Annotated in this window: 56 protein-coding genes, 1 tRNA gene and 2 pseudogenes (2 of these 59 running past the window's edge); 31 read left to right on the forward strand and 28 right to left on the reverse strand. The window is 62.1% G+C overall.

What is annotated here, in order from left to right:
- The 4 genes and pseudogenes from NL532_RS18140 to NL532_RS18155 form a co-directional block, all read right to left on the reverse strand.
- Positions 1–258 carry the start of a quinone oxidoreductase family protein gene (locus NL532_RS18140; protein WP_023682523.1) on the reverse strand. Its footprint begins 720 nt before the window's first position, so only the first 258 of its 978 coding nucleotides appear in the window; the start codon lies at positions 256–258; its stop codon lies beyond the left edge, outside the window.
- A gap of 18 nt (positions 259–276) precedes the next feature.
- A complete protein-coding gene (gene pcsA / locus NL532_RS18145) occupies positions 277–1107 on the reverse strand; it encodes a phosphatidylcholine synthase (RefSeq protein ID WP_023682522.1) in 831 nt (276 codons plus the stop codon).
- Positions 1104–1718, reverse strand: coding sequence for a DUF1326 domain-containing protein (locus tag NL532_RS18150; RefSeq protein ID WP_023829829.1), 615 nt, complete (start codon positions 1716–1718; stop codon positions 1104–1106). Before NL532_RS18150 ends, pcsA begins: the two co-directional genes overlap by 4 nt.
- Before the next feature lie 14 nt (positions 1719–1732).
- Positions 1733–2617 (reverse strand): annotated as a pseudogene (locus NL532_RS18155) (DUF2182 domain-containing protein).
- A gap of 95 nt (positions 2618–2712) precedes the next feature.
- On the opposite strand from NL532_RS18155, the gene NL532_RS18160 reads away from it, so the two are divergent.
- A complete protein-coding gene (locus tag NL532_RS18160) occupies positions 2713–3924 on the forward strand; it encodes a UbiH/UbiF family hydroxylase (protein ID WP_023829830.1) in 1212 nt (403 codons plus the stop codon).
- Here the strand turns inward: NL532_RS18160 and NL532_RS18165 are convergent.
- Positions 3901–4863, reverse strand: a complete 963-nt coding sequence (locus tag NL532_RS18165; RefSeq protein WP_023741221.1) for an AEC family transporter — start codon at positions 4861–4863, stop codon at positions 3901–3903. The two genes, NL532_RS18160 and NL532_RS18165, sit on opposite strands and share 24 nt — an antisense overlap.
- A 224-nt stretch (positions 4864–5087) precedes the next feature.
- Between NL532_RS18165 and hspQ the strand changes: the two genes are divergently transcribed.
- Complete coding sequence (gene hspQ / locus NL532_RS18170; protein WP_023668971.1) at positions 5088–5411, forward strand: heat shock protein HspQ; 324 nt, start codon at positions 5088–5090, stop codon at positions 5409–5411.
- Positions 5412–5493: 82 nt separating this feature from the next.
- Here hspQ and NL532_RS18175 read toward each other — a convergent pair whose 3' ends face one another.
- Positions 5494–6117, reverse strand: coding sequence for an invasion associated locus B family protein (locus NL532_RS18175; protein WP_023668972.1), 624 nt, complete (start codon positions 6115–6117; stop codon positions 5494–5496).
- Positions 6118–6377: 260 nt separating this feature from the next.
- Here NL532_RS18175 and NL532_RS18180 point away from each other — a divergent pair, with 260 nt between their 5' ends.
- Both NL532_RS18180 and NL532_RS18185 read left to right on the forward strand, forming a co-directional pair.
- Complete coding sequence (locus tag NL532_RS18180; RefSeq protein WP_023829831.1) at positions 6378–8198, forward strand: extracellular solute-binding protein; 1821 nt, start codon at positions 6378–6380, stop codon at positions 8196–8198.
- A 49-nt stretch (positions 8199–8247) separates the two neighbouring features.
- Entirely contained in the window at positions 8248–8928 is a 681-nt protein-coding gene (locus NL532_RS18185) for a DsbA family oxidoreductase (RefSeq protein WP_023726576.1), read from the forward strand.
- A 125-nt stretch (positions 8929–9053) separates the two neighbouring features.
- On the opposite strand, the gene NL532_RS18190 is transcribed toward NL532_RS18185, so the two are convergent.
- Positions 9054–9488: a hypothetical protein gene (locus NL532_RS18190; protein WP_023829832.1), complete on the reverse strand. Its 435-nt coding sequence runs from the start codon at positions 9486–9488 to the stop codon at positions 9054–9056.
- A 604-nt stretch (positions 9489–10092) separates the two neighbouring features.
- Here NL532_RS18190 and NL532_RS18195 point away from each other — a divergent pair.
- Together NL532_RS18195 and mgtE are read left to right on the forward strand one after the other, a co-directional pair.
- Positions 10093–11979, forward strand: coding sequence for an ABC transporter ATP-binding protein/permease (locus NL532_RS18195; RefSeq protein ID WP_023691324.1), 1887 nt, complete (start codon positions 10093–10095; stop codon positions 11977–11979).
- A gap of 289 nt (positions 11980–12268) precedes the next feature.
- Positions 12269–13636: a magnesium transporter gene (gene mgtE / locus NL532_RS18200; protein ID WP_023829833.1), complete on the forward strand. Its 1368-nt coding sequence runs from the start codon at positions 12269–12271 to the stop codon at positions 13634–13636.
- A 74-nt stretch (positions 13637–13710) separates the two neighbouring features.
- Here the strand turns inward: mgtE and gor are convergent, their stop codons facing one another.
- The 3 genes from gor to rpiA form a co-directional block, all read right to left on the reverse strand.
- The gene (gene gor / locus NL532_RS18205) at positions 13711–15102 is read right to left on the reverse strand and encodes a glutathione-disulfide reductase (RefSeq protein ID WP_023829834.1); all 1392 of its coding nucleotides are present in this window, start codon (positions 15100–15102) and stop codon (positions 13711–13713) included.
- 124 nt (positions 15103–15226) lie between these two features.
- The gene (locus NL532_RS18210) at positions 15227–15844 is read right to left on the reverse strand and encodes a DUF2059 domain-containing protein (RefSeq protein WP_023668979.1); all 618 of its coding nucleotides are present in this window, start codon (positions 15842–15844) and stop codon (positions 15227–15229) included.
- Positions 15831–16562, reverse strand: a complete 732-nt coding sequence (gene rpiA / locus NL532_RS18215) for a ribose-5-phosphate isomerase RpiA (RefSeq protein WP_023726579.1) — start codon at positions 16560–16562, stop codon at positions 15831–15833. Before rpiA ends, NL532_RS18210 begins: the two co-directional genes overlap by 14 nt.
- A 155-nt stretch (positions 16563–16717) precedes the next feature.
- Here rpiA and NL532_RS18220 point away from each other — a divergent pair, with 155 nt between their 5' ends.
- The 4 genes from NL532_RS18220 to NL532_RS18235 all read left to right on the forward strand — a co-directional run bounded on the left by NL532_RS18220 (position 16718) and on the right by NL532_RS18235 (position 19033).
- Positions 16718–17401 (forward strand): phosphoglycolate phosphatase, encoded by a 684-nt coding sequence (locus NL532_RS18220; RefSeq protein ID WP_023691328.1) that lies wholly within the window; start codon positions 16718–16720, stop codon positions 17399–17401.
- A gap of 128 nt (positions 17402–17529) precedes the next feature.
- Positions 17530–17604: transfer RNA gene (locus NL532_RS18225), tRNA-Val, on the forward strand.
- A 470-nt stretch (positions 17605–18074) separates the two neighbouring features.
- Positions 18075–18827: a hypothetical protein gene (locus tag NL532_RS18230; protein ID WP_023755265.1), complete on the forward strand. Its 753-nt coding sequence runs from the start codon at positions 18075–18077 to the stop codon at positions 18825–18827.
- Entirely contained in the window at positions 18824–19033 is a 210-nt protein-coding gene (locus NL532_RS18235; RefSeq protein ID WP_023829835.1) for a hypothetical protein, read from the forward strand. The genes NL532_RS18230 and NL532_RS18235 overlap by 4 nt, the downstream gene beginning before the upstream one ends.
- Positions 19034–19274: 241 nt before the next feature.
- On the opposite strand, the gene NL532_RS18240 is transcribed toward NL532_RS18235, so the two are convergent.
- The 4 genes from NL532_RS18240 to NL532_RS18255 form a co-directional block, all read right to left on the reverse strand.
- On the reverse strand, positions 19275–19547 hold the full coding sequence (locus NL532_RS18240; RefSeq protein WP_023730577.1) for a hypothetical protein: 273 nt from the start codon (positions 19545–19547) through the stop codon (positions 19275–19277).
- 113 nt (positions 19548–19660) lie between these two features.
- On the reverse strand, positions 19661–22228 hold the full coding sequence (locus NL532_RS18245; protein ID WP_286487397.1) for a DNA/RNA non-specific endonuclease: 2568 nt from the start codon (positions 22226–22228) through the stop codon (positions 19661–19663).
- A gap of 131 nt (positions 22229–22359) precedes the next feature.
- On the reverse strand, positions 22360–22614 hold the full coding sequence (locus NL532_RS18250) for a hypothetical protein (protein ID WP_286487398.1): 255 nt from the start codon (positions 22612–22614) through the stop codon (positions 22360–22362).
- The gene (locus NL532_RS18255) at positions 22611–23156 is read right to left on the reverse strand and encodes a hypothetical protein (RefSeq protein WP_286487399.1); all 546 of its coding nucleotides are present in this window, start codon (positions 23154–23156) and stop codon (positions 22611–22613) included. Before NL532_RS18255 ends, NL532_RS18250 begins: the two co-directional genes overlap by 4 nt.
- Between NL532_RS18255 and NL532_RS18260 the strand changes: the two genes are divergently transcribed.
- A complete protein-coding gene (locus tag NL532_RS18260; RefSeq protein ID WP_155923874.1) occupies positions 23148–23678 on the forward strand; it encodes a hypothetical protein in 531 nt (176 codons plus the stop codon). The two genes, NL532_RS18255 and NL532_RS18260, sit on opposite strands and share 9 nt — an antisense overlap.
- A gap of 115 nt (positions 23679–23793) precedes the next feature.
- Here the strand turns inward: NL532_RS18260 and NL532_RS18265 are convergent, their stop codons facing one another.
- Together NL532_RS18265 and NL532_RS18270 are read right to left on the reverse strand one after the other, a co-directional pair.
- Complete coding sequence (locus tag NL532_RS18265) at positions 23794–24777, reverse strand: trypsin-like peptidase domain-containing protein (RefSeq protein ID WP_023829837.1); 984 nt, start codon at positions 24775–24777, stop codon at positions 23794–23796.
- Between the two features lie 16 nt (positions 24778–24793).
- Positions 24794–27058, reverse strand: coding sequence for a DNA/RNA non-specific endonuclease (locus tag NL532_RS18270; RefSeq protein WP_023829838.1), 2265 nt, complete (start codon positions 27056–27058; stop codon positions 24794–24796).
- A 508-nt stretch (positions 27059–27566) separates the two neighbouring features.
- On the opposite strand from NL532_RS18270, the gene NL532_RS18275 reads away from it, so the two are divergent.
- Positions 27567–28253, forward strand: a complete 687-nt coding sequence (locus NL532_RS18275; RefSeq protein ID WP_023682508.1) for a Crp/Fnr family transcriptional regulator — start codon at positions 27567–27569, stop codon at positions 28251–28253.
- 7 nt (positions 28254–28260) lie between these two features.
- Here NL532_RS18275 and NL532_RS18280 read toward each other — a convergent pair whose 3' ends face one another.
- Complete coding sequence (locus NL532_RS18280) at positions 28261–32583, reverse strand: cytochrome P450 (protein ID WP_023829839.1); 4323 nt, start codon at positions 32581–32583, stop codon at positions 28261–28263.
- 129 nt (positions 32584–32712) lie between these two features.
- Entirely contained in the window at positions 32713–34485 is a 1773-nt protein-coding gene (locus NL532_RS18285; RefSeq protein WP_023734710.1) for an adenylate/guanylate cyclase domain-containing protein, read from the reverse strand.
- A 357-nt stretch (positions 34486–34842) separates the two neighbouring features.
- On the opposite strand from NL532_RS18285, the gene NL532_RS18290 reads away from it, so the two are divergent.
- The 3 genes from NL532_RS18290 to NL532_RS18300 all read left to right on the forward strand — a co-directional run bounded on the left by NL532_RS18290 (position 34843) and on the right by NL532_RS18300 (position 36488).
- Entirely contained in the window at positions 34843–35100 is a 258-nt protein-coding gene (locus NL532_RS18290; RefSeq protein ID WP_023690752.1) for a PepSY domain-containing protein, read from the forward strand.
- Positions 35101–35184: 84 nt separating this feature from the next.
- Complete coding sequence (locus tag NL532_RS18295) at positions 35185–35925, forward strand: lysozyme inhibitor LprI family protein (RefSeq protein WP_050590424.1); 741 nt, start codon at positions 35185–35187, stop codon at positions 35923–35925.
- A gap of 92 nt (positions 35926–36017) precedes the next feature.
- Positions 36018–36488, forward strand: a complete 471-nt coding sequence (locus tag NL532_RS18300) for a hypothetical protein (RefSeq protein ID WP_023668992.1) — start codon at positions 36018–36020, stop codon at positions 36486–36488.
- 97 nt (positions 36489–36585) lie between these two features.
- Here the strand turns inward: NL532_RS18300 and NL532_RS18305 are convergent, their stop codons facing one another.
- Both NL532_RS18305 and NL532_RS18310 read right to left on the reverse strand, forming a co-directional pair.
- Positions 36586–38466, reverse strand: a complete 1881-nt coding sequence (locus NL532_RS18305) for a L,D-transpeptidase family protein (protein WP_023745073.1) — start codon at positions 38464–38466, stop codon at positions 36586–36588.
- A 212-nt stretch (positions 38467–38678) separates the two neighbouring features.
- A complete protein-coding gene (locus tag NL532_RS18310; protein ID WP_023829840.1) occupies positions 38679–39425 on the reverse strand; it encodes a 3-oxoacyl-ACP reductase family protein in 747 nt (248 codons plus the stop codon).
- A gap of 101 nt (positions 39426–39526) precedes the next feature.
- Between NL532_RS18310 and NL532_RS18315 the strand changes: the two genes are divergently transcribed.
- Both NL532_RS18315 and NL532_RS18320 read left to right on the forward strand, forming a co-directional pair.
- Complete coding sequence (locus tag NL532_RS18315) at positions 39527–40135, forward strand: TetR/AcrR family transcriptional regulator (protein ID WP_023710494.1); 609 nt, start codon at positions 39527–39529, stop codon at positions 40133–40135.
- A 62-nt stretch (positions 40136–40197) separates the two neighbouring features.
- Positions 40198–40596, forward strand: a complete 399-nt coding sequence (locus NL532_RS18320; RefSeq protein WP_023829841.1) for a rhodanese-like domain-containing protein — start codon at positions 40198–40200, stop codon at positions 40594–40596.
- Between the two features lie 45 nt (positions 40597–40641).
- Here the strand turns inward: NL532_RS18320 and NL532_RS18325 are convergent, their stop codons facing one another.
- The gene (locus NL532_RS18325; protein WP_023829842.1) at positions 40642–41550 is read right to left on the reverse strand and encodes an alpha/beta hydrolase; all 909 of its coding nucleotides are present in this window, start codon (positions 41548–41550) and stop codon (positions 40642–40644) included.
- Positions 41551–41598: 48 nt separating this feature from the next.
- Between NL532_RS18325 and NL532_RS18330 the strand changes: the two genes are divergently transcribed.
- Positions 41599–42051: a MarR family winged helix-turn-helix transcriptional regulator gene (locus tag NL532_RS18330; protein WP_023682500.1), complete on the forward strand. Its 453-nt coding sequence runs from the start codon at positions 41599–41601 to the stop codon at positions 42049–42051.
- A gap of 26 nt (positions 42052–42077) precedes the next feature.
- Here the strand turns inward: NL532_RS18330 and NL532_RS18335 are convergent, their stop codons facing one another.
- Together NL532_RS18335 and NL532_RS18340 are read right to left on the reverse strand one after the other, a co-directional pair.
- Complete coding sequence (locus tag NL532_RS18335) at positions 42078–42689, reverse strand: pyridoxamine 5'-phosphate oxidase family protein (RefSeq protein WP_023682499.1); 612 nt, start codon at positions 42687–42689, stop codon at positions 42078–42080.
- A 65-nt stretch (positions 42690–42754) separates the two neighbouring features.
- Positions 42755–43108, reverse strand: a complete 354-nt coding sequence (locus tag NL532_RS18340; RefSeq protein ID WP_023668999.1) for a gamma-butyrobetaine hydroxylase family protein — start codon at positions 43106–43108, stop codon at positions 42755–42757.
- Positions 43109–43308: 200 nt separating this feature from the next.
- Between NL532_RS18340 and moaA the strand changes: the two genes are divergently transcribed.
- The 3 genes from moaA (at position 43309) to NL532_RS18355 (ending at position 45307) form a co-directional block, all read left to right on the forward strand.
- Entirely contained in the window at positions 43309–44304 is a 996-nt protein-coding gene (gene moaA / locus NL532_RS18345; RefSeq protein ID WP_031203505.1) for a GTP 3',8-cyclase MoaA, read from the forward strand.
- A 54-nt stretch (positions 44305–44358) separates the two neighbouring features.
- Entirely contained in the window at positions 44359–44829 is a 471-nt protein-coding gene (locus tag NL532_RS18350; protein ID WP_023734704.1) for a hypothetical protein, read from the forward strand.
- Positions 44830–44950: 121 nt separating this feature from the next.
- The gene (locus tag NL532_RS18355) at positions 44951–45307 is read left to right on the forward strand and encodes a hypothetical protein (protein ID WP_023669002.1); all 357 of its coding nucleotides are present in this window, start codon (positions 44951–44953) and stop codon (positions 45305–45307) included.
- A 64-nt stretch (positions 45308–45371) separates the two neighbouring features.
- Here NL532_RS18355 and NL532_RS18360 read toward each other — a convergent pair whose 3' ends face one another.
- Positions 45372–45584: a hypothetical protein gene (locus NL532_RS18360; RefSeq protein WP_196813887.1), complete on the reverse strand. Its 213-nt coding sequence runs from the start codon at positions 45582–45584 to the stop codon at positions 45372–45374.
- On the opposite strand from NL532_RS18360, the gene NL532_RS18365 reads away from it, so the two are divergent.
- The 9 genes and pseudogenes from NL532_RS18365 to NL532_RS18405 all read left to right on the forward strand — a co-directional run bounded on the left by NL532_RS18365 (position 45535) and on the right by NL532_RS18405 (position 52678).
- Positions 45535–46455: a DMT family transporter gene (locus NL532_RS18365; protein WP_023708356.1), complete on the forward strand. Its 921-nt coding sequence runs from the start codon at positions 45535–45537 to the stop codon at positions 46453–46455. The genes NL532_RS18360 and NL532_RS18365 overlap by 50 nt on opposite strands.
- A 7-nt stretch (positions 46456–46462) precedes the next feature.
- Positions 46463–47095, forward strand: a complete 633-nt coding sequence (gene mobA, locus NL532_RS18370; RefSeq protein ID WP_023829844.1) for a molybdenum cofactor guanylyltransferase MobA — start codon at positions 46463–46465, stop codon at positions 47093–47095.
- A complete protein-coding gene (gene mobB, locus NL532_RS18375) occupies positions 47092–47595 on the forward strand; it encodes a molybdopterin-guanine dinucleotide biosynthesis protein B (RefSeq protein ID WP_023708354.1) in 504 nt (167 codons plus the stop codon). The genes mobA and mobB overlap by 4 nt, the downstream gene beginning before the upstream one ends.
- A gap of 319 nt (positions 47596–47914) precedes the next feature.
- Positions 47915–48699: pseudogene (locus NL532_RS18380) on the forward strand (ABC transporter substrate-binding protein).
- Positions 48700–48774: 75 nt separating this feature from the next.
- A complete protein-coding gene (locus NL532_RS18385) occupies positions 48775–49491 on the forward strand; it encodes an ABC transporter permease (RefSeq protein ID WP_023669007.1) in 717 nt (238 codons plus the stop codon).
- Entirely contained in the window at positions 49488–50318 is an 831-nt protein-coding gene (locus NL532_RS18390) for an ABC transporter permease (RefSeq protein ID WP_023755278.1), read from the forward strand. The genes NL532_RS18385 and NL532_RS18390 overlap by 4 nt, the downstream gene beginning before the upstream one ends.
- A gap of 104 nt (positions 50319–50422) precedes the next feature.
- Entirely contained in the window at positions 50423–51292 is an 870-nt protein-coding gene (locus NL532_RS18395; protein ID WP_023755279.1) for an NAD(P)-dependent oxidoreductase, read from the forward strand.
- Positions 51293–51301: 9 nt separating this feature from the next.
- On the forward strand, positions 51302–52006 hold the full coding sequence (locus tag NL532_RS18400) for a DNA alkylation repair protein (RefSeq protein WP_023755280.1): 705 nt from the start codon (positions 51302–51304) through the stop codon (positions 52004–52006).
- A gap of 102 nt (positions 52007–52108) precedes the next feature.
- Positions 52109–52678, forward strand: a complete 570-nt coding sequence (locus NL532_RS18405; RefSeq protein WP_023706850.1) for a DUF3299 domain-containing protein — start codon at positions 52109–52111, stop codon at positions 52676–52678.
- Positions 52679–52726: 48 nt separating this feature from the next.
- On the opposite strand, the gene NL532_RS18410 is transcribed toward NL532_RS18405, so the two are convergent.
- The 4 genes from NL532_RS18410 to NL532_RS18425 all read right to left on the reverse strand — a co-directional run bounded on the left by NL532_RS18410 (position 52727) and on the right by NL532_RS18425 (position 55253).
- Positions 52727–53218, reverse strand: coding sequence for an Lrp/AsnC family transcriptional regulator (locus tag NL532_RS18410; RefSeq protein ID WP_023669013.1), 492 nt, complete (start codon positions 53216–53218; stop codon positions 52727–52729).
- 143 nt (positions 53219–53361) lie between these two features.
- Positions 53362–53979, reverse strand: a complete 618-nt coding sequence (locus NL532_RS18415) for a uracil-DNA glycosylase family protein (RefSeq protein WP_023755281.1) — start codon at positions 53977–53979, stop codon at positions 53362–53364.
- Complete coding sequence (locus tag NL532_RS18420) at positions 53979–54590, reverse strand: glutathione S-transferase (protein WP_023708349.1); 612 nt, start codon at positions 54588–54590, stop codon at positions 53979–53981. The genes NL532_RS18415 and NL532_RS18420 overlap by 1 nt, the downstream gene beginning before the upstream one ends.
- A gap of 39 nt (positions 54591–54629) precedes the next feature.
- Positions 54630–55253: a thermonuclease family protein gene (locus tag NL532_RS18425; protein ID WP_023829845.1), complete on the reverse strand. Its 624-nt coding sequence runs from the start codon at positions 55251–55253 to the stop codon at positions 54630–54632.
- A 75-nt stretch (positions 55254–55328) separates the two neighbouring features.
- Here NL532_RS18425 and NL532_RS18430 point away from each other — a divergent pair, with 75 nt between their 5' ends.
- Positions 55329–56112: the 5' portion of a sensor histidine kinase gene (locus tag NL532_RS18430; RefSeq protein WP_023755282.1), read on the forward strand. Its footprint extends 740 nt past the window's final position; the window shows 784 of its 1524 coding nt (coding positions 1–784); its start codon is at positions 55329–55331; its stop codon lies beyond the right edge, outside the window.

Genomic DNA, 56112 nt, shown 5'->3' on the forward strand with positions numbered 1-56112 from the left:
GATGCGGTCGCCCGGCTTCAGCCAGTCGATGCCTGCGCCGACCTCGAGAACCACACCTGCCGCCTCGCCGCCCGGGATCAGCGGGAAGCCGCCGGGCGGCGGATAGAGGCCGATGCGGTGATAGACATCGATGAAATTGAGGCCGATCGCGGTGTGCCTGACCAGGATCTGCCCGGCGCCGGGTTGCCCCGGATCGGCGTCTTCATAGGTCAGGACTTCCGGACCGCCATGGGCGTGGATACGGATTGCTTTGGACATTTGTGGGCTTTCCTGCGGTCAGGCTTTCTTAGTGTCCGGCTTGGCGCCGAGTTTGGGGAAGAACTGCATGATACCGCCGATGCAGGCGAGGTAAAGTCCGGTGATGGTGATGCCGACCTTGGTAAAGACGCCGACCTGTTCGCCCAAAACGCCGATCTGGTCGTAGAAGGCGGCAAGGGCCGCCTGCGCCAGCGCCAGCGCACCGAAAGCGCACCAGAGCAGCGTCATGCCAAGATTGATTGGCCGCAGCCGCACCACCCGCACGGGATGGATGAAGTTGATCGGCACGAAGGTCAGGATGCCGGCCGCCACGACGACGCCGAAGGACACCCACTGTCCGGGCTCGATGACGAACAGCGTGAACACGACCATGTTCCAGACCACCGGAAAGCCTTTGAAGAAGTTCTCCTTCGTCTTCATTCCGGTGTCGGCATAATAGATGGCGCTGGACACCACGATGATGGCCGCCGACAGGAACGACAGCCCTTCGCCCATGAAGCCGCGCTGGTAGAGTGCGAAGGCCGGGATCAGCACGTAAGTGACATAGTCGATGATGTTGTCGAGGAGCTCGCCCGACCAGGTCGGCAGGATCTCCTTGACCTCGAGCTTGCGCGCGATCGGCCCGTCTATGCCGTCGACGAACAGCGCCAACCCCAGCCACCAGAACATCGCCGTCCAGCGTTGCTCGCTTGCCGCCACCAGCGACAGGAAAGCCAGGAACGAGCCAGACGCGGTCAACAGATGCACCGAGAATGCCCGCGCCTGCGGCCAGGTGACCTTTTTCTTCGGCCTGGGTATCCGGTCGGTGATCTTTTTGGCGGCGTTTCTGGCCGTTGTGTTCTTGCTCACGGGCCCCGCCAATCCAGTTTGCAGATTTCGGCCGAGCGGCCGGCAAAGTTCCAGTTGCGGCCGAAAGCCCGCATCTTGCTCTTATCGGACCTGGCCACGATGATCTCCGGCGCGATCCAGTATTCCGAGTTGCCGATCATGGTATCCTTCTCGCGATCCTTGCCGGGAATCGGTGTGACCGCCCCGTCGATGATCTTCGGTATCTGGAAAATACGGGTCTTGTCACGCGTCTCGTAGGTGATCGGCACCTGCTCGACGCCGAGGAACTTGCCGACAAGGATCGACAACAGCGCGGTGGTTCCGCCGGCCTTCCCGGTGAAGATCCTGGTCAGCGCTTTCACCGCATAGACGGAGGCTTGCTTGTCGATGAACAGGCCTGCGGTCCAGTTGCCGCGGCTCATATAGCCTGGGATTTCCATGACCAGACCGAGATTGAGGCCGGACAGGTCGACCTCGCCGAAATGGCCTGCGTCGATGCGGAAGCCCGCCCAGGTCTGGCAATAACCCTCCGTCGGCGGATGGCTGCCAAGCGACAGTACGCAAGGACAAAAAACCGTGCAATTGCAGGAGAGTACGAGCTCTCCTTTCATTGCCCAGCCTTGCTCTGCCATGGAATTATCCCCCGTCATGCCGAGACTACTAGCAGGGCGACTGCCCAGACAAGCAGTATCGCACCGGCCACTCGGGTTGGAAGGCTGCCGGTGGTCTGTTTTTCGATCAAGGTGAACAGGCCGATCAGCGCCATCCAGAACACGTTCATCGCGCCGACGGCAAACATCACCAGCATCAGCGCCCAGCAGCAGCCGAGGCACCACAGGCCCTGCTTCAGCCCTAGCCGGAAGATGCCACCCGGCTCCGCGCTCCAGTTGGAAAACAGTGTCGAGAACGGGTTCCGGCATTTTGTCAGGCAGGCCTGCTTGAGGCTGCTGAACTAGAGGCCGGCAACCAGCAGCGCGGCCGCCGCGGCAAGGCCGCTCACCGGATCGAGCAATCGAGCGGAGGACGCAAATGCGTGGACGAGCAACGTCAGCACCGCGAAGCCGATAGAGGCGACAAGCCATGTCGAGAGGTAGCCGGCAACCAGGACCAGCGGGTGGGCCACCGGCTCGCCCTTGATGCGGGCGGTGTCGGCGATTTCACAATAGGTACGGATCATCGGCGCCGCCGACGGCAGCATCGTCGCCACGGCCATCAAAAACCACATCACGATCAGCGCCAGAACCGGTGCGCCGCCGGCATCAAGTGGTGCGGGCGTCAGGCACATGCCGAAGAAGCGGTCGAGGACATCCGGCAGCGGCAGTTGCGGCAGATATCGCAGGACCACATCGCCTGGTACGCCGGGGAGCCGGCCTTCGGCGCCGCGGATCGCCATGGCGCCGAGAATGAACCAGGCGAGCAGAATGCCGCCGGCGATGGCGATGTTGACCGTCAGGCGGGGGCTGCGGGCCAGGCTTGCCGTGGCGCGGCCGGCGCGGTCGAGATGGCTGAAATCGTCCTGCTGGCCGGTCATGACAACCGAATGAGCCTAATCGCCGCGTTGATCAAGCCGCATGGTCTGACCTATATCCATAGGTAGATACCTGCATCGCAAACTGGAAGTCCAATTTGGATCATCTCGAGACAGCACGGATACTGGTAGCCGGCAGCGGCCCTGCCGGACTGATCGCGGCGCTCGGTTTCGCCGAGGCGGGCTTTCCGGTAACCCTGGTCGGACCCGAAGCAGGCGGGCCCGATGGCCGGACCACGGCGCTGATGAACCCTGCTCTCAAGGTTCTCGATCGGCTGGGCGTGCTGGCCGAACTTGCGCCGAAGGCCGCGCCGCTGAAGGTCATGCGCATCGTTGATGCGACCAGCCGGCTGATCCGCAGCCCGGTGGTGACTTTTCGCGCCATAGAGATCGGCGAGGAGCAGTTCGGGCTCAACCTGCCCAACAGTGCGCTGAACCCGACGCTGGCCAAGTCCGTCGCGGCGCATCCCGGCATCGAATGGCTGACGTCGATGGTCGAGAGTTGGCGTCTGGACGCCGATCAGGCGCATGCCGTCTTGACTGATGGTCGCGAAGTCTCGGCCGCGCTTGCGGTCGCTGCCGATGGGCGCCTGTCGCCGGCGCGCGAGGCGGCAGGCATCGTGGCCTCGGTGCGATCCTACCGCCAAGCGGCGCTGGTGTTGAATTTCGGCCATCGCAGCGAACACGGCTTCACCTCGACCGAGTTCCACACAGAGACCGGGCCGTTCACCCAGGTGCCCCTGCCCGGCAACCGCTCCAGCCTCGTCTGGGTGGTGAAACCGGAGGCGGCGAAGGACCTCGCCGCACTCGATGACGCGACGCTTTCCGAGCGTGTCGAGCAGCAGATGCAGTCGATGCTGGGCCGGGTGTCGGTCGAGCCCGGCCGACAAATTTACCCGCTTTCAGCGGCATCACCGGGGCGCTTCGCGCAAAACCGTGTGGCGCTGGTCGGCGAGGCTGCACATGTGTTCCCGCCGATCGGGGCCCAAGGTCTAAACCTCGGCATCAGGGACGTCGAGGATCTGATTGGAATCGCACGCGAAAATCGCGGCGACCCTGGCGCCGCAAGGGCTTTGGCCGCCTATGATTCCAGGCGCCGTCCCGACGTTCTGGCGCGTTCGGGCGCGGTCAACCTGCTTAACATGTCGTTGCTGTCGGACATGTTGCCGGCGCAGATGGCACGCAGCGCCGGCCTCAATGTGCTCGGCAGTTTCGCGCCGCTGCGCGCCTTTTTCATGCGCGAAGGCTTGAGGCCGGGCAGCGGCTTTGCGGCGCTTACCGGCGGTTCAGGGAAACAGGTCCGGCGGTAAGATGCCGTGGCGGATCATGTAGAGCAGCCCGGTCACCGTCAGCACCGAGAGGCAGGTGGTGATCAGCACGCTGGCCGACGCGCGTTGCACCCAGACGCCATATTGCTGGGCGATGACGAAGACGTTGGTTGCGGTCGGTAATGCCGCCAAAAGCACGGCTGAAAAAACCCAGATTTCGGAAAAGTTCCCGATCCAGCTCAGCACGACGTAGCAGAGCGATGGATGCAGGATCAGCTTCAGCGCCGCGATCGACGCCAACTCATGCGGCACGCGGTTGAGGGGCCGGAGCGCAAGCGTCACGCCCATGGCAAACAGGGCGCAAGGGGCGGCCGCCCGAGACAGATATTCGAGCAGGCGATCGACCGGCTGCGGTGGGTGAAAGCCGAGATAGGCGGCGCCCACGCCAAGCGCGGTCGCGATGATGAACGGGTGCAGGACGATTTTCCTGACTACGCCGAGGATGAGCCGCCACGGCGATGTCTTGTCGTCGCCCGACAGCGCCATCATCATCGGCGCGATGGCGAAATGCATGATATTTTCGAAGCAGAAGATCAGCGCGACGGGAACCGCCGCCTGTTCGCCGAAGGCGAGCAGCGCCAGCCCCGGCCCCATATAGCCGATATTGCCGTAGGCGGCGGCCAACGCCTTGATCGTCGACTGGGCGATCTCGCCGCGCGACGCCGTCACCGACCATACGAACATGATCGAGAAGATCGTGTAGGTGGAAAAGACCGAGCCGAAGATGAAGCGCCATTCGGTCAACTGCTCGAACGGCGTCCGGGCCAGCAATTGGAAGAACAGGGCAGGAAGCGCGACATAGACGATGAAGGTGTTCATCCAGCCAAGCGCTTCCAGCGGCTGCCTGGTCATGCGCGCGACCAGAAAGCCGATGAAAATCAGCCCGAAGAACGGAAGAACAAGACCGACAATGTCAGACATTTTTGCCCTGGCCCGAAACCCCGGGACCGGGCTAGCCCGTAGCTTCATCGGGCGTCAAGCGCTTCGGCATTGAACTGACACGCTATCTGCGCCAAATAAAGCCTGATCCCAGACCTAAGTCGGGCTCGATTTTTGGCCACAGTGTGTGTAAATTCAAAGTCTTAGAGCGCTCTTCGCACATTCGAGGGGACGCCGGGCGCTCTAGAGGCTTAGTGGTGAGTACGATGAAAACAGCCAAATTCTCGATCGGACAAGTGGTTCGCCACCGGCTGTTTCCATTCCGCGGCATCATTTTCGATGTCGATCCGCAATTCGCCAACACCGATGAATGGTACGAGGCGATCCCGGCCGACGTGCGGCCGCGCAAGGACCAGCCGTTCTACCATCTGCTCGCTGAAAACTCGGAAACCGAATACATTGCCTATGTCTCCGAGCAGAACCTGCTCGAGGACCAGTCAGGTGAGCCGGTCCGGCATCCACAGATCGGCGAGATGTTCGACAAGCGGCCGGACGGACGCTATGAGCCAAAACGCCAGTCGAGACACTGACATCACCTTGCATCGACGTGACGACAACAAAAAAAGCGGGGCATGACCCCGCTTTTTGTCGCTCCGGTATCTGTCCCGGCGATTAGTTGGCGGCTTTGGCCTTGGCCTGCTCGTCCTTGAGCTTCTTGGCGAAGTCCTGGTTGTTCTTGACGACGAAATCCTGAAGTTTTTTCTGCCGATCCTCGATGTCCGACTGCTGCAGCGGCGCGCCGTCAAAGGCGCCGCTGAAGCCGGTCAAGGCAACCTTGATGGGATTTGGCTGACTTTGGAAGTTGATCGAGGTCAGCGTGATCGCCTGTCCCTTCTTGAAGGACGCGACGAGCGCGTCGGTCAGCGGCACTTCGGCAACGCAACGGTCGGCGAAGCAAATGACATAATCCAGCTTCGTCGCCTTGCCGGCGTCTATCTGCAGGGCGATGCCGGGGGGCACCAGGCGACCTGGGGGAACCGTGACCTGGAAGACCTTGCGGTTTACCTTGCCCTTCAACTCGATCAGGCTGACGCCGGTGACGAACTGGCCGTTGCCGGCAGTGATGATGTTCTGGACATTGCAGATGTCGACATCTTCCTGCTTGGTGCAGGCCTTGAACCAACCCTGCGGAATCTGTTGCTGTGCCGAAGCGGTGGGAAGTCCGGCGCCCAGAAAGCCGACCACGCCCGCGGCCAGGACCGAAAGGCGGTATGCGTTGCTGTTCAGGCTCGTCATGTCGTGCATTTCCTCTCAAATGATCCCGGGACCGGCTTCTTCGCGCCGTGTGGTCCTGCTACCTGTTGCCGAATTGAGGCAACAGAATGACTTCGGAGCGCGTGTTACACTGCATGAGCAGCCGAATCCAGCCCGCCGCCTGCAATTCTTGGCCTCGCAATTTGGGTCGTGCGATTTGGGTTGATGTATCTGGCCGGAGCGCCGCGGCGCCATGTTAGGGTGCACTCCGAATCATCAAGCCGCCCAGTAAGGAGACGGTCATGGGCCGCATTCTTGTTTGGCTGATCGCCGCAATTTCGTTCTTCGCCTTTGCACCCGGCGTGGCGATGTCGGAACCGAAACATGCCATCGCCATGCAGGGCGAGCCGGCGCTGCCAGCCGACTACCAGCATTTCGACTACGTCAATCCCGATGCGCCGAAGGGCGGCAACATCACTTACTGCGTCGTCGGCAGCTTCGACAATCTGAACCCGTTCATCCTGAAGAGCCTGCGCACCACGGCGCGCGGCATGCAGGACCTCATTTTCGGCAATCTCGTCTTCGAGCCGTTGATGATGCGCAACTACGACGAGGCCTTCAGCCTCTATGGCCTGCTCGCAGACACAGCCGATATGGATCCCGAGCGCAAGTGGATCGAGTTCCATCTCAACCCAAATGCAAAGTGGTCCGATGGCGACCCGGTGACGCCGGATGACGTGCTGTTCACCTACGATGTCTTCACCGACAAGGGCCGCCCGCCCTACAGGGATCGCATGAGCCTGATCGCCAAGCTCGAAAAGACCGGCGATCACAGCGTGCGCTTCACCTTCAACGACAAGGCCAATCGCGAGACCCCCTTGATCATCGCGCTGACGCCGATCATCCCAAAGCACGCCTTCAACAAGGATACCTTCGACAAGACGACGTTGAAGCCGGTGATCGGCAGCGGTCCCTACATCATCGACAAGGTGCAGCCGGGACAGCGCATCGTGTTCAAGCGCAACCCGAATTACTGGGGCAAGGACATCCCTTCCAAGCGCGGCTTCGACAATTACGACCAGATCACCATCGAGTACTTCCTCAACGCCAATGCCAAGACGGAAGCGTTCAAGAAAGGCATCTGCGCCATTTACGATGAGGGCGATCCGGTCAAGCGCGAGCGCGATATCGATTTTCCCGCCTATCATCGCGGCGAGGTGATCGCCGAGACCTTCGACACCGGCATACCGCCCGTGGTGACCGGCTTCCTGTTCAACACGCGACTGGAGAAGTTTTCCAATCCGGAGGTGCGGCGCGCGCTCGGCATGCTCTACGACTTCGAATGGGCCAACAAGAACCTGTTCGGCGGCAAGTACACGCGCACGATGAGCTACTGGCAGAATTCCGAACTTTCCGCGCTCGGCCATTCCGCCAGCGACAGGGAAAAGGCGCTGCTGGCGCCCTACCCCGGCCGCGTGCCGGCCGATGTCATGGACGGCAGCTGGCGCCCGCCGGTGAATGACGGCACCGGCCAGGACCGCAAGGTGCTGAAGCTGGCGTTCGACCTGCTGAAGAGCCAGGGCTACGCCGTTAGGGACGGCGTCCTGCTGGATCCCAAGGGAAACCCGTTCGGTTTCGAGATCCTGACGGCGTCGCAGGACGAGGAACGCTTTGCCGCCATCTATCAGCGCTCGCTGGAAAAGATCGGCATCGCGGTGACCATCCGCAGCCTCGAGGCCGACCAGATCCAGTCGCGCAAGCAGCGTTTCGACTTTGAGGTTCTTGTCGGGTCGAGCGGGTTCAGCAACTCGCTGTCTCCCGGTATGGAGCAGAACCTTCGCTGGGGTTCTTCAGAGGCCAAAAGAGAAGGTTCATTCAATCTGGCCGGCGTCGCCGATCCGGCGGTCGACGCGGCGATCGACGCGATGCTGAGAGCACGGACCAAGGAAGACTATGTCGCCGCCGTGCGCGTGCTCGACCGATTGCTGATCTCCGGCAATTACATGGTGCCGATGCAGTACAACGCGCAGCAATGGCTCGCTTACTGGAATTACCTGGACCATCCCAAAAAGACGCCCATATTCGGTTATCAATGGCCGACCTGGTGGCGCAAGCCGAACTGAGCGTGGCCGAGATCGGTCTCGCTGAAACGTTCGGCTGCAGGAGATCAAGATGAGCGATGACAATTCCATTACCGTCGACGTGGTTTCCGACGTCGTCTGCCCCTGGTGCTTCGTCGGCCAGAAGCGGCTGGATAAAGCGATTGCCGCTGCCGGCGACGTTGAGGTTCATGTGCGCTGGCGGCCGTTCCAGCTCGACCCGACCATCCCGCCCGAGGGCAAGGACCGGCGCGAATACATGCTGGCCAAATTCGGCAGCGACGAGCGCATCCGTCAGATGCATGCCCGCGTAGAGCCGCTCGGCGAAGCCGAAGGCATCAATTTCGCTTTCGACGCCATCAAGGTCGCCGCCAACACGCTGGACGCGCATCGTGTCATCCGCTGGGCCGGTGCCGCCGGTGAAGCCGTGCAGAACCGGCTCGTGCGCCGGCTGTTCCAACTGTATTTCGAGAAAGGCGGCAATATTGGCGACCACGCCGTGCTGATCGATGCCGCCCGCGAGGCCGGCATGGACGCTGCCGTGGTCGAAACGCTCCTGCCGACCGATGCCGACGTCGAGGAGGTGCGCACAGAAATCGCCACGGCATCGCGGATGGGGATCACTGGCGTGCCGTGCTTCCTGCTCGAAGGCAAATACGCCGTCATGGGCGCGCAGGACGCCGACACGCTGACTGATGCCATCCGCCAAGTCGCGGCCGCAAAGGCCAAGGGCGAACTGGAAAAGGCCGGCTAGAGCCTGTTCCATCCCGATGGAAATCGGGATGGGCTCTATCTCCTTGTTTGAGCATGATCTCTGGACAAAACGGTTTCCCGTTTGTCCGAGAAAACCGGCAACCACTTTTCGGGATCATGCTCGGGTTATTTCACCGTCACCTTGGCTTTGCTGAGGAAGAAGCCATGCCCGTTGCTGCCCGTGCAGGTCAGTCCCTTGGTTGACGACTGGCAGGTAAGCGGCCCTTTGCTCCAGCTGTTGCCATAGGCCAGCTTCGCGACATCGCTGCAGCAGCCCTGCTCTCCCGGATTCTTGATCAATGTCGCCGGGCCGTTCGGCCCAAGGATCACGGTGACGTAGCTGGGCTCGACGCGCGAACAGCTCAGTTCCGGACCGCCATCCTGTGGTTCGTAGGTGCTGGTGCCGCCCTTCGGCGTGTAGATGCAGCCGATGTTGCCGGACGGAGCATTGAACTCGATTTGCCCTTCGGCGCTTGCCGGAATGGTCTGGCTGACGGCATGCGCAAGAGGCAGCCAGGCAAAGAGCGTCACCATTGCGGGAACGGCTGCGCGTGCAAGCATTGGGGAGCTTCCTTGTTGGGGACCGGACATGCATCGGTGCCGACAGTGCCCGGCAAGGTTCATTCCAGTGCGCTTGATTGTCAAACGGTGTTGAGCTGCAGCTAAAAAGCGTGGGCCAACTCATGAGCAGTCGCCGTGCAGGAGCGACGATCTTGCGTGCCCAACCATGATGGCCGGTGAAATGATTCGGGCGGCCTGGGGCGATCACGGACGGCAATTTTTCGGGCGATCCGGTTAGCGCGCGGTGGGAAAACCGGCCGACGGGCAGGCCTTTTGGTCACAAAGCCGTGTATGAGCCTTCCCTCAGGGAATATATTCGCACAGCTGAGCGTTCTCGCAACACATTGAAACAAAGGACAAATTTGACCCAAAGACGGCGATCTCGCAGTACCAACTGTTGCCTCATGGCAACGGCGGGTGGGCTGCTTCACATTCGCCGGGATAAAATTCATAGAAAATGATCAATTGGTGTTACTATCCGTAACAAAACTAAAAAGGTTTGGGCGGGATTGTGATTCGGGTCGACAGACCGCGACGTTCAATATCGGCACTTTGGAAACGCGACGCCCCCGCCGGGCCGTCGCCCCTGACGCCAGTATCGTCGATGCGGACCTTCTGGGGACTGATGCGGGCCTACTGGTTCTCGGACCGGTGGAGAGAGGCCTGGGCTCTCACCGTCGTCCTCGCACTCATCATAGCCCTGTCGAGCAAGGCCGACGTCTGGTTTACCGTGTTGGCGGGCGAACTGGCAGCCTCAATCGCTTTTTTCCACGACGCCGCGAATACCACGCCCCTTGAATCAGTGCTTACCAATGCCGGCCTGCTTGTGCTGCTGGTCGTGTTCAAGGACATGGGAATCATAGGCGCCTGCAAATTTGTATCGGCGACATTGCATCGCAAATGGCGCGCCTGGTTGAACGCGCGTTTCAATGCGGCGCTGCTTGATACCAACCATACTCACTACCACGCTCAGAATGGCTCGCCAGATGCGCCAGCGCCCGACAACATCGATCAGCGCGTGCAGGAATCCATCAAAGACATGGCGGGCGGCGCCATCGGGCTTGCCCAAGGTGTCTTCGGCGTCTTCACCTCACTTTATTTTGTCGGCGGCGCTTTGCTGGCGAATTCCGTGGAGGTAAAAGGCCTGGATGCCCTCGGCAGCTATGGCAGCGCCGTCCTCGCTCTCCTGGCGGTTGCCATCTACGTGCCGGTCAATACCTGGATCGCGATCAAACTCGGCGGAATGCTGGAGTGGCTCAATGTCAGGATGCAGAAGGCCGAAGGCACCTATCGCAGCGAGCTGATCACCTTGTTGCGCCGCAGTTTCCATGTGTCGGCGTCGCAAGGCGAAGACGTGCAAAAGACGATACATGGACGGCTCTATCTCGATATCGATACCACCTGGTCGAAGCTCAACATCGTCAACACCCTCTATGCGGGATTCGAATCGGTCTATAATTTCGTCGGGGCCAAAGTTGTCGCCTACGGACCTGGTCTGGTGCCGTTCATCCACAACGGCGTCGACCTCAAGGGCTACATAACCGGTTCCGAGCAGGTCAACGCGCTGATCAGCAAATGTTCCTGGTTCATCCATGTCATGCCGAGTCTCGCCACCTTGCGGGCCAACAGCCAGCGCGTCATCGAGTTGGCGCACGCCATTGAAAACGTCCAACAGCCGCAGGAATTCTACAGCCAGACCGGCCGTTCCGATTTCCACTATGCCAGCCAGAACCCGGTCTTCGGCCTGACCATCCAGAAGCTTGAACTGGCGCATCAGGGTGAAGACGCCACGCCGTTCCTGAGCGCAGCCAATCTGCGCTTTCGGCGCGGCGAGTGGGCATTCCTCAAGGGCGAATCCGGCTGCGGCAAGACTTCGCTGATCAAGGCGATCAACGGCTTGTGGCCTTATGGCCGCGGCACCATCGTCTTCCCTGACGGTGTGAGGAGCTTCTATGCCGCCCAGGAGGTCAAGCTGCAGCAGGTGTCGCTGAAGCAGCTGGTGTGCCTGCCCGGTTCCGAGGACGACTATGGCGATGCGCAGGTCGCGGCAGCCCTGCACAAGGCCGGCCTCGGCGATTTCATCGAACACATGGCCGATGAAAGCCGCGAGGGAAAGATCTGGGACCAGCTGCTGTCCGGCGGCCAGAAGCAGAAGCTGGTTGTGGCCCGCATCGTGCTGCAGCAACCGGGACTGTTGTTCCTCGACGAAGCGACCGGCGCGCTCGATCCGGATGGCAAGATCGCCTTCCACCAGGCCATCAAGGACAACTGTCCCGATGTCACGGTGATCAGCATCATGCATGAGGCGGTGCCGCCACGTTCGGCCTCGGGCGAGGAATTCTACCATAGCGTGGTCGCGATCGCCGACGGCGTCGCCACCAAGAGGCCGCTTGTTCCGAACCTTCCGCGCGAGCTCACCACCATCCTTACGCAGCCGCGGCCGGTCGAGGACAAATGGATGCGTTTTTCACGCCGGCTGAAGCAGAAATAGCAGCCACGCCGAAGCGCGTTCCGCCACTGGCGGCGGGGCACTCGCTCCCTCCCCTTCAATAATCATCACAGTCTCGCGATTGGGCCGGCTCCCGGCTGTTTTCCTCCACCCCCGCGATTGACTCGCCAAGATGCGCTCCTATGTTGCGCCCGCTCGCTGAATTCCAACTCGAACCCGCGAGCAGAAAGGTCACCGCGCCATGCCTGGCGACAGTAGTCGAACGCAACCGCCGTCCGCCTCGATGTGACCTCTAACGGCTCACGTCCCGCCGGACGGCAAGGAGTGAGCCATGAACGAATTTACCCCCGTCGTAGCGGGCGACGATGCCGTCGCTATCGCGCGTATCCTTGCCAATGATCACGTCGCCGATGTCGTCGAGGCCCTGAACCGGGAAGCTCGCGATACCGCGATAGAACTGCTTTGCGAAATGCCGTTCGAGCGGCTGGTCGAGATCTTCGACCAGCCTGAACTCGACGGCGCCTCCGATCTGGCCGAGGCGCTGCCGCGCGCCAAGGCGTGCAAGCTCCTGACCGCCATGTCGGTCGACCGCGCCGCCGATATCCTGCGCGAACTGGACGAACCGGCGCGCTCCGAGCTGCTCGGCGGGTTGGTCCCGCCGCTGCGGGCAACGCTGCTTTCCATTCTCGGCTATCCCGAAGGCAGCGCCGCCTCGATCATGACGACCGAATTCGTCAGCGTGCCGTCGGACTGGTCCGTCGGGCGCACGCTCGACTACATCCGCAAGGTGGAGCGGACGCGGGAGACCGTCTACGCCATCTACATCGTCGATCCAGACACGCATGTGCTGGTGCGCTCGACCGGCCTGCGCCGGCTGATCACCGGCGAGCCGGACGATCCGATCCTGTCGGTGGCGCCGGATCGCGCCCCGGTGACGGTGACGCCGCTGACCGATCGCGAGACACTGGCGCAGACGATCTCCAAATATGACCTGCTCGCGGTTCCCGTCGTCGACCACGGCAAGATCCTCGGCATCGTCACCATCGACGACATCATAGACACCATGATCGAGGAGACGACCGAGGACGCGCATCGTTTCGGCGGCATGGAGGCGCTCGACGAGCCCTACATGAAGATGAGCTTTCTCGCGATGATCAAGAAGCGCGGCGGCTGGCTGTGCGCGCTGTTCATCTCGGAGATGCTGACCGCCAACGCCATGCAAAGCTATGAAGGCGAACTGGAGAAGGCGATCGTGCTCACTCTGTTCATTCCGCTGATCATGAGCTCGGGCGGCAATTCCGGTTCGCAGGCGACCTCGCTCGTCATTCGCGCGCTGGCGCTGCGCGAGATCGGCCTTCGTGACTGGTGGCGGGTGGCGTTGCGCGAATTGCCAACCGGCCTGGTACTCGGCGCCATGCTTGGCGTGGTCGGCATCTGCCGCATCGCGCTCTGGCAGTATATGGGCTTCTACGATTATGGGCCGCATTGGCCGCTGATCGCGGCGACCGTGGGGGCAGCCCTTGTCGGCATCGTCACCTTCGGCTCGCTGTCGGGGTCGATGCTGCCGTTCGCGCTGAAACGGATCGGCTTCGATCCGGCGAGCGCCTCGGCGCCGTTCGTCGCCACGCTGGTCGATGTCACCGGCCTGGTGATCTATTTCTCGGTGGCGCTGGTCATCCTGCGCGGCACTTTGTTGTAATAAGCTTCAGGCCTCCCATCTCGGTGGCAACAGCGGCTGCCATGGGGGGTTCTTCAAGATCGAGCGCGCGGGCGTCAATCGACCCGCACGCCGTTCTTCACGCGGTAGGTAGGCTTGTACATGGTGACCAGTTCCTCCGCTGCCGTCGGGTGGACGGCCATGGTGCGGTCGAAATCATCCTTGGTGACGCCGGCCTTCAGCGGAATGCCGAGCAACTGCGCCATCTCGCCGGCGTCCGGTCCGAGAATATGCGCGCCGAGCACTTTTCGCGTAGCGCCGTCCACCACCAGCTTCGTCAGCATCCTCTCGTCGCGACCGGACAGCGTGTGCCGCATCGGCCGGAAGGTGGCGCGGTAGATTTCGATATCGGAGTAGCGCTTGACGGCATCGTCCTCGGACAGCCCGACGGTGCCGATCTCCGGCTGTGAGAAGACGGCGGTCGGAATGGTGTCGTGGTCGGGCGCGGTCGGATTGCCCTTGAATGCGGTCTCGATGAAGCACATGGCTTCGTGGATCGCCACAGGCGTCAACTGCACGCGGTTGGTGACGTCGCCGATCGCCCAGATGTTGTCGATGTTGGTGCGGGAATACTGGTCGACAACGATGGCGCCGGTTATGCCGAGCTCGATACCGACGCCTTCCAGGCCCATATTCTCGGTGTTTGGGAGGCGGCCGATGGCGAGCATGACCTGGTCGATCGTCAGCACCTTGCCGCCGGTGACCAACGCATCCAGCCTGCCGTCCGGCCGTTTGCGGACCCATTCCGACACGGCGTGGCAGAGGATCTTGATCCCCTTCTTTTCCATGGTTTCGTGCAGCATGTGCCGCAGGTCCATGTCGAAGCGCGACAGTATCTCCTTGCCGCGATAGACCAGCGTGGTGTCGACGCCCAAGCCATGGAAGATATTGGCGAATTCGACGGCGATGTAGCCTCCGCCCTCGATCATGATCGCCTTCGGCAGTTGCTTGAGGTCGAAAACCTCATTGGAAAAGATGCAATGCTCGTGACCGGGCAGCGCCGGGTGCGGCGCCGGCCGGCCGCCGGTGGCGATCAGGATCTGATCGGCGGTGACGGTGCGGTCATCGCCCAGGAGATGCACGACATGCGGGTCGACCAGCATGGCGCGCGAGTGGAACGTCTCGCCGCCGGCGCCTTTCACGTTCTTTTCGTAGATCGCTTCCAGACGGGCAATCTCGCGGTCCTTGTTGGCGACCAGCGTCGGCCAGTCGAAGCTCGCCTCCGGCACCGTCCAGCCATAGCCGGCGGCGTCGGCAAAATGCTCGGGAAATTGCGAGGCATAGACATAGAGTTTTTTCGGCACGCAGCCACGGATGACGCAGGTGCCGCCATAGCGGTATTCCTCCGCGATGCCGACACGTTTGCCGAGCGCTGCCGCTACGCGCGCCGCCCGAACCCCGCCGGAGCCGCCGCCGATGACGAAGAGATCGTAGTCGTAGCCGGCCATGCTGCTGTTCCTTGCCCCAAGAAATGTTTGAGACAGGTAGGCTGCATGAAGCCAAAAGAAAAGCCCGGTTTCCACCGGGGTTTCTGGTCCAGCGGCAAGGGTGCCGGTGGCGAAATCAGATGTCTTAGTTCTTGGGCGCTTCCGGCTGGTCACCGTCTGCGGGCGCATCGCCGTCGGCAGGTGCAGCGCCATCGGCCGGGGCAGTTGCGTTATCCGGTGCAGGCGCGGCCGGAGCAGCGGCCTTCGCGGCTGCTGCCAGCGTTTCGCCGACCTGCTGGGCGAGATCGCGCGCCAAGCCGTTCTGCCAGATGTCGGCGGCCTTGACCAGTTCGCGCGTCACGTTGGGGCCGTTGTCGAGCAGCTTCTTGCCGGCATCGGAATTGTAGAAGGCGGCGATGTCGGTGAGATCCTTCTCGGAGAACACCTTGGCATAGGCGAGCGCTGCTTCCTTCTCCAGATCGGCACGGCGCGAGGCCAGCGCCAGTGCCTTCTCGCTGACGGTCTTGCCGATCAGCTCCTGCATATCAGGGTTCTTCTGGATGAGCTGCTGCTCGAGCGAGGCCGCCGCTTGCGGCAGGATGTTGTCGAACGAGTCGGTCGCGTGGATTGCCGTGACCGCCGCCCGTGCCGCCTTCAGATGCGATTCCGTGATCTCCTGCGAGAACGCCGGGGAAGAGAAGGCGAAAACGGCCGAAGCCGCCAGAACGGCGCAAAGATTGCGAACCCGGTTATGCAACATCATGATCGGTAGAACTCCCTGGTTTTCGGGCGGCATGGACGGTTTGGATGCCGTCGCCGCCGGCGATGATGGCCGCTGACGCCAGCCCGATGAAAAGACCATGCTCGACCACACCAGGAATGGCATGGAGAGCATTCGAAAGCGCTCTTGTATCCGGAATGCGGCCAAAAGATGCATCGAGGATAAAATGGCCGCCGTCTGTAACAAAAGGCTGGCCCCCCGTCATCCTCAATGTAACCGGGCCGGAAAGGCCGAGACTTTTGGCCGCTGCCGCGACCGCGATTTCGGTCGCGCGCAGGCCGAACCGGTTGACTTCGATCGGCAAGGGAAACCGGCCAAGGGTGTCGACCATCTTCGAGCGATCGGCAATGACGATCATGCGCTGAGATGCCGCCGCGACGATCTTCTCGCGCAGCAGCGCGCCGCCGCCACCCTTGATCAGCGTCAGCGCCGCGTCGATCTCGTCGGCGCCGTCGACGGTGAGGTCGAGCTCGGGCGTTTCCTCAAGCGTCGACAGCGGCACGCCGAGTTCGCGGCAAAGGGCTGCAGTGCGCTCCGACGTCGGCACGCCGATGACGGTCAAGCCCGCGGCGATCTTTTCGGCCAGCAGCCGCACGAATTCGTCGGCCGTCGTCCCGGTGCCGATGCCGATGCGCATGCCGTCGCTGACATGGGCAAGGGCAGCCCGCGCGGCCTCGACCTTCAACTGCCTCGCATCCATGCTCGCCCCAGGGGTTTGGCTTGGTTCTGATTTTTCTGGATGCGCGCTCCTAGCACTTTTGCCCGCAGGGTCAAAGACTTTGGCTCGCACCGGCTTGCCTGAAAGAAGCGCAGCCGCTATCGCCTGCCTGCAATGCATCAGCCACAGGACAGGCCATGACCCAACCGATCATCGTGTTCGACCTCGACGGGACGCTGATCGACACGGCGCCGGATCTGCTCGACAGCCTCAACCACAGCCTTGCCGCCAGCGAGCTTGCCGCTGTCGACGAGGCCGGCTTCCGGCGTTTTGTCGGCCAGGGCGGACGGGTGATGATCGAGCGCGCGCATACCGCGCAGCAGAAATCGCTGGCGGTGGAGGAGCACGACAGGCTGCTGAAGGTGTTCCTCGACCACTACACACTCAACATCCCCGGCAAGTCCCGCCCCTACCCCGGCGTGGTCGAGGCGATCGCCCGCTTCGAGAAGGCCGGCTACCTGCTTGCCATCTGCACCAACAAATATGAGGCGAATTCGAAAGCGCTGATCGAGGCGCTCGGCCTGACAAAGCATTTCGCCGCGATCGCCGGCCAGGACACGTTCGCCTTCCGCAAGCCCGACCCGCGCCATCTCACCGAAACCATCAGGCTCGCCGGCGGTGACCCGCACCATGCGCTGATGGTCGGCGATTCGCAGACCGACATCGACACGGCCAAGGCCGCCGGCATTCCCGTGGTTGCCGTCGATTTCGGCTACACCGACCGCCATGTCAGGGAATTCGAGCCGTCGGCGGTGATTTCGCATTTCGACGCGCTGACGCTCGACCTGGCGGAACGGCTGATTGCAGCTGCGGCCGGCTGAGCGAAACGGGCGATTGCGCGGCAGCGCCTGCCCTCGCCTATTTCAGGCACAGAAGGCGGGCGCATCGCCTTGACTTCACAACCCTGCCTCCCTTATATCGCGGCTCGCTTGGCCTTCGGGCAACGAGCGGGCGATTAGCTCAGCGGGAGAGCACACCCTTCACACGGGTGGGGTCGCAGGTTCAATCCCTGCATCGCCCACCATCCAATCTGCTTGGAATCCCTAGATAATTTACTCAGCCGCCATCGAGTGAGCGCCAGTCATTGGCGCGCAAACCGAAAACCCTCCGGCATGGCGTCATACCGGCCCCACCCGTTCCACCGGTTAGCCGGTCCGGATAGTGGTCCCGCTTGCCCACGCGGGAAGCCCATTTGCTACCGCCGCTACCAGCTTATTGAGCGCCTTAGCGGCACACTTAAGGCACGCCGGATCATCGGCATGTATGTCTCCGCCGTGCCCGGCCGACGATGACCAATCTGGGTGGCGGTATCCCATTCGGTTACTCCGTTTAACCTCATCATCGAGCACAAATGTGCCGTAAGCTTCACGATAGGCCGGAGCCTCTTCGTCTGAATCTTGCGAGAAACCCGGCGCTTGCCTAGGCAAAAACCTTTGACCCTATTAAACCGGTGCCACCGAGAGCGGCGATTGCGCCTAAGCGGTTCGGGTGACCATGTTTAAGAAGAAAACTGTCTTCATTGTTGGTGCTGGCGCCAGCGCAGAAGTTGATTTGCCGATGGGAGATGCGCTTAAGGGGCGCATCGGCAAGGCGCTGGGCTTTACCTTCCCGGACGGGTTCAATCCGAAAGAAGGAAATTTGGCTGTTTATTGGGCTGTCCAAGAGCATATCAAGAAGCTGGAAATACGAGATTCTAACCCTTGGTGGCGCGCTGGCCGAGCCATCAAAGCCGCCATGCCGCAAGCTATTTCGATTGATAACTTCATGCACACCCATTCCCATGACGAACACATCGTCTTCATGGGCAAACTCGGGATTGCCGTCTGCATCCTAGATGCCGAACGGGCTTCTAGCCTTCGCGGCGACAAAGATCGGGATGGCAAATTGAATTACGACTCAATCAAAGAGAGCTGGCATTCAACCTTCGTCAAAATGCTTTTGGAAAATGCCCAGGCGAAGGCCACTGACACGCTTTTCGACAATGTGAGCTTTATCACCTTCAACTACGACCGGTGTATCGAACTCTATTTGGAAAAGGCCTTACAAAACTACCTGCTCATCTCGGAGCAGGAAGCGCAGAAAGCCGTCAACAAGCTGACCGTCATCCATCCCTACGGTCAGGTCGGCAGGCTACCGTGGCAACCAAACGGCCAGGTTAAATTCGGCGCCGAACCACATTCAACCGAGCTTTTAGAGATTGCCAAACAGATTCGAACCTTCACCGAACGCGTGGAAACGAGGAGATGATGGCCAGAATTCACGGCCTCATCGCAGAGGCCGAACAGGTGATTTATCTTGGGTTTTCGTATGGGACCATGAACCTTGAGCTGCTGATTGTTCCAGAGAAGGGAAAAAAGAAGTCGCTTGTCCTTGGCACCAGCATAGGTATCTCAGACGCGAACGCTTTCTCATCTCCGAGGAAATTCAAACTTCGCTCGGACCAGAGGCGGTGACTTTTGGAAAAATCGATCTCCCTCCGACAACCTGCAATGAGCTTTTGCGTAATTATTGGAGGCCAATCGCGCGGTGACCGAAGTCTCTTGGCACGGTTAAGAAAACGGCGAAATGCCGGCGAGATGAAAAGACGGAGGCTGAACGAAGGTTGATTCCCCAGTTGTGGATGCGATTGACGCAGCCTTATCCGGTATGAGTCAGGAGTCGGTGTCGGCGCCCCAAATCGCACGCCAACAAAAGCTAACAGCTGCAGTCCGCCCCTTCCCCACCAAAATTCTTCTGGGCAAAATTCAAGGCGCTTGAGTAGCTCGTATAGCTCTGGAACTGGCAGACATCGGAGCCGTTGCGCACCTTCATCTGCTCGAGATCCCAGAACGAAACCTCGATGTGGTCGTTGGCGCAATAGACCGTGTATTTTTCAGGCTCCAGCGCGCTGGCTTTCTGCAGCGGCATGGAGACGGCAGGAATGGAAAGCGCTGCAAGTGCAAGCATGACGGCGTGGCGTGTGCGCATGGTAAACCCCCGGAGTGAAACCGGCCCGTATTATCGCCGCTATTTTGAAGCGCTGCATCACGGCTTTTTGACGAACCAGATTTTCTTCCGGCAGCCCGTGCTTTCTGCCGCTGCTATATGCTGATCCAGATCTCCAGCGTGTTGGCGCCGATAACGGGGACTGCCTTTATGGTCACCGCTTGGCCGGCAGCGGTAAGGTCGGCGGCCAGCAGTTCGGCGGCGCGGTGGTCGGCGTCGCTGTCGGGATTGTAGCGAACCTCGTTTTTGCCGGCCGCAGCGGCGACCCGTTCTTCACCAGGGCTTGGAATATTCCAGCCCAAGGCCCGCATCTTGGCGGAGAGCGCCTGGGCGTCCTCGCGTGTCATGCCGGCGAACTGGACGTAAACCGTCTGCGGGCTCCGCTGGATATGCAGCCGGTCCTTCAACGTGTTGAGGGCTTCGCGGTCCTGATCGTCGATGATTGCATGCCCATCGACCTCGGACATATGGAGATCCGCGACGGCGCGGCGCGCGGCGGCAAGCACAGGCAGCCAATCCGGGCGGCTCCACAGGTCGGGCGGAACGCTGAGCAAGGTCTCAAGCACGTTGCTGCGCCCGGCAGGCGTCAGTCCGGTCATGTGTCGGAGGCCGGCCATCTCGACGAGAGCCGCCACGACCTTGCGCCGTTCAGGTGCCGGCAGGTCCGGATTGCCGAGGACGGCAATCAATTCACCGCGCAGCGCATCGCTGGCGCCGTCGGCGCTGTCGAGCAGCTTGACGCGGCCCGCCAACGCGTCTGCCGCGGTTCCATCCGGGCCGGGGTTCTTCACTGAATCCGTCCATTCGATGAGCGTGCCGAAATTCAGACTGGTGCGCTTTTCAAGCTCGGCAACCGGGAGCCGGTATCGCTCGGGATCGAATTCGCCTATTGCGTCGGCTGGAATGAAGAACGCGTCGACGACGAATTCGGGCTCCCTCACCTCTCCCATAACGGCAGCCGGGACGGAAGAAACGGCGAGTTTCCAATAGGCGTAAGGGGCCGGCACGCCGCCGATCGGCTGGTCCGCAGGCCGGAAGACCGGACCGCTGAAAATGATCACCCGGTTGGCCAGTGGATTATGTTGCGTGCCCACCCAGCTTTCGAGCCGCGTCCACCTGAGCCGATAGAATTCACGCGCCTGCGGCATCGTGTTCGGCAAGATACGGGTATATTGCGCCAGTTTGAGCGCTGCCGCGGCCGGATCACCTGCGAATTCGGGACCCCACGCAATGTCATTTGCGCTTGCCAAACGCGCCGGCAGCCAGCTTCGATTTTGGCCAAGATACCAGTTGAGATCCGGCTGCACTGAAGTCGGTTGGCGGACATCGTACCGCAATCCGCTGCCGGTGATCTGGAGGCTCACTCTTTGCGAGCGGTCCAGATTGACCGCTGAATAGATGGCCATGCGGTGACTTCGGCCCATGACCAACGAATAGTTGAAGTAGGCCAGCGGCGCCGACAGGCCGACGTCGCTCGCCAAATCGCCGGTTAGCCTGGGAAATCCGATTTTGGCCTGGATAAAATCGATGTTGTATCCCGTAAGGCCGCTGGGCAAGTTGTCGGTAACTTTGCCGAGCAGCGGTTCGAGTGCACTCTGCAGCGGTGCCGGCAACTGGGCGAGAACGACCTCGCCGCTCCTGACCTGATCAGCCAATTCCACAAGCACGGCCTGCCGCAGACTGGGAGTCAGCTCGTCGATGGCCATTTTTTCAAGTTTGAGCTGTGTGATCACCAGCACGGTCGCCGACCGCAGGGTGCCCTGCATGGCTTGCTGCTCGGCGAGCCTTTTGGCGGCGTCATCGACACTCTTCCGCGCGACGTCAAACGCGGCCTCGGCCTGCTCGCGCGCACTTTTTGTCTCTTTAAGGGCCTCGCTAAGGGCTATGTTGAGCGTCGCGAGCCTGTTCGCTGATTCCTCTGCTTGAAGCAGCGCCTTGTCGGCAATCGAGCGCGCATTGAGAGCTTCGTTTCTCTGGGCATAAGCGAAATAGGTCACTGCTGCGAGTATTATCCCAAGCGCGGCGAACACCAAGGTCAGCAGTGTCTTGCGACGATCGCGCGATTTTCTCTCCGTCTCCGCCTTGGCACTCGCCTTGATGAACTCGGCGATGTCGGGGCCCTGCGACAGCTCCGACGCCTCCTTCAGCGCTTCGCCGCGCAGGAGATAGCCGGCATAGCCGGTGTTCTTCCACTGCCGGGCCTGCGCGGCAACGCGGATGCGAAAGCGCTCGATCAGCTCGTCCGAACTCAGTTCGTCGTCGGATGCGAAGCCGTCGCCGGATACGGCACTGTCCTTGGTCACGACGGCAACCGGTTCGGGAACGGCGATGGCAATGTCCCCCGAATCGGTGATTTCACGCGATGCGGATTCGGAGTCGACCGCGACGGCAATTGGCTCGGCTGTTTCGAGGCCGCCACTGCCTGCGAAGGGCGCTAGACGCGCCGGGCTGACATCGGCGGAGGTGATGCCGGGACGCGTGACCAGTTCGGCAGACCAATAGTCGAGTATACGCTGCGCCGCGCGCCGGTCGGATTCCCGTTCGATAGTACTACCCGCGCGCCGCGCCTGGGCGAGGAAGTCGCGGATGGTTTGTGCATCCGGAATCGCGTTGTCGGCATCAGCGTCCGTCGTCTCGGCGCCGGCCTTGTCGCTGCGCTTCATCGAGGGGTCGACGGCTTCATTGCTGCTGGCGATCCGCATCAGTTCGAGATGCGCGACCCGGATGTCGCTCAGCGAGTCGAAATCCGCATCAGCCGAGGTTGCGGTCTGAGCGTCGGTCGCCGGTTCATCGCTCATGGCCCTAGCTCCTCAATGATCCTGTGCAAAGGCGTGCTGACGCGGACGATCGAGGCACATTCGGTTTTGAGCGCCAGATCGACCTGGACGAAGCGCTGCTGGGCCTCATCCCGATAGGCTTCGAAGGCAAGGATGAAGGCGGGGTCGACGGTCTCGCGCGCCAGCTCGTCGTTGACGTCGGTGGAGTAGCCGGCGAGCGTGGTTCGCCATTTTCCGTTCGGGTCGAGATCGGCGAGAACCTGGACCTTCACTTCCAGATTTCGCCACAGCGGCGAAAACTGGAAAGGCAGCGACTTGTCCGCCGCCGCCCCCCTTCCACCGGTTCGATCAGATCGGTGAGGTTGGCCAGTTTGTTGTCGATGTCCTGCCAGAGCTTGTGCTCGACTACGCGGGCATAGATGGTCGAAGACAGTACCTTGATCGCGTCATGCGCGGCCTTTATCGCAGGCACGGAAGGCTCGCCGGCTGGAAGTTTGCCGGCTATTGTTTCGAGCCCCGCGGCCAGGATGCCGAAAGGCAAGTTCTTTGCGGTGACGAATATCTGCTGGTTCAGCCGCGAGGGTACGACGCGCAGCACGGTGCGCACATCCAGCAAGGCATCGTAGGCGTCGGCCGATGTGTTGGGGATTGCGCCCTGCAGTTTCGCCGCAGCCTGCCCGAGGTCGTCGAGCCATGCCTGCTCGATGTCGCGAAGCGCCGGCCCAGGGGGCAATACAGTGACCTTGTCGCCGGCGGATGCGCAGAAGAGCCTCAACTGGTTGAGGAATTTGCGCAGGACGCGGACTTGATTCAAATCAGCGCCCATGTCTCGCCCGGCGATCATCAGGGTCTGGAAGCTGCCGATGCCATATTGAAAGCTCTGCAGGCCATCATGCAAGTTCTTGTAGGTCGCAAGAACATCGATCTGGCTGGTGACGGCGGTGAGCCCATCGCCGGCGGCGAGTACGGCCTGAATGTCCTTTGGCTGCTGGTTGACGGCATCGAAGCCGGCAACGGCCGTGTTGACGCGGTCATCGGTGGTCAGGCCCGGCAGTTCGGGCGTCGGTTTCTCGCCCGCGGCAAGTTCATCCAGATAGGCTTTGCATATTGCGGCGCATTGCGGATTTTGCTGAACGACAGTGTCTATCAGCGGCTGCGACAGCTTGTTGGTCAAGGCATAGTCGAGGATGTTGAACCAGACTGTGAGCGCCGCGCCCTGGAAGTTGATGGCGCCAGCGACGATCCCAGCGTCCTTGGTTACCTGCAACCAATCGGGAGGCAATGGGTAGAGATCAGCCAGTTGAAGCCTGAGGTCGAAATAGGCGCTGATCTCTGAACTCCCTGGTGTTTGGTGTGTGGCGTTATAAACCGTCACATCCGAAAAAATTTACATGCCGTAGTCCCAAATCGCCGCGCATCGAGCTGCGCCATCGGTCTGCATAGCTCACCATCTACACAGGCTTTGCCGCGAGGTCTTGGATGATGGTGTCGATCGCGATGCCTTCGTTGCGATAATATGTGCTTTTGGCAGGCGCGTTGGGCTCGGTGAGCCAGCCTCCGCTGTGATGCAGCGCAATCAGGTTCCAGTCGGTGTCGAAGACCGGCGAGCCCGACGAACCCGGCAGTGTGTCGGTCAGATACTGGACGCGGCCGCCGCCGACGAAGGCCACGACATTGGCGACGAACGAAATCTGTTTCTGCGCACCGCCGGGATGCTGGATGATGTTGACATGATCGCCGGCCTTGACGGTCATGGTTTTCAATTCCAACTCGCCCCATTTGGAGGCATCGCCCTTGATGCGGACGGCGGACCAATCATTGTCCTTGGAGGTACGAAGAGGCACGGCGGTGTCGATGTCGAACTGGTCGAGCGGCGCGTCGAGCCCGGCAACGGTGCGCTGATAGTTGAACTGGACCACCGTGCCCGCCAATGAAGCGCCGTCAGGCAAGACATGGTTGTTGGTGATCAGTATCCCGCCGGTGGTCATGAAGCCGGTGCCGGAGCTGCCATCCGCACGCTTGATGCGCACCACCGATCTTGCCCTGACAAGGCCGAGTTCGAGATAGCTGATCGGCACCAGCGTGCTCTTGTCGCCAAGGATTTTTTCGAGCTGGGCCGGCGCCGTCGCGCCGCTCCAATTGGCGGTCGCGGGGCCTTCGACCGGCGGCGGCGGGGCGTGCTGCTTTGCCTGCAGCAGTGCCTGGTCGCCGGGATTCTCATCGAGTGCAAAGGCGACGAGGTCGTCGGCCCTGGTCTCCTGCTTTGCGCGCTGGACAATCGCAAACCAGTTGTTGATCGCCTTGTTGTCAAAGGCGATCTGGGCCGTCGAAAGACCGACACCTTTGGCAACACGCACGCCGTCGCCGATCATCGGGTAAAGGTTGGCGAGGATGCGGTTGAGACTCTTCAGTTCGGATTGCGTCCATTCGGTCATGGGATTCCCTCCGACCCTAAGCCTTCTTCTTCCGCTTGCGTGATCCCGCCCGCATGGCAATTTCGGTGCCGCGAACCGTTTCGTACTGGTCGGCATCGACCAGCGACTGGTCGAAGCTGACGCCGGTCATTTCGGAGATTTCGGTCAGCGGGTACATGGCGCCGATGAATTCTTCGGAGACCGTGAACTCCAGTTCCGTGTCCGACAGATCCTGTTCGAGCACGAAGCCGTAGCTGGCGATGCCGTCACTGACGCGGGCGACCACCACCTTCCAGAAGCGGCGCGGCACCGGCGCGCGGAGACTGGTGCCTTTGGGACCCTTGCCGGCAAAGGTCCGGTCGTCTTCGGCGAGGACCGGCCCGGCGAAGACGCACAGCCGCTCGCTGGCCGCCTCCGACAGGACGTGGTTCTCAAGATCGCCCCAGTTCTTCTCGCCGCTGTCGGAGCGGTTGTAGCCTTCGACCTGGGGCGAGCAGTTGGTGACATGGAAGGAGCAGACATTGCCCCTGAGCAGAAGCTCGAACGTGCTGCCCCAGGCCACGTCATCGCGCCTGACGATATGGCCCTTGTCGAAGGCGCCCTGATCCTGGGTGTAGAAGACGTCGGGGATCTGGTACTTGTCGTCGAGCCGCAGATCCGGGAACCAGCGCTCGCTGAACAGGCCGCCGCGCGAATAGTTGCGGCCCTTTTCCGGCTCGCGCAGATTGCTCTCCTCGGTGACGTTGGAGGCGGTGAACAGCGCCAGCCGCCGCTTGGCGTGCATCTTGAGCGAAAAATTCTGGTAGTCGAGTTGCGTGCCGCCGGCCTTGAGCGGCGCCAGCACTGAGAGGTCGGTGGCCTCAGGCATCGGCACAACGACCGGCGCGAGTTTAGTGCCGCCAGAGAGAAATTTCTCGTCGTAGCCCTTATAGCCGGCATAGTCCGCGACCGTTTTGGGAACGAATGCGCCGCCTGGAGGGGTCGACTTGGCCGCTTCGAGCTCGACCGATTCCGTGACCGCTTCATGGGCAGGCGTTGCGCCGAGCGAGACGGTGATGCGCAACGGCACTTCGAAGGTGACGCTGCCGCCCGGCGAAACGACGACACCTCCGGATGGAGGCGTCTGAGTGGCGACGCCCGGGATCTGCTGGACGCCGCCGACTTCAACCAGGTTTACGCCCTCGGCCGGCGACCCGCTGTCCGCCTTGTTCCACCATGCGCCCCAATCGTTTGGGCCGCCGCTGGCGGCGCCGGCGAAATTGAGGCCGAGGTCGACGACACGCTGGTCCTTGGCGAGCGCGCCGGTGGGCACGGCGTAGTTGCGCTCGAGATAGCGGCCGGCGAAATGCAGCGCCACGACCTCGCCGGTGGCGAGGTTGATCATGGCGGTGCCGGAGTTGCCACCAGTGGTCGAGCAATCATGTGTCGCCGCGCTGACGATCTTGCCGAAACTCTCCGTATCGAAGCCGCCCTGCAGCATGCCCGGTTGCAGGCGCTTGACCTGGAAACGATTGCGCATGAGCTCGTTCTGGACATCGACCGCGTTGCGATTGTCGAACGCGGGATAGCCGATGGCGACGACTTCCTGGCGCAGCATATCGCGCGCGTCGGCGACCGCGAGCGACAGCGGCGTGATGTTGTCGGGCAGGCCTTCGACTTCGAGGATCGCCATGTCCCAATAGGGATGGATCATCCGGACATTGCGGATCTTGAAGACGTTTCCCGCCGCCGAATCGCGCTTGAAGTCGATGCCGGCGGCGCGGCCGTTGATGAATTGCACATTGCGGTCGCCAAGGCCGTCCGCAAATATCTGCGCCACATGACGGTTGGTCATCAGCAGGTTGCGGCCGACGACGAAGCCCGTGCCGCCGTAAGGGATATTGGTGTTCCACAACAGTTCGATACGCCCGATCGCCGGCAGGGCGGCTTCGATGCGCTGCTTCAATGCGGCCTCGCTGGTAAGCTTCGTCCACAGCGAATGGCCAGGTGTCGGGGCGCCGTCGAAAGTCAGCGTCGTAAAGGTGCCATCCTTGATGTCATAGACCGGCCGCAACTCCGGGATGATTATGGCTTCCAGATCGGAAAGCTGCTCGGGCGCGACTTCGGCGCCCCGCGCGAGGCTCTCCATGCCAGCGCGCGCCGATTCAAACGCCGCCTCCGTCTTGCCGGCTTCCGCAGGCGCAAGGGATTCCAGAGCGCCGCCTGCCATCGTCTCCACGTTGCCGAGGACTGATTCAGTCCCCTCGCCCCCGGTGACGAGATCGAGATATTGACGGATTCGCTGCTCTCTGCTGACCGGCATAGTCGCCCCCAAAGGTTCTGTCGAAGAAAAGAAATGTATTGCCCCATTTTAGACTGGTGCAATTCTGACTGGCAGGCAAGGAAACAAATCAACTCGCGTCGAAGATGACCGGAGTGCAACGTCGGCATGTCTCTTTGCCGCAGTCGCTCGCGCGATGTATGACGCTCGCATTATTTCAGCGATGCTGTATGTGATCTCCGTCACAGACGCTCACGCTGTTTGCGCCCACCTATCGCAACGGGTGGAAGGGCCATTGCGGCCGCTCGGTTTTACAGAAATTTTATCACCTATCCATTTTTATCAGTTGGCGCCTGCACGCGCGGCTCCTCTCGCCGCGCGTGCAGGCGGCTTTCCGCCCGGCATGAGCCAGGCACTGGGCGCGACCACTGCGCCAAGCCTTTACAAGGCGTAATCGCAAGGGATGAACGCCGGCCTTTGACGCGGTGCACTCTTGCCTTAGACTTCGGCCCTTAAACTTCGCCGACTGCGGCAATTGGGAATTTGGAACATGGCTTTTGGCGGCCCCAACGACAGAAACGATCTGCCGCGCCTGGCACGCATCGATCCAAAGCTGTTCGATATCCTGTTCAGCGGCTGCAAGGTCGAGCGCTACGCCGCCGGCCAGCATCTGTTCGTTCAGGAAGATGCCGCCGACCGGATCTACGGGGTCATGAGCGGCACGGTGGAAATCTCGATCTATTCGCCCGGCGGGCAGAAGCTGGTGGCCAATATCGAGCTGTCGCGCAGCCTCGTCGGCGAGATCGGCGCGCTTGACGGGCGGCCACGCACCGCCACCGCCATCTGCCTGACCGCTTGCGAGCTGGTTTCGCTCAGCAGGACACAACTATTTGATCGCATTGAGAAAAATCCACCGCTGGCACGCGCGATGATCGAACTTCTGTGCGCCCGGCTGCGCTGGGTCAGCGGCGAACTCGGCGACCAGGCCTTCTTCGGCATCGAGGCGAGGCTCGCCAAACGCCTGGTCTTCCTGGCCAAGGTGATGGCCGACAGCGCCGGCTGGATTCCGATCTCGCAATCGGAACTCGGAGAGTTCCTCGGCGCCACGCGCGAGTCCGTCAACAAGACGCTCAACGACTGGCGCAACCGCTCGTTCATTGCCATCAAACGCGGCGGCCTGCGCATTACCGACACCGGGGCGCTGCGCCATATCGCCGAATCGCAGGACGACGACTGACGCCGAATCAGAGCCGCGAAATCAGATATCGCAACGCCGAGCGGCTGGGCATGAAGAAATACCCACCCCCCTTGGTGGTGACGAATTGCGGCATGTCACGGAGCGTCGTGACCTTTTCCCATGACGGAATGGTGAACCTGCCATCGCCGCCGCGCGAACCAATCGTCGGGTCCTTTTCAGCGACGAGGCCCTGGAACGTGGCCGACGAAACCCAGGTCTGCTGAATGAATTCGTACTGGCGCTCTATGTCGGCGTTGAGGCACATGAACAGCAGCCCCTTTTCGACCTTGCCATTCTTGCCGTCCTGCTTCTCATAGGTGCGGCCGACCCGCAGGATACGATGGCGCTTGCCGATATTGATCTGCGTATCGCGGTCCTCACCCAGCGAGTCGCGTGGGTTGGAACGGCGAATGTGGGCACCAAGCGGGCAGCGATGGCCTTGCGGATCCTCGGCGCCAGCGGCGAAGTTGTTGTCGATGACGCGTCCCGGATGATCGGGGTTTCGCACCAGCGAGCTACCGTTCTGCCAGCGGCCGAGCATCTTGGCGGCAATCCAGTCTTGCGTGATGGCTTGGTTGCCGAGTTGGCTCGCGACCAAGGCTGCAGCCTTTTTGCAGTAATTGTTGAAGACGTCGACGTGCTGCTCGAACTGGCGAATAACGAGGAATGAACCGTTGCGCCCGAAATCGCGCGGCGGTGGCGGCAGGCCCGGTATCAGCCGGCTACGGCGCACCTGCGAAAGGATTCCGGTCCGATCGCGTGATGCGCTTACCGAGGGCGAGGCTGGATAGAACCCATGCTCATCACGATAGCCGAACAGGAACTCGCCGGGCGCGACCAGATGCATGGGCGCGGCGCCCCTGCTGGCGCGGGTCGTGCCCCGGACAATCGGCTGCGAAATCCCGTCCGCGAAACCGAAATGCTCGTAGGCTGGCCCACGTTCCGACCGATCGTCACGCTTTGCCCCGTCGGACGATTTCGTATTCGTGTCGGTCGGACCCCGGTTTACGGCGAGCGGCAGTTCGGCGACGACCTTCATGCCTGCACCGGTCGTCTTCCGTCTCACGGTGGCAATCTCGGTCTTCAACCGTCCCGGGTCTTCAGCATAGCAGACGATGACCAGGTCCACAGGGTTCTCCAGCGACCCCCACTCCCATTCGTCCGGGCCGTCGCGGCCTCGGTCGTCCAGTATGCGCCCACGCTCGGGGTTGCCCATGCCATGGCGAAAGGCGATCGGAAATGTTTCCAGTGGATCGCCCTCCACACCCTCGTCGAGCCCAAACTGCCGCAGGCCACCGGGGCCAAAGGCGACTATCATAGCGCGCCCGGCGGGCCTGCCTTCGCCGAAACTCGTCTGCTCGACAACGAAATCGAGCCAGGCTCTGCGCTTGGGCGCCGGCAACTTGTCCGGCACCCGGATCGCAAGCATATGCGAATAAGCGAGCGGGCCGAGCGGGCCGAAGAAGATGGACTGGATCTCGCCGGTTTCCAGCTGCTGTTCGAGAGGCGCCGGAAAGGCAGAGCTGATATTGGCCAGCAGCGAAGTGGTCTTTTGAACGGTGGTTGTTTCGCTCGCCGGGCGCCGTAGCGAACCGAACAAGCTCAGCCAGTCGCGCGCCTCGTTGCCGACGGCGGAAGCAATGCCGCGCCTGACCCGGGAATTGATCCGGATGCGCTCTGTGTTGATTTGGGGATAGGCGGAGTACCAGAACAGGGTCGGCACCTGCTGGCGCCGCGCCCAGCGCTTGAAACGATCGCCGTCGCGCGCGCCGTCCAGGAACAGCCATCGTGTGCGTGGATAGCCCACGGTGTTGCTCCACACGCCGGTCAGGCCAGCGGACGCCTTGGCGATGAAGTCCTCAAGATAGCTTTCCCAGCTGCCGCCGTAGTTGGAGAAGAACATCAATCGGTTGGAGCCGGGCAGCAGTATCCAGCGGGCGAAATGGATGGTGTTGATGGTGTTGAGGAAGCCTGGCTTGAATACCTTCTGGGCAGCTATCGAGATCAGGTAGAAAGAAAACCTGAGCGCCAGCCGCCGCAGAATGCCGGCCTTCATCGTCGAAATCGCAGTCAGATGGTTTTGTGCCGCGTGGCCCTCCTTGACGAGTATCGCGTTCAATTCAGATATGCCGATCGATGTGCTTTCCGGCCGATCCCTGTCCTCGCGGCGTCGCAGCGCCAGCAAGCACGAAAACGCCAGCAGCGCCGCTGCCACCAACACTCCAAGTCCCGACAACAGAAGTGAGGTGATTGCTACCGCTATGGCGGTGAAGGAGATTTCCTGGGAACTGATGTCGATAGATCTGCCGAACACCACACTGTAGGTCATGTACCAGCAAGCAGCCCAGATGATCGCCACCGTGACGAAGACCGGTGGTACCAGCAACGTCGTCATCAGGGCACGGCCCCAATGACCCGGCGGCTTTTCCAGCAGGCTCTCGGCCGGCTCGAACGCCCAGGCAAACGTCCCTAATGACTGGACATGCTGGCGAACTTCAGCGAGCACGGCAGGAGCGTTGCCGGCGCCTTTGCGTGGCCGCTCGACGATGTCGCGCACGGCTTCGAAAAGCTGCTGCTCGGCCTTGATACGCTGGACCGAGTGCCCCGGCGTGCCCGAAAACACCAGTCCGGCATTGCTGCCGAAGGACGGCGATATGTCGACATTGTGCTTGCGCAGGAAATCGTTCAATGCGCCGCCATCGCGCAGATCGCAGACATCCTTGAAGATCGGCCGCAGCCGGTGCCCGATGGCGTGCGTGACCGCATCGATGACATCGTCGATGCTGCCGTCACCGGAAATCTCTAGAACCAGAGCTCCTTTTTCCTGACCGGAATCAGCGCCGATCTCGCCGGTGCCGACCACGGTCAGGCTGGTGAAGTGGACGGTGCCGGCAATGTCGAGCGCGGTGCGGATATCTTCGACGGCCGGGTTGCCGAGGCTGGCAACCTTGTCGCGGACAGCATCCAGCGACGCGGATCGGGTGACCGGGCAGACCACCGTCACCATGGACTGCGTTACGGTGCGGCAGAGTTCTGCCCGTTCGAAATCGACCTTGAGGGTTTCGGGATAGGCGCCGATGCGGGTCATCCGCCCGGCCTTGCCGGGCATGCGGCGCACGCCCTGCTTCTGGAACAGGGCGCGCAGGCTTTCGCCGATCTGGATCCTGGCAATCTCGGCGCCGATGCACTGATGAATGCCGTGGCCGAACACCATGTAGTCGCGATGCGGGCGCGATGTGTCGAACTGGTCCGGGTTCTGCACGGCGTCGGCATCGAACATCGCCGACAGCGTCGCCGGCATCACCACCGTGCCGGCCTTCACCAGGCGCTCGCGGCGCGTACCCTTGCCGATGATCGCGTCGCGGGCCGTGTAGCGCCAGGGGCCGACCCAGATCGGCTTGAAGCGCATGGCTTCAAGGACGGCCCTGTCGAGCTTGGCGGTATCGTTTTCGGCCAATGCGGCATCGATAGCCTGCCGCGCGTCGGGCCGCGACAGGATCACGTCGAGGCAATTTCCGGCGGCCAGCACATTGGTCGGGACGAAGCCGGCGATCATGCCCAGCATGATCGAATTGAGGTCGTCCCGCGACAGGCGGCCCTGATCCATCTGGACAACCAGCCTCGCCAGCGGTTGCTCGGCCTTCAAGCCCCGGTCCCTGGCCGACTGGATGGAGCGATCGATGACTTTGAGAAGACGGTCGCCCGCCACCACCGCGAGTTCGCGCATGACGGGGCTCGCCGTCGGGTCCGAAAAGAACAGCGCACTCAGCGCGATCGCCCAGTCGGCGAATTCGGATTCATCGTCGATCTCGACGCCGAAATAATCTCGACAGATGTGCACCGGGACGATCTTCATCAACCTGGAGATCGCATCGAAGCCGGGGCTGGCGCGCGTCATGATCTCTTGCGAATGACGCGCCGCGATCGGCCTGACGGCGGCTTCGACCTCGGCCGGCGGGAATGCACTCAGCACCGACGATTTCATGCGCCGGTAGTCGGCGCCGTCCTGCATGCCGAGGATGAAGTTCGATCCGCGGGCAAGCTCGGTCATTTCCGGGCCGTATGGGGTCTGGAATTCGTCGCCGCGCTCCAATATGTCGCGGACATCGGCGTTCTTGGTGACCACCAGAACACCGAAGAGCTTGCCGGTCGGCCGGAAACGCCGCAACAAGGAAAGCGCCCAGCGGGGGTCTTCGGCCAGAGACCCGACGATGCGCGCAATCAGCCCTGTCTTCCGGATCCGGCCGAGATCGAAGGGCGGCATTTCCGACAGCGGGCGCTGGTTTTTCTGGGCCGCGCGAATAGCGTCGAAATACTTCAGTTCGGTCATGCGCGTTCAAGCCCCCCGGCTATCCACGTTATTGCGATGCCGGCCGTTCAACGCCTAGGTTTGCATCGGTTGCACGTATGTGAATCTTTTCACAGTTGGTCCATGTTCCAGCCAGCATTGACGCCATGTTCATTTGGCCAGTCGGAAATTGGCGACGAGGATCTCGTTCGCGGCCTTGTCGGTGAACGGTATCCAGCGCACACGCTGTTCTGAAAAATCGGGATGCCGGGTGGTGAAAATGGTCATCTCGCGCCGCGCCTGTTCCGGCCGGCCGCTTCGCATCAGCGCGCCGATCTTCAGGAACCTGGAATAGAAATAGCCGGGAGACAGGTTGAGCGAGCGGTCAGCGGCAGCGATAGCCGCCGGCCAGTTCTCGACCAGACAATAGGCCGCCGTCAGTTCCCCCAGATTGTGGAAGCGGTAGAGGTCGAACGGGCTCAATCGCTCGGTATCGAGAAAGAACGGTATCGCGGTCGCGGCATTGCCGAGCAGCAGCTGGGCGCTGCCCATGGCCGAGCGCGCGAAGGCAAAGCTCGGATTGATGTGGATCGCTTCCTCGAGATGGTCGACGGCCGACCGCGGTTCGCCGCGCATGATGTCGACGGCGCCGAGATGGGCGTGCGGGCGCGCATCCAGGCTGTCCACCAGCAACGTCTTGCGGGCAAACTGCTCGACCTTGTTCAAATCGTCGCTGTCGCCGAAACGCAGCCATGCCCGCCAGAAATACCACCACGCCAGTTCGTTGAGCACGGCGCTCGAGTTGGCGTCCTCGCGGTAGGCCTTCTGGAAGAACTCGAGTGCGGTTTCGGTGTCGCCGCGGGTGCGCCGGTTCATGTGCCAGCGGCCCCGTCGCACCAGTTGCCAGGTCTCCAGGCTTTCCCAGGGAACCTGGAAGGTGCGTGCCTGTTCCGCCCGGTCGACCTCCTTGTCGAGGATCGAAACGATCTCAGCGCCGATCTGGTCGCGCAGGTTAAAGATGTCGACCAGATCGCGATCGAAGCGCTGCGACCACACCAGCCGCCCGTTGGACGCGTCGGCCAGCGAGGTGTTGAGGCGGATCTGGCCACCATTGCGCATCAGCGTGCCGCTGACGATGTAGCGCGCGCCGAGCGCGTTGCCGATCACCCGCGTGCCCAGCGTGTCGTCGCGGAACTGGAAGCTGGAGCCCTTGGCGATGACCGAGAGCCATCTGGTGTTGGAAAGACCATAGATGATGTCCTCGGCGATGCCGTCGGCCATGTAGCCGATGTCATGCTCGCCGCCATCGGCGTGGAAGGGCAGGACGGCGATCGCCGGCGGCCCCTTGGACGACAGCTTCTGCTGCGCATTGGCCTGGGGAATGGCGGCGAACGACGCCGCCGGCGAGGATCCGTTGCCACTGCGGCCGGCGATCAGAACGCGCACCGGCAAGGCGATGTTCTTCAGCATGAATTCGCCGAGATCGGTGAATTCGGCCGCCGTCTTGTCCTTCACATGGTGCCAGGTCGTCTCCGAAACGGCGAGACCGTCGCCCGGCGCGAATTCCTGGATTCTCGCGGCGATGTTGACGTCGTCGCCGTAGAGGCGTCCACCACGCACGATGACGTCGCCGGTGTTGATGCCGGCCCGAAACGGCATGCGCATGTCGTCGGCAACCTCGGCGTTGAGGGCGACGATGCGGCCCTGGAAATCAAAGGCCGCGCGCAACGCCTCGATCGGATTGCCGAACTCGGCCATGATGCTGTCGCCGGCGTCGCCGAACGTGCGGCCGCCAAATGTGCCACAGCTGTCGGCGATGATGTCGCGCCGTTCCTCGAATGCCGCGACAGCAGACTCGTCGTCGATGCCCATCAGCCGGGAGAACCCGACGGCATCGATAGAAATGATTGTCGCCAGCTGACGGGTGTAGTTCCGTACAGCCATGTTCGAGCCCCCGCTCCCTTTCTGGTTCTGGTCCAGCACAGGCGACGACCCGTTCCTGAAACACTTCGCCGCGCGCTGAGAGATGAAGATTCCGGCGGGGTTGGCGCGCCATGCCACCCCGCCAGGACCAGAAGTCTAGCAGGGTCTTGGGCAAAGCTCTACCACCATCGGGTTGTCCAGCGCGGGCCGTGGCAGCACTCATGGTTGGCCGGCGGTTGGCGCAAATATTGGCGTGCCGTCGCTCTGAGCGCGGCGATCCAGGGCTTCACGGAAGCTGCGCGATGTCAGCTCTCGGAACAAACTGTGCTGCCTGCGAGTTTCCGGTGCGGTTCATGCCAACGTGAAATGAGGGTAATCATGCGAAATCTTGTTCTGGCGACCGGTGTCGTCGTTCTTCTGGCCGGCTCGACGGCCTTTGCCGCGGATGACAGCCCACTGCCGCCGACGAATGCCCAGAAACTGTCGGCAATCATCGCCAAGGTCGAGCAGCGCGACGGCTTTCGCTATGTGAAGGAGGTCGACTGGGACAAGGAAGGGTACACCGTCACCTATTACACCGCCGACAAGGCGAAAGTCGAAATCACCTTCGATCCCGTGACCGCCGAACCGAAATAGCGCCGATACCGACACCGCTTCGGCAATTCCGTCCGCTGCGTTTTTTGCCTAGAATGGTGGCAGTTGTCGGACAACGGGGCGACCATGCTTTCTTCCAATCGAATTGCCAACTCGTTTGCGCTTGTCGTCGCACTTGCTGCCGGGGCGGTCTGCCTTGGTCCAGCGCGTGCCGACGGGCCGTCCTTCGACTGCCGCAAAGCCAGCCTGCCGGTGGAAAAGGCGATCTGTGCCGACCCGCAACTGTCGGCAATTGATGCCTCGGTCGCCAAGGCCTTTACGGGTTTCGAGCCAGCCTTTGGCCGCGACAAGCGCAAGATCGCCCGTGCGCTCATCACTGACAGGAACGCCTGCGGGCAGGATGCCGCCTGCATCGTCAGCGCCCAGAACAATGCGCTGCAGACCTACGGCAATGCGCCGTCCTGGGTGCAGGATTACAACATCGCCCTGATCGGCAAGAAGGCGCTCGACACCGCGGCCCGCCATCCGGGCAGCCCCGACCAGCCCCTGCCCTCGTCGATCGGCCAATGCGCCTTGACCCACATCACCGCGCTGACGACGCGGCTCGGCGACGACCCGCTGGAAACCGCCGGCCCTGAAGCCGGCAGCCTGGCGCGGTTCAGCAATGGCGGCGCCGGGGTTTCCTACGAGCGGGAGCCTGGCCTTGCCAGTTCGAAAGCCGGCGATCCTGTCGTCATGTGCCTGATATCGATCCCGAGGGATTGTCCGCAGGGCGACGAGCGCGGGCGGGTCTATTACGGCGTCGACCTCACGATAAAAGGCACATGGGTTTTGCCGGATTCACAACATCTATGCGGCGGCGCCTGAAGATTTGCCGCAAAGCACTGCTGGATGCACTCTTGCGCCGATCCGCCTTTGATGGCTGAGTGCGCGTAACAGTTGCAGGGCACGGGGGGTGCATGGCCATGGTTAAGCATGTTTTGAAGCGCATCCTGATGATGCTTGCCGGCTATTTCGTTTCGGTGCTGATCGGATTGTTCGCGGTGGTGGCGATATATTGCGCACTCGCCGTATTGCCCAACGCGCCGGACTATTTCGGCGCCATGCAATTTTCGCCCATTGTCGTGCTGCTGTGGCCGCCGCTCGGCATGGTCGTCTATTTCCTGACGATCGTGCTGACCGGCCTGCAGACGCTGATCTTCGCGCTGCTCGCCGAATTCTTTGCCCTGCGCAATTTCCTGGTGCACATGCTGTTTGGCGCCGCTGCCGCTGCAGCCGGCTTCTTCCTGGTCTGGCCGGCCGCGGAAGAGGATGCCGGACGCTGGGCCGATATCGGCATCATCGCCGCCGCCGGCCTCGTAGCCGGCCTGGTCTATTGGCTGATCGCGGGCCGCGACGCCGGCTTCCGGCGTCCGCTCATCCAGCGCTGATCGCAGGAAACGGGCGACCGTCTATCGGCCAAAAATCTAATAAAACCAGAGAGACAAAGTGAGTTCCTCGTTTCGTTGAACGAGGAACTCCGCTGGTTCAGCTCGTCGGCGAACGCACCGCTTCGGTCGCGTCCAGCGCCTGCATCAGCCGGGTGTCGCGGTCGTAGACGTCGTTGAAATATTCGACTTTGCCGGACAGGTCCGGCCAGGCAGTGAAGTAGGAGACATAGACTGGAATCGTGCGTGTCACGTCTTCGCTGGCATGGCCGTGCTTGAGCTTTTCGGCGATGTCGTCGACCGAGACGCCGAGCACCGCCGCCGCCATCCCACGTGGATCCTGAAGGCGAATACAGCCATGGCTGAGCGCCCGCATATCGCGCTGGAAGAAGGATTTTTGCGGCGTGTCGTGCATGTAGATGGCGTGCTTGTTGGGGAACAGGATCTTCAGTTCGCCCAGCGCATTGGCTTCGCTCGGCTGCTGGCGCACGCTGTAGGGAATGTTGGCGCCGTAGGCGCCCCAATTGACCGAGGAAGAGGGAACCCGCCTGCCGCGCGAATCGGTCACCTCGTAGCCGGCACGGTCGAGATAGCCCGGATCGCTACGCAGCCTTGGCAGCATCTCGTTGACGATGATCGACTGCGGCACGCCCCAATAGGGATGGAAATCGACCTGCTTGATCTCCTTGAAGAAGAAGGCGGTCTGGTTGGTGGTCCGGCCTATGACGACGCGGGTCTTCAGCTTCTCCTCGCCATTGTCGATATAGCTGGCGGTGAAGGCGGGCTGGTTGATGAAGACCCGCGGGCTGCCGAGATCGGACGGCAGCCAGCGCAACTCTTCCAGCGCAACCTGCACCTTCTGCAGCCTGTCTGCCTTGGATGCGCCGGCGAGCGAGGCGACGGTGCGCGGGCCGATGACCCCATCGCCCTTCATGCCGGCCTTCACCTGCACGGCCTTGATGATCGGAACCAGTTCGGGAACATAGACATCGCTGGTGCCGAGACGAGACAGGATCTCGCCATAGGCGCCGCCCATCTCGTCGTCGAGATTGCGCGCGATCAGCGTCAGCAGCTTCGGCAGTTCGGCGCTGGTCTCGCCGGGCTTCAGCAACAGCTTGGGATCGACGACTATTTCGTTTTCGGCGCTCGCCTGCAGCGATTCAAGTTCGACGCGCAGCGCCTGATATTCCGCGTTCTGCGGGTGCCGCGATTCGAGGTAGGTGCGCACTTCCTGGGTGTGGGCCAGCGTCTTGAGCGCGCCTTCCATGTCGACCGGCTTCGGCGGAAATTCATAGTAGCCGGTGATGCGATTGGGATCGACGCGCCCGCTCTGGGCGTCACGGGCATAGCGCAGTACGCGCGCCGACAGCGCCATCTCGAAGCGGACGAGTTCCTTCAGATGGGCGTCGGCATCGACTGCCGATGCGTTGGCTGCCGGCACCTCGAGCGTGTAGTCGGCCGACGTGAGACCATAGCTTGCGGCTTCGCCAAGCACCCGCACCGCATCCTGGGCGCGGGCATTGGGATTGCCCTCGTTCACCCAGATGAAATCAGGATTGGCAGAGTAATAGGCAATCAGTGCCTTGGCGATATCGGGCTCGGCATAGAGTTCATAGTCACTGAGGCCTGCAACGGCTTCGCGGAAGGCAGTGCTGGTCGCCGACGGCACAAAGGCGGCGTCTTCAGCTGTTGCCACCTGGGGAGGTGCTGCCACCAACGCGGCAAAGTCGACGCGCACCAGCCGGTCGGCCTTGTAGGTGTAGTAGGACGGGCTGCTGATCCTGGTGCCGCCGCCGCCCGATACGGCGGGCTTCGGCTTGCGCTTTGGCGGCGGCGGGAATTCGCCTTGCGGCCTGTGCTTGACGCCACCGCCGAACAGCATGTCGAACAGGCCTTGCGCGCTTGCCTGCGGCACACCGAAGGCCAGTGCTGCCGCCACTGCAAGCGGCATCACGGTGGCTTTATTTCCGAGGAATTTCATTAATCACCCGCTCCGGCTGCAAGCCGGCTCCCGTTCCGCGCCGCTAGACGATCTTGCCAACCGCATGGCGGATGTAAGGCGCTACTATACCGATTCATACCGATTTCGTTAAGCTTCCATAAATTTCCGCAGGCCTGTTGCAGAACGGTTTCACAACATCGTGACGTCTGGAGCGGCGTTGCCGCTCCAGACCGGTCAAAGCGGCTGCTGCTTCAGGCGTTGGCGCCACCGTCGATGGTGAGCGCGGCGCCGGTGACGAAGCGCCCTTCCGGACCGGCGAGCCAGGCAACCATGCCGGCGATCTCGTCAGCCTTGCCGAAGCGGGGCGTCGCCATCTTCCGCCGCTGGTGTTCGGCATGCGGGCCTTCGGCCGGGTTCATGTCGGTGTCGGTCGAACCGGGATGAACGACATTGGCGGTGATTCCGCGCGGACCGAGGTCTCGCGCCAGCGCCTTGGTCAGGCCGACGAGCGCTGCCTTGCTGGTCGAATACGCGCTTAGGTTGGTGTCGGTGACGCGCTCCGCCAGATTGCTGCCGATCGAAATGATGCGGCCTCCCTCGCCCATGTGAGCCGCTGCCGCCTTCGAGGCCACGAACGGCGCTCTCAGATTGACCTCAATGGTTTCATCGAAGTCGGCCAGCGACATCTGTTCGATGGGCGCCGCGCGCCAGATGCCGGCGCTGTTGACGAGGATGTCGAGCCGGCCGAAGGCATTCACCGCCTCGGTGACCGAATTTTCGATGGCGGCAGCGTCGCGATTGTCGGCCTGAATGGCGATCGCGCGACCACCTGCCGCTATAATCTCGGCGACGACAGCTTGGGCCGGCGCCGCGCTGTTGACGTAGGTGATGGCGACGTCGGCGCCATCGGCCGCGAGCCGTTTGGCAATCGCAGCACCAATGCCGCGGCTGCCGCCGGTGACCAGTGCTGCCTTGCCGTTCAATCCGTTCGCTGACATGTCATTTCTCCTTTTATGTAACGTTCGATACATAAATATCTGGCAGCCTTGCCTGGCGACGTCAAGTGAATTATGTATCGATCAACACAGAAAAGAGCGCCATGCCGGAAAGAGGCCGCCCCCGCACCTTCGATCGAACCGCCGCCTTGCGGCAGGCGATGGAGCTGTTCTGGGCCAAAGGTTATGAGGGCACCTCGATCGCCGACCTGACCGCGGCGATGGGGATCAGCTCGCCCAGCCTCTATGCCGCCTTCGGCAGCAAGGAGGCGCTGTTTCTGGAAGCGACCGAGTATTACACCCGCAACGAAGGCACCGAGATCTGGAGCGCGCTGGACGAAGCGCCGACGGCATGCCAGGCGATCGAGAATTTCCTGCGCCAGACGGCAAAAGCGTACTCTCAGGACGACCGCCCGCAGGGCTGTCTCATCGCGCTGGGCGCACTGCACCAGGATTCAAGCAGCGGCGCGATCTGCGATGATTTGCGCCGCCGCCGCGCCGAAAACCACACCCTCTTGCTGAGACGGCTGGAACGCGGTGTGGCGGAAGGCGAATTGCCAGCGGGCTTCGACAGCAACGCGGCGGCGACCTTCTATGCGACGGTCCAGCACGGCATGTCGATCCAGGCCCGCGACGGCGCCTCGTGCGAAGCGCTGATGGCCACAGTGGCCGGAGCGATGGCGGCGTGGCAGGGGCTGGTCGGAACAGCGTGACAAACCGCGGAGCTTGTGCTGGAAATCCAGTCGGCGGCGAAATGCGCCGGGAGGGATCATCCGTGAAAAAAGGGTATCGCGAGTTGCTCGACGAGGCCAATGCCGAGATCGAGGTGGTCTCGCCCGAGGAAGCGGCCGGGCTGCTCGACGACGAGGACACCATCTTCGTCGACCTGCGCGATCCACGCGAGATCGAGCGGGAAGGCCAGATCCCCGGCGCCAAACATGTCACTCGCGGCATGCTGGAATTCTGGATCGATCCCGAAAGCCCTTACCACAAGCCGTTCTTTGCCTCGGGCAAAAGCTTCGTCTTCTTTTGCGCCGGCGGCTGGCGCTCGGCGCTGGCCACCAAGACGGCGCAGGATATGGGGCTGTCGCCGGTCAAGCACATCCTTGGCGGCTATACCGCCTGGAAGGCGGCCGGATTGCCCGTCGAGCCTGGCGGCAAGAAGAACGGTTAGCTCACCGCTCCGGCGTTGTCGGAGTCGACAATACACCCATTGGAATCAATGCAGTATCAGCTCGCGCTCGTTTTTGACAAAAGTCACAGCGCGTTCGACAACACCTTTGTCGGCGAGAATGCGACGGTGGCCGAGCCCATCGGCCCAGTGCAGCCGCACATGGCTGCCGGCGCCGGCATAACGTGTGGCATGATCGGCGGGGACTTCGCGGTCGTCCGGCGCGTGGATGACCAGCGTCGGCACCGGCGCCTCAGCCAACTGGCGGTCGCCGGTGAATTCATGCAGCGGCCGGCCCGACAGCCTTTTCACCTGATCGGCCATGGAAACCTGCGAACGCGGACCGACATTGAGCATGCGGCTGAAGTCGGCGAAGATCGCCGGCAGGGAACTTGGCGCGGCGACCAGCACCAGCCGCTCGGCCGCGACGGGCTGGATACCCTTGATCGAACCGGCAATGGCATTGGCGGCGACGGCGCCACCGAAGGAATGGCCGACGATCGCCTTGAACGGACCGAACCATTCGCCGGCGACCCTGACCGCCTCGACCGCATTGACCATGTTGAGATGCCGGCCCAGCGACTGGCCATGGCCCGGCAGGTCGAGCGAGGCGACCCGGTAGCCCGCATCGCGAAAACCTTCGATCAGAGCGCGCATATATTCCGTGCGCGAACGCCAGCCATGGACGACCAGCACCGTGCCGGCGGACGCCCTGCCCGGCTCGGGCCGGAATTCGTGCACCATGACGCAGCCGGCCTTGGTCGGCAGCCGATGATGGCGCGCCTCGGCCATGAAGCCGGCGGCGCGGTCGACCGCACGCCGTTCACCGTCGCTGAGCGCCTTGACGCTGGGCGTGCGGCAGAACAGTTCGAAGGCGGCGCGCCCGCTCAGGCGGGGCGCCACATGCTCGGCGGCGCGGAACACGCCCCGGATGACCTTCAGTCCAAATGATGCCATAGTGGCGATCCATCCATTCCGTTCAAGCATGAACATAATAGTTCAAACATGAACATTAAACAAGAGCTGCCCTGGGACAACCCGCGCTTTCGCAACTGGGTCGCGGTGGCGCGCGCCTGCCATGTGCTGGAGCGTACGCTGGCGGTAAAGCTGGCGCCGCTGGATCTCAAGCCGGCGCAGCTCGACGTGCTGATGAACCTCTATCGCCATCCCGGCATGTCGCAGCACGATCTCGCCCGCAAACTGCTGGTCGGCCGCTCCAACATCACCATGCTGTTGCCGCAGCTCGAGGCGCGCGGCCTGCTGCGCCGCGAAGGCGACGAGAAAGACAAGCGCGTGCTGCGGCTGACGCTTACCGAGGCCGGCACGGAGCTCCTGATGAAAGCGCTGAAGGTGCATATGGCGCTGATCGAAAAGGCGATGAGCCAGTCGACGGCGGAACAGTGCGACATGATCGGCGAACAGATGCGCAAGATCTATGACGTGCTGAAGGATACCTGAGCCGTTCGATCCACGCGCCTCCCACCTCACCACATCGTCTTCTTCGCCCGCTCCGGCCATTCCTTGTCGTAAGTACCGGCATCGATATTCTTGCGGCTGGTGACTTCCAGGATTGTTCCGGGTGTCGGCAGCGATTTCGGGTCGACGTGCTTTGCCGGATTCCACAGCTCCGAACGGACGATCGCGCGGGCGCACTGGAAATAGACCGAATCGACATCGACCACGGTGACCGAGCGCGCCGGCTTGCCTTCGACGGCGAAGGAGGCGCAAAGCGCGGCGTCGGTGGTGATGCGGGCGCGGCCGTTGACGCGCAGCGTCGTGCCCGAACCCGGCACAAGAAACAGCAGTCCGACGCGCGGATCGCGGATGATGTTCTTAAGCGAATCGGCGCGGTTGTTGCCGCGTCGGTCCGGCATCATCAGCGTTCTCGGGTCATGCATGCGCACAAAGCCGGCGAGATCGCCGCGCGGCGAGCAGTCCAGCCCTTCCGGCCCGCTCGTCGCCAAAGCGACAAAAGGCGAGGCTTCGATGAAGGCGGCATATTCGGGAATGACGTGGTCGAGTTCCTTGACCGTCGACGCTTCGCCGGGCAGGCCGTAGAGGGCTTCGAGCTGTTCGACCGTGGTGATGTCAGACATTTTCCCGTCTCCGAACTGTTGCCAGCGTTACCCCCAGTCAATGACGTTTTGCCGACAGTGCCGAACTAGCGGTCGCGGCTCAGTCCCTTCTCCTGGAGCTCGGCGAGATAGGCATTCCAGCGCGCGTCCTTTTCGTGGCCAAGCGTGTGCAGGTAATTCCAGGTGAAGATGCCGGTGTCGTGAAAATCGTCGAAGGTGATGCGCACGGCGTAGTTGCCGACCGGCTCGATCTTCAGGATAGCAACGTTACGCTTGCCGGGAACCGTCACCCGCTGGTCCGGCGAATGGCCCTGCACCTCGGCCGAGGGTGAAGCGACGCGCAGCAGTTCGGCCGGCAGTTCGAACGGCCGATGATCGGGAAAGGTGACGGACAGCAGTTTTCTGTCCTTCGAGACCCTGAGTTCCTTCGGCGCCGTCATTGTTCTGCATCCCGCATCGATCCGCCATTCCCTACGCTGCTTCGCGCGAGCGGAAAAGGCCATTTGGACCCGGCCGACATCGGATGTCGGCCGGGGAATGTCACCAAAGATCGAGAGCGGCTATCTTGAATGGCGGGTTGGATCGTATCACATAGCCGTATATAACGGCACCACTCGCAGCATTGGAAACGCTTGAACGCATGGACATGATCGATCCCTTCGGTCGCACGATCAGCTACTTGCGCGTGTCGGTCACCGACCGCTGCGATTTCCGCTGCACCTATTGCATGGCCGAGGACATGGCGTTCCTGCCCAAAAAGGACCTGCTGTCGCTCGAGGAACTCGACCGGCTCTGCACCGTCTTCATCGAAAAGGGCGTGCGCAAACTGCGCCTCACCGGCGGCGAGCCGCTGGTGCGCAAGAACATCATGCATCTGGTGCGCCAGCTGTCGCGGCACTTGAAGAGCGGCGCGCTGGAAGAGTTGACGCTGACCACCAATGGCTCGCAGCTGTCGCGCTTTGCCGCCGAGCTTGCCGATTGCGGTGTCGAGCGCATCAATGTCTCGCTCGACACGCTCGATGCCGACAAGTTCCACGCCATCACCCGCTGGGGCCATCTCGGCAAGGTCATGCAAGGCATCGATGCCGCGCAGGCGGCGGGGCTGAAGGTGAAGCTCAACGCCGTTGCGCTGAAGGACTTCAACGACGTCGATCTGCCGGAGATGATGCGCTGGGCGCATGGCCGCGGCATGGACTTGACCGTCATCGAAACCATGCCGATGGGCGAGATCGACGCCGACCGGACCGACCAGTATCTGCCGCTATCGCTGCTGCGCGCTTCGCTCGAGCGCCAGTTCACGCTGAGCGACATCCCCTACAAGACCGGCGGTCCGGCCCGCTACGTCCATGTCGCAGAGACCGGCGGCAGGCTGGGCTTCATCACGCCGATGACGCATAATTTCTGCGAAAGCTGCAACCGCGTGCGGCTGACCTGCACCGGCACGCTCTATATGTGCCTGGGTCAGGAGGATGCCGCCGACCTGCGCGCGCCGTTGCGTGCCTCCGAAGGCAACGAGCTGGTCGCTGCTGCCATCGACGAAGCGATCGGCCGCAAGCCGAAGGGCCATGATTTCATCATCGACCGCCGCACCAGCCGCCCCTCGGTATCCAGGCATATGAGCGTCACCGGCGGCTGATTTTTCCGAGATTTGGTGCAAGGAGTGTCTCCCATTGTTGGCTGGAGACATCGAATGAAGCGTCTTTCCATTGGATTGGCAGTTGCACTGATCGCGGCAGGCAGCGCCAATGCAGCGCCGTTCACCTACACCAATGCGCGCTTCGGCACGGTCTGCACCTTTCCCGACGACATCTTCACCGATCGCCAGCCCGAGCCGTACAATCGCGACGGACAGCAATGGCTCAGCGCCGACGGCGCCAGCCTGATCTGCTCCGGTATTTTCAACGTCAGTGACGACACCCCAAAGAGCTTCGTCGCCGAGGAGAAGGCAATCAAGGAAGCGGGCTACCAGATCAGCTACAGCAAGACCGGCAAGAACTGGGCGGTGCTGCCGGGACTGAAGGATGGCAAGATCTTTTACGAACGGCGCCTGTTCGGCAAGGACGGCGTCATCCGCACCGTGCGGATCGACTATCCGCCGGCCGTTAAAGCGAAATACGATCCGCTGGTCGGCGCCATCGCCGGCAGCCTCAAAGGACCGTGAGCTTTTCGGACACACACCAGAAAAAGTCTCATGCGCATATAGCTGGCGGATTTACCGCAAGCGCGTTCGAGCCTAGATTCCTGGACATAGCGGCTCGTCGCTCGGTTTGGGGGAATACGACATGCGCACATTCTTACTTTCTCTTGCAATGCTTGGGTTTGCCGCCGCGCCGGCAGCAGCACAGTCCATCGGTGGCAGCTACACCGTCGCGGGCACCAATTTCGACGGCTCGAAATATGGCGGCGAAGCCACCATCACGCTGACCAGCGAGACCACCTGCACCATCCATTGGGAGACGGGCGGATCATCGTCGGACGGCATCTGCATGCGCAACGACGATGCCTTCTCCGCCGGCTATGTCATGGGCAAGGAAATCGGTCTCGTCGTCTACAAGGTAGAGGATGACGGCTCGCTGCACGGCCTGTGGACCATCGCCGGTAAGAACGGCAGCGGCACCGAGGTGCTGACGCCGAAATAAGGCTGCCGGTCATCCGGCCAGCCCTCTCAGGGATTTCTAGGGGCCACGGGTGAGCATCCGTGGCCTATTTCTTTGACGTTGCTGTCTTGCCGCCGGCTGCTACAGGCTTGAGCGGTTCACCGTTTCGCCGAAACGTCGAACCGCTTTGTTCTTTGTTTTCACGCAATTCCGGACGGAAAACAGTTTCACACTTTTCCTGGAATTGCTCTTGCAAACCGGTAACGCCCTTGCCTCTTTCCCCAAACATTCGCGGCGCGCTGTGCATGATGGTGGCCATGATCGGCTTCACCCTCAACGACGCCATTACCAAGTTCTCGTCGGAATCGATGAACATGGCGCAAGTCATGCTGGTGCGCGGCGCCTTTGCGTCGCTGCTCGTCGGCCTGCTCGCCTGGCAGCAAGGCGCGCTCGCACGGCCGGGCTCGATGCTGCAGCCGCTGGTGGCATTGCGCGTGATCGCCGAGGCCGGCGCCACCGTCGCCTTCCTTGTCGCATTGGCGCATCTGCCGATCGCCAATGTCTCCGCGGTGCTGCAGGCGCTGCCGCTGGCGGTGACGATGGGGGCGGCACTCGTATTCAGCGAAGCGGTCGGCTGGCGGCGCTGGCTGGCGATCGCCGTCGGCTTCGGCGGCGTGCTGATCATCGTGCGACCAGGCTTCGAAGGCTTCAGCGTCTATTCGCTGTACGCACTCGTCAGCGTCGCCTGTTGCGCAGTACGTGACCTCGCCACCAAGCGCATCCCGAGGGCTATCCCGACCTTGCTGGTGTCGACGGCAACGGCAATCGCCATGACCATCGTTGGCGCCGTGCTGCTGTCGCCGATGGGTGGCTGGACGCCGATGTCCGGCAAAGGCACGGCACTGTTGGCATTGGCGGCGGTGCTGGTGCTGATCGGCTACCAGTTCATCATCATGGCAATGCGGGCCGGCGACATCTCCTTCATTGCGCCATTCCGCTACACCGCCCTCTTTTGGTCGATGCTGCTTGGCCTCATCATCTTCGGCGATGTTCCCGACCTGCCGATGATCTTCGGCTCCGCCATCATCATCGGCTCCGGCCTCTACGCGCTCTATCGCGAGCGGGTCGCCGGCCGGCAAAAACCCGCAGCCGAAAGCGCTGGACCCGACATGGCGCCGGACGGCATATAGTTTGGCCATGAGCCAAGACATTGCAGGAATTATCCTCGCCGGAGGCCTGTCACGGCGCATGGGCGGCGGCGACAAGACTTTGCTGGGGCTTGGCGGGCGTCCGCTTCTCGACCATGTCGTTGCCCGCCTGGCGCCGCAGGTCGGATCGCTGGCGGTCAGCGCCAATGGTGACCCGGCGCGCTTCGCCGCGGCCGGTCTTCCGGTTCTCGCCGATACGGTCGAAGGCTATGCCGGACCGCTTGCCGGAATCCTCACCGGCCTCGAATGGGCGGCAGCGAATACCGCTTTCAAGGCATTGGCGACGGCCGCCGGCGACACGCCGTTCCTGCCGGTGGATCTGGTGGCAAAGCTGGCCGCTGCCGCGACCAGTCGGCCGGGCTCGATGGCGGTTGCCAGTTCCGGCGGCCGGCAGCATCCGACCTTCGCGCTGTGGCCGCTCGGGCTGCGTGAGGCCTTGCGTCATTTCCTGATCGACGAGGACAACAGGCGCGTCTCCGCCTTCATCGAGCGGCACGACTGTGTCGAAGTGGAATTTCCGTTGCTGGCCCACGGCAGTGACGAGATCGACCCGTTCTTCAACATCAACACACCGCACGACCTTGCGGTGGCCGAGCGTCTGTTGCAGAGCATCGGCCCATGAACATCTTCGGCATCACCGGCTGGAAGAATTCCGGCAAGACCACACTGACCGAGAAGCTGGTCACAGAGCTCGTCCGGCGCGGCTGGACAGTGTCGACGGTCAAACACGCCCATCATGAGTTCGACATCGACAAGCCTGGCGCCGACAGCTTTCGTCACCGCCAGGCGGGCGCCACCGAAGTCGCGGTGGTGTCGGGCAAACGCTGGGCGCTGATGCATGAATTGCGCGGTGAGGACGAGCCGACGCTGGAGACGGTCCTGTCGCGGTTGGCCCCGTGCGACATCGTGCTGGTCGAAGGCTACAAGCGCGAGGCGCACAAAAAGATCGAGACCCGGCGGCGGGAGGCCAAGGACCGCTCGCCGCTGTCGGCGAACGACGGACATATCGTGGCGATTGCCGCCGACTTCGCGGTTACCGGCGAAAGCCTGCCTGTGTTCGATCTCGACGACACGGGAGGGATAGCCGACTTCATCGAGAGCATGACCGGCCTCAAACCTTGAGGCCCCTGCCCTCGCCCGGGTCAGCCGCCCTCTTCCGCCGTTGCATTGTCTAAGCGCGTCGCGCCTGAACGGCCTCATGCGACGCGCTTCAGGTTGTTTTATTTATGCATGTCGTCGTCCCAAAACCGCTGCGCACTTTTGGGCGACATGCATTAACCCGGCGTCGGCATTGGCTGGACCCGCAAATCCCGCAAGCAACGGTTTTACAGTTGCTTTTCTCCCGAAAACAGTGGGAGTATCGCGCCAGCGGGCGGTCAAAAGCACCGCCCCACAGAGCCGTTCCGGAACGACGGCCGGGAGCCATAAAGAGAGGACTATCATGCGTATTGCACTGCGTATCGCGCTCGCCGCATCGGCTGCGCTGCTGACGCTCGGCGTCGCCCAGGCTCAGGAAACGACCCTGAGAATCGGCACCGAAGGCGCCTACCCCCATTCAACAACCTGACCTCGGACGGCCAGCTCGTGGGCTTCGACATCGACATCGCCAAGGCGCTCTGCGACGAGATGAAGGTCAAGTGCACCTTCGTCGCCCAGGATTGGGACGGCATCATTCCGGCTCTGCAGGCCGGCAAGTTCGACGCCATCGTCGCCTCGATGTCGATCACGCCGGAGCGCGCCGAGAAGGTCGACTTCACCCACAAATACTACAACACGCCGTCGGCGATCGCGGTACCCAAGGATTCGACCCTCAAGGGCGTGACCAAGGAAGACCTGGCCGGCAAGACCATCGGCGTCGCAACCACGACGACGCATTTCAATTACGCCTCGAAAACCTATACGGACAGCACGGTCAAGGGCTATCCGAGCAGCCCCGAAGAGCAGGCCGATCTCGCCAACGGGCGTCTCGACGCGATCGAGGACGATATCGTCGTGTTGCAGCAGTTCCTGGATTCGCCTGATGGCGCCTGCTGCAAGATTCTCGGCCAGCCCTCGCCGCAGCCGGTCGATATCTTTGGACCGGGCGCCGGCATCGCCGTGCGCAAGGGCGAGACGGATCTGGTCAACAAGTTGAACAGCGCCATCGACGCAATCCGCGCTAACGGAAAGTACAAGGAAATCAACGACAAGTACTTCAAGTTCGACGTCTTCGGCGCCGAGTCCTGAACGTCTGAAACAAGGCGGCAGGGGAAATTTCCTGCTGCCGCCTTGGCCTGACAGAAGTGGAGACAAGACCCGTCAATGCCAAGCCAGAACATATGGATACTTCTCACTTGGGGACCCGATGGCTGGATTGACGATATTGCCTATGGCGCACTGGTCACCATTGCGCTCGCGCTGGCGACACTGCCGATCGGCCTGACGATCGGCTTTTTCGTCGCCTGGGCAAAACAATCCGAAGAGCCGTCGCTTCGCGTGGCTGCCAACATCTACACCACGGTGTTTCGCGGACTGCCGGAACTGGTGACGCTTTTCCTGTTCTTCTTCGGCATGCCGATCCTCTTGCAGTATGTCATCCGTCTGTTCAGGCCGGAAGCGACGGTCGATGTCGACAGCTTCCTCGCCGGCATGATCGTGCTGTCGCTGATCTTTTCGTCGTATTCCAGCGAAGTCTTCCTGTCGGCCTTTCGCGCCATTCCGAAGGGCCAGTATGAGGGCGGCTATGCGATCGGGCTGTCGAAATGGCAGACGATGCGCAAGGTGATCCTGCCGCAGCTGCTGCGCATCGCCTTCCCCGGCCTTGAGAATTGCTGGCTGAGCCTGCTCAAGGACACGGCCCTGGTGTCGGTCGTCAATCTGGCTGAAACCTTGCGCAACGCCGGCGTGGCGGCCCGTGTCACCAAACATTCCTTCCTGTTCTACAGCGTCGCGGCGATGGTGTTCCTTATCCTTGCCATCCTGTCGTCGATCGCCACCGGCTTCATCCTGCGTTCGCTCGGGCGGAGGGAGGCACGATGAGCGTCGTGACGCGCGCCGCCGTCGACATAGAGAAGCCACCACCACGGGCGCGGGGCTGGCCGCGGGCCCGTATCGTCGGCTACGCGCTGGTGGGCTTCTGGATCCTGTTCGGCATCGGCATCGCCGTCTATCTGGTTTACGCTTGGAATGGCGAGTTCTTCGCCAGATACGCGCCTGCCTATCTGCAGGGCTTGGGAACCACGCTTGCGCTGGTGGCCATCTCGATGGTGCTCGGCGCGCTTTTTTCGCTGCCCGTCACCTATGCCCGCATGTCAACGAACCGCTATTTGTCCGTCCTGGCCTATTGCTACGTCTATTTCTTCCGCGGCACGCCACTGCTCGTCCAGGTCTATCTCGTCTATTACGGCCTGGGCTCATTCCGGGTGCAGCTCGAATCCGTCGGACTGTGGTGGTTCTTCCGCGACGCCTTCAATTGCGGTGTGTTTGCCTTCGCGCTCAACACCGCCGCCTACCAGGCCGAAATCCTGCGCGGCGCCATAGAAAGTGTTCCGAGAGGCCAATGGGAGGGCGCTGCTTCGCTCGGCCTGCACAAATTGCAGACGCTGCGCAAGGTCATCCTGCCGCAGGCGTTTATCGTGGCGCTCCGGCCCTACGGCAATGAACTCGTCTTGATGATCAAGGCCTCCGCCATCGTTGCCATCATCACCGTCTATGATTTGATGGGCAACGCCAAGCTGGCCTACGCCAAGTCCTTCGACTTCCAGGCCTATGTCTGGGTCGCCATCGTCTATCTGGTGATGGTCGAGATCCTGCGACATGGCGTCGAATGGATCGAGCGGCGGATCACCATTCATCTGATCCGCTGAGCGGTCGGCTGTATCAGTCGATCGGCTCATGCGCGTCTTGACGAATTGTGTGCAGTGCCTAGAGCTTGCGCTGACAATTTCGCTTTCATCTGAAGGGCAAACCCATGGCATCTGTGGCATTTCTCGGTCTTGGCGTGATGGGCTATCCCATGGCCGGGCACCTTAGGAACAAAGGTGGCCATGAGGTCACCGTCTACAACCGCACCGCAGCGAAAGCCGAGCAATGGGTTGCCCAGCATGGCGGCAAGCTTGCTTTGACGCCGGCAGAGGCCGCAGAGGGCCAGGATTTCGTCTTCTCCTGCGTCGGCAATGACGACGATCTGCGCTCGGTGACGACCGGGGCCGATGGCGCCTTCGCCGCGATAAAAAAAGGCTCCGTTTTCATCGACAACACCACCGCCTCGGCCGAAGTCGCGCGCGAACTGGCCGACGCCGCTGAAAAGGCCGGCTTTTCCTTCCTCGACGCGCCGGTTTCCGGCGGGCAGGCGGGCGCCGAGAACGGCGTGCTGACGGTGATGGTCGGCGGCGAGCAGGCTGCCTTCGACAAGGCCAGGCCGGTCATCGACGCCTTTGCCCGGATGGTCGGGCTGATGGGTCCGTCGGGCGCCGGCCAGCTCACGAAAATGATCAATCAGATCACCATTGCCGGGCTGGTTCAGGGACTTGCCGAAGGCATCCATTTCGGCAAGAAGGCCGGGCTCGACATCGAGAAGGTCATCGAGGTGATTTCCAAGGGCGCTGCCGGGTCCTGGCAGATGGAAAACCGCCACAAGACGATGAATGCCGGTAAATATGATTTCGGCTTTGCCGTCGACTGGATGCGCAAGGATCTCGGCATCTGCCTCGATGAAGCCGACCGCAATGGCGCGAGACTGCCGGTGACCGCCCTTGTCGACCAGTTCTACAAGGATGTGCAGGCGATGGGCGGCAAGCGCTGGGACACCTCGTCCTTGCTGGCGCGCCTGGAAAAATAGGCGTTCGCAATGGCCGAGCTTTCGCCCCAATCGAGCGCCGATGAGATCGTCGCCCATTTGCGCTCGATCGGCTCGGAGGACAATCGCCGCGGTATGCTGCGCTACGGCATCAAGATCGAGCGCGCGCTCGGCATCTCGCATGGCATGCAGCGGCAGATCGCCAAAAAGATCAAGCGCAACCACGAGCGTGCTTTCGAGCTTTGGCAGACCGGCATCATGGAGGCGCAGTTCATCGCTTCCGTCACGGCCGACCCGAAGCGCTTCTCAGCCGCGGATGCACGACAATGGGCCGCGTCCTTCGATTCCTGGGATATCGTCGACGGCGTCTCCGATCTCTTCGTCGACACGGACGCCTGGAAGGAGCTGATTGAAGAGTTCGCGGCGGACGAGCGCGAGTTCGTTCGACGCACGGCCTTTGCCATGATGGCGTGGTCCGTCGTGCACCGGAAGCAGGAGCCGGAGGCGACTTTCCTCGGCTTCCTGCCGATCATCGAAGCGCATGCCGCCGACAGCCGCAATTTCGTGAAGAAGGCGGCAAACTGGGCGCTTCGTTCGATCGGCAAGCGATCGTTGGAGATGCACGGTGCTGCCCTTGCCGTGGCCGAACGGCTGGCCCAGTCGACCGACAAGACGGCTCGCTGGATTGGCAAGGACACTGTCAGGGAACTCACCAATGCCAAGATCATCGAGCGGATCGCCGCCAGAAAAGGCTGACCTGGCAACCCGTTTGCCGACGCAACCTGGCCGCCGGCTCTCCCAGACATATGATGCGGCTCAAGCGTTGACGCAATTGGCCAGGACGTCTTTACTTGGCCTATGACCAAACATCTCCAATCGACCCTCGCGCTTGCAGCCGCGTTGTTGACAGCCGGTACCTTCGACGCCTCAGCGCAAACCGCGCATATCTTTTGGAAGGATCTCCGCCCTGCGACGCAGGCGGTGGCCGAAGATGCCGGCCTGCCGATGATTGCGGCAAAACTGCCCGATCGTGGCGAGACATTGTCGCTCAACCTGCAGGACAAGACCGTACAATTAGCCGGCTATGCATTGCCGGTCGACCGTGATGGCGATCTCGTCTACCAGTTCCTGCTGGTGCCGTGGACAGGCGCTTGCAGCCACATGCCGACGCCGCCGCCCAACCAGATCGTGCTGGTGACGCCGGCCCGTCCCTACAAGATGTCGCAGGCCTATGAGTCGGTTGCCGTGACCGGCGCCTTGCGGCCCGGCTTGGAGAAGAGCCAGTTGTTCATTCTCGACGGCGTCAGCATCATCCAGTCCGGCTACACCGTACGCAAAGCCGATGTGGTGGCAGTCGACACGGTGCCGGACACGATCACGCTGCCGGTCAACTCGCCCTGGAGTTTCCTCAACAAAAAGAAAAACTAAGCGCCGCCGGCTTGTGCAGCGTCACCGCCCAGTCACGGACAACCGCGCTCAGGCCGCGTTGGCGCCGGATTCCTTGTCCAGCAGCATGTAGTCGAGCGGCATTTCGGTCGTGTACTTGATCTGCTCCATGGCGAAGGACGACGACACGTCGCGGATCTCGATCTTGGCGATCAGCCGCTTGTAGAAGGCGTCATAGGCGGCGATATCGGGCACCACGACGCGCAAGAGATAATCGACGTCGCCGCTCATGCGGTAGAATTCGACCACCTCGGGAAATTCCTGGATGACTTCCGAGAAACGCCGCAGCCATTCATGGCTGTGCGAATTGGTGCGGATCGACACGAAGACGGTGACGCGCACATTGACCTTTTCGTGGTCGAGAATGGCGACGCGCCGCTTGATGACTCCCTCTTCCTCCAGCTTCTGGATGCGGCGCCAGCACGGCGTCGTCGACAGGCCGACTTTCTTGGCGACATCGGCAACCGCGAGCGTCGCGTCCTCCTGCAGGAGGCGGAGAATTTTTCTGTCGAGGCGATCCATTGAGGTGCTCCTTGTGCAGGCCGCGTTCCCTCGGGCGCGACGCGCTTTGGGAATAGATTGGCTATACTCCCTCTTATTTCGACCTTTCACAAGAAAGAAATTCTGCCGGATGGCACAAAAGCGAGTGATATCTTGCTTAAAGTCTAATCTATGCGATAGCGGATTTCCGATCTCAGAAACGGCAGCAAATCCATTTCAAACCATGGATTCTGCTTCAGCCATCCTGAGTTGCGCCATGACGGGTGTGGCAGCGGCAGCACTTTCAGGCTGGCCGGCGCATCCCAGATGGTGCGCCAGTCCTTCACGGTTTCGGTCAGCGACGGCCGGCGCGTGGCGCCCATATGCCAGGATTGCGCGTAGGAGCCGATTGTCAGAACGAGGTCGATCTGCGGCATCAGCGCCATCAGCGGCGCGCGCCAGGCCAGCGCGCATTCTCGGCGCGGCGGCAGGTCGCCGCCCTTGGCGTCCTGGCCGGGGAAGCAGAACCCCATTGGCACGATGGCGAATTTATCCGTGTCGTAGAATTCCTCGCTTGTCACGCCCAGCCAGCTTCGCAAGCGGTGGCCGGACGCGTCGGTGAACGGCATGCCCGACAAATGCACCTTTGTGCCTGGCGCCTGGCCGGCGAGCAGGATGCGGGCGCTGGATGATGGCAGCAGCACCGGGCGCGGCTCGTGCGGCAGTGGCCTGCCGACTGGAGTGTCGACGCAGATGCGGCAGGCGCGGACCTTTGCCGTCAGGCGTTCGAGTTCCGCCTCCATCAGGCGGAAGCGCTCGGGCGACTGGAGACGGCACTGTACCAGCGCAGCACGTTTGTGCACTCGTCCGGCACTTTGATGCGCGCCGGTTTCATGAAATCCATGGCGATCATGCCGGTGATATCGGCGATCGAATAGGCGTCGCCGGCGGCGAATTCGCGGTTTGCCAGTTCGGGGTCGAGCAGTTTCAGGAATTCAACCGCTTTCGCCTTGTTGGCCTCGCCCCATTCGGGGATCTGCGGAATTTCCCATTCCTTCATCGCCGGATGGATGTGGCGAAAAGCCTGGGCGACGCAGCTGAGCAGATTGAACTCCATGCGCCTTTGCCACATCTCGACCTTGGCCTTGCCGAGCGCGCCTTGCCCGAACAGCGCCGGTTCGGGATGCAGTTCCTCGAAATAGCGGCAGATGGCGACGGATTCGGTGAGGATGGTGCCGTCGTCGAGCTCGAGCACCGGCAGCCGCTGCAGCGGGTTGCGCGACCTGACCGGCTCCTGCTTGTGCCCCATCGCACCCATGTCGACCGGCACCAGCGGCACTGCGATGCCCTTTTCGGCGAGGAAAACCCGCACGCGCCGCGGATTGGGGGCGCGGCCGCCGTCGAACAGTTTCATGCTTATCCTCCCGATCTGGTCCTTCAACTATAGTGCTCGTCACCAGAAGCGAAACATCTCTCGCAAGGCGTCACCGACCGAAGCCAGGGTGCCGTGCTTTCTTTCGAGCGGGCCGCCGTGGTGGGTTTCGCGCCAGTCTTGCGGCTCATCGAACGTGCCGGCCCAGATGCCAACCTTGCCGGCGCGGGCAATGGCCTGCTCGGTGTCGAAATCGCCATAGGCAATGGCCCAGCCGGCCTCAACCTGGGCCCGGTTGAGATCCTTGCCGCCGGCCTTGCAATCGCCGAGCAGGCGGCCGTAGCGGTCGCGCTGCCAGCCGCTGCAGGTCACCGGATTTCCTGATATCAGCCGCACCAGCGCCTGGCGCGCCAGCCTGCCGCAGGCGTAGTCTGCGCCATCCCTACGGCAGATCTGCTGGTATTCCGGAGCGTCGATGCCGCGCATGCGGATACGTTCGGTGCCAAGAGTGAGTGAATCGCCATCGTTGACGATCGCCACCCCTTCCGCCTTGCGCGTCTCGAAACGGTCGAGGCGTGCGGCGAGCAGGATCAGCAGGCCGAGCAGAATGACCGTCAGCGCGTAATCCAGCAGCTTGCGCCACAGGCTTCGCGGCGGCGGCGGATAGTATCGCCGGCGCGGCCTTGGCGACCACGAACGGCTCATATGGCAAACAGTCTCTTAATCATTCGAACGTAGCTTAACGAATTGAGATCGCTGCGCGCATAAATCGAAGTTTCCATGCCTCTGCTACGCTCGAACACAGCGGATAAATTCATTGTGGACCGCCGGAAACCGCACCGCAACAGCGATGTGGCGCGCGCGGTGCGCAAGACGCGCGACCGTCTTTCGCAGCAGGTTGGCAATCTCGACTTCGACCGTGAACTGCTGAAGCTGCATGCCGGGACCATGGTGCGCGGCGCAGCCGTCATCCCACTGCTGGTGTTGGCGGTCGCGGCGGCCGGGCTGCTGGCCGGTGTGGACAAACAGATCAGCGTCTGGGCGCTGTTCACCCTGATCTGCTATTCGATCGTCGCCTTCATGGCGCACCGCGTCGAACGCACCGAAGCCGCCGAACTCAACCCTGTTCGCACCCGCAGGGAATTCCTGATCGGCCATTCGCTGTGCGGCCTCGGCTGGGCGTGGTTCGCCTGGCTCGGCTGCGCCACCTGCCAGATCGACCAGTTCCAGGTGGCCAAGGCGGTGGTGCTGCTGCTGGTCATGGCGGCGACCGCTATCATGGCGTCGTCCTTGCGCGGCTCGCTGCTTGCCACCTTCGTCGTTCCGGTGGCGGTCTATGCCTATGCCGAAACGAAATTTTGGGTGCCGGTCGGGACGATCATGGTCGCCCTGCTGGTCGCGGCATTGCCGTTCTTTGCCTATATCGCGCGCCATCTCAACCGCTCGTCGCTGATACTTCTGTCCTTCCGCTCCGAAAAGGATGCGCTGCTCGCCGAGGTGGAGACCGCGAAATCGATGTCGGACGAAGCTCGTCGGCGGGCCGAAGACGCCAATCTGGCGAAGT

This window comes from Mesorhizobium sp. C120A, from assembly GCF_030323105.1.
Lineage (GTDB): Bacteria > Pseudomonadota > Alphaproteobacteria > Rhizobiales > Rhizobiaceae > Mesorhizobium.

Bases quoted from the DNA above. Each gene is read 5' to 3' on its own strand.
- NL532_RS18150 (WP_023829829.1), bottom strand. From the start codon at position 1,718: ATGGCAGAGCAAGGCTGGGCAATGAAAGGAGAGCTCGTACTCTCCTGC.
- NL532_RS18165 (WP_023741221.1), bottom strand. From the start codon at position 4,863: ATGTCTGACATTGTCGGTCTTGTTCTTCCGTTCTTCGGGCTGATTTTC.
- hspQ (WP_023668971.1), top strand. From the start codon at position 5,088: ATGAAAACAGCCAAATTCTCGATCGGACAAGTGGTTCGCCACCGGCTG.
- NL532_RS18175 (WP_023668972.1), bottom strand. From the start codon at position 6,117: ATGACGAGCCTGAACAGCAACGCATACCGCCTTTCGGTCCTGGCCGCG.
- NL532_RS18180 (WP_023829831.1), top strand. From the start codon at position 6,378: ATGGGCCGCATTCTTGTTTGGCTGATCGCCGCAATTTCGTTCTTCGCC.
- NL532_RS18185 (WP_023726576.1), top strand. From the start codon at position 8,248: ATGAGCGATGACAATTCCATTACCGTCGACGTGGTTTCCGACGTCGTC.
- NL532_RS18190 (WP_023829832.1), bottom strand. From the start codon at position 9,488: ATGCTTGCACGCGCAGCCGTTCCCGCAATGGTGACGCTCTTTGCCTGG.
- NL532_RS18195 (WP_023691324.1), top strand. From the start codon at position 10,093: ATGCGGACCTTCTGGGGACTGATGCGGGCCTACTGGTTCTCGGACCGG.
- mgtE (WP_023829833.1), top strand. From the start codon at position 12,269: ATGAACGAATTTACCCCCGTCGTAGCGGGCGACGATGCCGTCGCTATC.
- gor (WP_023829834.1), bottom strand. From the start codon at position 15,102: ATGGCCGGCTACGACTACGATCTCTTCGTCATCGGCGGCGGCTCCGGC.
- NL532_RS18210 (WP_023668979.1), bottom strand. From the start codon at position 15,844: ATGATGTTGCATAACCGGGTTCGCAATCTTTGCGCCGTTCTGGCGGCT.
- rpiA (WP_023726579.1), bottom strand. From the start codon at position 16,562: ATGGATGCGAGGCAGTTGAAGGTCGAGGCCGCGCGGGCTGCCCTTGCC.
- NL532_RS18220 (WP_023691328.1), top strand. From the start codon at position 16,718: ATGACCCAACCGATCATCGTGTTCGACCTCGACGGGACGCTGATCGAC.
- NL532_RS18230 (WP_023755265.1), top strand. From the start codon at position 18,075: ATGTTTAAGAAGAAAACTGTCTTCATTGTTGGTGCTGGCGCCAGCGCA.
- NL532_RS18235 (WP_023829835.1), top strand. From the start codon at position 18,824: ATGATGGCCAGAATTCACGGCCTCATCGCAGAGGCCGAACAGGTGATT.
- NL532_RS18240 (WP_023730577.1), bottom strand. From the start codon at position 19,547: ATGCGCACACGCCACGCCGTCATGCTTGCACTTGCAGCGCTTTCCATT.
- NL532_RS18245 (WP_286487397.1), bottom strand. From the start codon at position 22,228: ATGAAGCGCAGCGACAAGGCCGGCGCCGAGACGACGGACGCTGATGCC.
- NL532_RS18265 (WP_023829837.1), bottom strand. From the start codon at position 24,777: ATGACCGAATGGACGCAATCCGAACTGAAGAGTCTCAACCGCATCCTC.
- NL532_RS18270 (WP_023829838.1), bottom strand. From the start codon at position 27,058: ATGCCGGTCAGCAGAGAGCAGCGAATCCGTCAATATCTCGATCTCGTC.
- NL532_RS18275 (WP_023682508.1), top strand. From the start codon at position 27,567: ATGGCTTTTGGCGGCCCCAACGACAGAAACGATCTGCCGCGCCTGGCA.
- NL532_RS18280 (WP_023829839.1), bottom strand. From the start codon at position 32,583: ATGACCGAACTGAAGTATTTCGACGCTATTCGCGCGGCCCAGAAAAAC.
- NL532_RS18285 (WP_023734710.1), bottom strand. From the start codon at position 34,485: ATGGCTGTACGGAACTACACCCGTCAGCTGGCGACAATCATTTCTATC.
- NL532_RS18290 (WP_023690752.1), top strand. From the start codon at position 34,843: ATGCGAAATCTTGTTCTGGCGACCGGTGTCGTCGTTCTTCTGGCCGGC.
- NL532_RS18295 (WP_050590424.1), top strand. From the start codon at position 35,185: ATGCTTTCTTCCAATCGAATTGCCAACTCGTTTGCGCTTGTCGTCGCA.
- NL532_RS18300 (WP_023668992.1), top strand. From the start codon at position 36,018: ATGGCCATGGTTAAGCATGTTTTGAAGCGCATCCTGATGATGCTTGCC.
- NL532_RS18305 (WP_023745073.1), bottom strand. From the start codon at position 38,466: ATGAAATTCCTCGGAAATAAAGCCACCGTGATGCCGCTTGCAGTGGCG.
- NL532_RS18310 (WP_023829840.1), bottom strand. From the start codon at position 39,425: ATGTCAGCGAACGGATTGAACGGCAAGGCAGCACTGGTCACCGGCGGC.
- NL532_RS18315 (WP_023710494.1), top strand. From the start codon at position 39,527: ATGCCGGAAAGAGGCCGCCCCCGCACCTTCGATCGAACCGCCGCCTTG.
- NL532_RS18325 (WP_023829842.1), bottom strand. From the start codon at position 41,550: ATGGCATCATTTGGACTGAAGGTCATCCGGGGCGTGTTCCGCGCCGCC.
- NL532_RS18330 (WP_023682500.1), top strand. From the start codon at position 41,599: ATGAACATTAAACAAGAGCTGCCCTGGGACAACCCGCGCTTTCGCAAC.
- NL532_RS18335 (WP_023682499.1), bottom strand. From the start codon at position 42,689: ATGTCTGACATCACCACGGTCGAACAGCTCGAAGCCCTCTACGGCCTG.
- NL532_RS18340 (WP_023668999.1), bottom strand. From the start codon at position 43,108: ATGACGGCGCCGAAGGAACTCAGGGTCTCGAAGGACAGAAAACTGCTG.
- moaA (WP_031203505.1), top strand. From the start codon at position 43,309: ATGGACATGATCGATCCCTTCGGTCGCACGATCAGCTACTTGCGCGTG.
- NL532_RS18350 (WP_023734704.1), top strand. From the start codon at position 44,359: ATGAAGCGTCTTTCCATTGGATTGGCAGTTGCACTGATCGCGGCAGGC.
- NL532_RS18355 (WP_023669002.1), top strand. From the start codon at position 44,951: ATGCGCACATTCTTACTTTCTCTTGCAATGCTTGGGTTTGCCGCCGCG.
- NL532_RS18360 (WP_196813887.1), bottom strand. From the start codon at position 45,584: ATGGCCACCATCATGCACAGCGCGCCGCGAATGTTTGGGGAAAGAGGC.
- mobA (WP_023829844.1), top strand. From the start codon at position 46,463: ATGAGCCAAGACATTGCAGGAATTATCCTCGCCGGAGGCCTGTCACGG.
- mobB (WP_023708354.1), top strand. From the start codon at position 47,092: ATGAACATCTTCGGCATCACCGGCTGGAAGAATTCCGGCAAGACCACA.
- NL532_RS18385 (WP_023669007.1), top strand. From the start codon at position 48,775: ATGCCAAGCCAGAACATATGGATACTTCTCACTTGGGGACCCGATGGC.
- NL532_RS18390 (WP_023755278.1), top strand. From the start codon at position 49,488: ATGAGCGTCGTGACGCGCGCCGCCGTCGACATAGAGAAGCCACCACCA.
- NL532_RS18395 (WP_023755279.1), top strand. From the start codon at position 50,423: ATGGCATCTGTGGCATTTCTCGGTCTTGGCGTGATGGGCTATCCCATG.
- NL532_RS18400 (WP_023755280.1), top strand. From the start codon at position 51,302: ATGGCCGAGCTTTCGCCCCAATCGAGCGCCGATGAGATCGTCGCCCAT.
- NL532_RS18405 (WP_023706850.1), top strand. From the start codon at position 52,109: ATGACCAAACATCTCCAATCGACCCTCGCGCTTGCAGCCGCGTTGTTG.
- NL532_RS18410 (WP_023669013.1), bottom strand. From the start codon at position 53,218: ATGGATCGCCTCGACAGAAAAATTCTCCGCCTCCTGCAGGAGGACGCG.
- NL532_RS18415 (WP_023755281.1), bottom strand. From the start codon at position 53,979: ATGGAGGCGGAACTCGAACGCCTGACGGCAAAGGTCCGCGCCTGCCGC.
- NL532_RS18420 (WP_023708349.1), bottom strand. From the start codon at position 54,590: ATGAAACTGTTCGACGGCGGCCGCGCCCCCAATCCGCGGCGCGTGCGG.
- NL532_RS18425 (WP_023829845.1), bottom strand. From the start codon at position 55,253: ATGAGCCGTTCGTGGTCGCCAAGGCCGCGCCGGCGATACTATCCGCCG.